Consider the following 57208-nt stretch of genomic DNA (forward strand, 5'->3'; position numbering starts at 1 on the left):
CTGAACAATACAGAAAAATCCCGAAAAATAACGGCAAAGCTAGGGGCGTAGCCCCCCGTCCTTCGGACTCCCCCCAGGATATTTGGGTGAAGAAGAAAACCCGGAAGGGGCCGCGCGAGCGGCCCTTATCGTTTGCGGCGCAGGCGTTTTCGGCGGGCGTCATCCACGATTTTCTTGGATCGCGCCATGCCGGGTTTGCGGCGCAGGCCCTTGCCCCGGCCACGGGGGCCTTGCGGCAGGGCCTTGCCTTCCAGCTCCAGCAGCTCCAGCAGCAGACCGCCGGTCAGGGGGACGGCCTCGGTCAGACGGACCGTGACGCGCTGGCCAATGCCGATTTCCAGCCCGGTATCCGCACCGATCAGCATTTGCGCATCCGGGTCGTGGTGGAAATATTCATTGCCGATCTCGCGGATGGGCAAGAGGCCGTCAGCGCCGGTTTCGTCCAACTTGATAAAGGCACCGAACTTCTGGATGCCGCTGATCCGGCCCGTCATCTCGGTGCCGACACGATCAGACAGATAGGCCGCCAGATAACGGTCGGTGGTGTCGCGTTCGGCTGCCATGCTGCGGCGCTCGGTTTCGCTGATATGGGTGGCGGTGTCGGACAGGGTTTCGATGTCATCCACCGACAGCCCGTCTGTCTTCCCGTTACGCCCCGCGCCCCATTTATGCCCGGAAATCAGCGCACGATGCACGATCAGGTCGGAATAGCGCCGGATCGGGCTGGTGAAATGTGCATAAGACCGCAGCGCCAACCCGAAATGGCCGAAGTTTTCCGGGTGATAATACGCCTGCGTCATGCTGCGCAGGGTGGACATATTGATCAGCTCATCAAACTCGGACCCCTGAGCCTGCGCCAGCAGGCGGTTCAGGTGGTGGGTATGAAGCACTTGCCCCTTGGCCAGGGTAAAGCCTGACGCCTCGGCCACTTCGCGCAGCGCATCCAGCTTTTCCGGGCTGGGTTCCTCGTGGACACGAAACAGCAGCGGGCGGCGCAACCGGGTCAGTTCCTCGGCAGCGGCCACATTGGCCAGCACCATCATCTCCTCGATCAGCCGGTGAGCGTCGAAGCGGTCGCGGAAACGGACGGATTTCACCCGTCCGTCGCGGGTCAGTTCGATCCGGCGTTCGGGCAGGTCCAGATCCAGCGGCTGCCGCCGCCGTCGCGCCGCTGTCAGCAGGTCATAGGCCGCAAACAAGGGCCGGATCACACTGTCCAGCAGCGGTTCGGTCGCCGCATCGGGCTGACCGTCCTGTGCCTGCTGCGCCTGTTCATAGGACAGGCTGGCAAGGCTGTTCATCATGCCGCGATGAAAGCTGTGGCCGATCTTTTCACCCTGCGCATCCAGCCGCATCCGCACCGCAATCACCGGGCGGTCCACAGCTTCATGCAACGAACAGAGGTCGCCCGACAGCGCGTCGGGCAGCATCGGCACCACACGGTCGGGGAAATAGGTCGAGTTGCCACGCAGCCGTGCCTCTCGGTCCAGCGCAGTGCCGGGGCGGACGTAATGCGCCACATCGGCAATCGCCACCCATACCACCATGCCACCGGGGTTTTGCGGGTCGTCGTCAGGCATGGCCGCCACGGCGTCATCGTGATCGCGTGCGTCCGCCGGGTCGATGGTGACAAGCGGCAGATGGCGCAGATCCTCGCGCCCCTGCATGGTGGCAGGCTGTGCGGATTCGGCCTCGGCCACCACCGCATCGGGGAAATCATCGGGGATGCCGTGCTGATGAATGGCAATCAGGCTCACCGATTTCGGGGCCGAGGGATCACCCAACACCTGCACGATCCGGGCATAGGGCAGGCCCATGCGGCCCTTGAGGCTGGCCTGTTCGGCCTCGACCAGTTCGCCATCCCTGGCACCATGGGTCGCGTCGGCACGCACCAGCCATTCGCGGTCGCTGCCCTTGTCGATCGGGGCGATGCGCCCGCCTTCGGTCGCCTTGCGGAAAATGCCCACGACCTTGATGCCGTTGCGCTCGATCTTGCGGATCAGGCGGGCGACATAGGCGTGATCCTCGCCCCGGACTTCGGACAGGCGCGCCAGAAAGCGGTCGCCGGGGCCAAGCGCCGGGTCGGATTGGCGCGGGGCATAAAGGATGCGCGGTTCCGGCCCGTCGCCCTGCCATTCCAGCGGCTTGGCGAACAGGTCGCCCGCCGCGTCTGGCTGTGTGATCTGCACCACCGAAACCGGCGGCAACCCATGCGCATCGTGGTAAACCTTGCGCTTGCGGCCCAGATGGCCTTCGGCCTCCAGCTCTTTCAGCAGGCGTTTCAACTCGATCCGCTCGGCGCCCTTGATGTTGAACGCCTTGGCAATGTCGCGTTTGGACCGGGCGTCGGGATGATCCGCCACCCAGTCGAGAATCTGTTTCTTGGATGGCAACTGTCCCATGGCGATACCCTAACCCATGCCGCAGGCAAACGCATCAGGCTTATTTGCCCGCCATCAAAGCGACCGCTGCATGTCCCGGTGCGGGATGCCCGCGTCGTCATAGACCGGGCCGAAGGGGACAAAACCCAACCGTTCATAAAAGGGAATTGCGTGGCATTGTGCGCCAAGCCGGGCCGTCGTGATACCGACATGCCCGCGCAGCAATTCCAGCGAAGCCATAATCAGCGCCGCGCCGCAGCCGGTGCCACGCGCCTCGGGCAGCACGCAGACACGGCCGATCTTGCCGGTGTCGCCCTTGACCAGCACCCGCGCCGTGCCGATGGGGACGCCCTCCATCAGTGCCAGCAGATGTTCGGCCTGATCGTCCAGACCGTCCCATTCCAGTTCCTCGGGGACATGCTGTTCCTCGATGAAAACGCGACGGCGGATCGTGCGGCAGGTGTCAATATCCGTGGTCGGCGTGACCTCAATCATGGAAATACCTCTGCAAAATCTTGCCATAGATCGCCTGAAGCTGGCGCACCTGAGCGGCGGGGACACGCTCATCAACCTGATGCATGAACTGGCCGACCAGCCCGAACTCGACCACCGGGCAATGATCCTTGACGAAACGCGCGTCCGAAGTGCCGCCCGAGGTGGACAGCTCCGGCACCCGTCCGGTTTCCTGTGCGACCACATCACGGATCAGATCGACAAACGGGCCGGGCGCGGTCAGGAAAGCCTCGCCCGACACATCCGCGCCCAGGCTGATCGCCACGCCGGTTTCCACTGTCACCGCCGCGGCGCGGGCCTGCATATCAGCGGTCAGGCTGGCCCCGCTGTGCAGGTCGTTGAACCGGATGTTGACCACCGCACGCGCCCGTTCCGGCACCACATTGCTGGCCGGATTGCCAACATCAAAACTCGTCACCTGCACGCCGGAAGGCTGGAAATGTTCGGTTCCCTGATCCAGCGGGGTTGCGGTCAGGCCGTCCAACAGCCGGATCAGCGCATGAACCGGGTTTTTCACCTTATGCGGATAGGCGGCATGACCCTGCACCCCCTTGGCGTCAAAGGTAAAGGTCACGCTGCCCCGACGGCCAATCTTCATCATCTCGCCCATGACTTCGGGGTTCGACGGCTCGCCCACCAGACAGACGGTCATCTGTTCACCATTGGCGGCCATCCAGTCCAGAAGCGCGCGGGTGCCATCGCGGCCCGGCCCTTCCTCGTCGCCGGTGATGGTCAGGATCACCGCACCATCGGGCGGCGTGGCCTGCACAAAATCGACCGCAGCCGCAACAAAGGCCGCCACGCCGGATTTCATATCCGTGGCCCCACGGCCCCAGATCATGCCGTTTTCCTCATGGCCCGAGAATGGCGGATGCGTCCAGCTTGCCGGATCGCCCGGTGGCACCACATCGGTATGACCGTTAAAGCCAAAGGTCCGGGCCGCACCTTTCGCGCCCCAGCGGGCGAACAGATTCGGCGTGCCGTTGCGGTCTACGCGGTGACATTCGAACCCTGCGCCCTGCAACATTTGCTGCAACAGCACCAAAGCCCCGCCTTCTTCCGGCGTGACCGAGGGGCAGCGGATCAGGCGGGCGGTCAGGTCGGCAGCGTCGGTCATCAAGTGATTCCTGTGATTTTACATGAGTTAACGCTGGATCGGTTCCAGTTCCAAGCGGTTTTGCACAATTTCGTATAGTTATATTCATGCGTCACGCGACGCTTGAACGCATTATAGTTGCGCGACGGCCGCGAAGGCCCTATCCATGCTGCAACGCCGCATCTGATCCAAGGCCAGCCATGACCCAGACACTTTCCGACGCTCAATCCGTCCTGCCAGAAATCGAATCGCTGCTGGAGGCCGCCACCACCTTCACCCGCGATGCCGTCAGCCGCGACGGCAAGCCTGATGCCGAATTGCTGGAAATGCACCAGCACGCCGCACATGCGCTGTCATGGCTGACGACCTATGTTCAGGCGCTGAGGCAGTTGACGGCATGGGCCGAACGCCTGACCAGCGCGGGCAGCTTTACCGAAACCGAACGGCTGATCCTGCAAATTGGTATGGGTGAATATCTGGCGCAAATCGCCGGCGGCATCCCGATGAGTCAGACCGAGTTTGCCCGCCTCTCGGACCTTGGGCAAAGCTGGCAGCCCTCTGACCTTGCGCGGCACCTGATGGCCGGGAACAATCCGGCGGCGCGGATGAAGCTGGCGCAGATCATGGCCGACACGCAGGGCAGCGCGACCTTTGGTGCCACCGGGCTGGACGAGGATCTGGAGATGATCCGCGACCAGTTCCGCCGCTGGGCCGACGACCGCGTGGTGCCCAATGCCCATGAATGGCACCTGAAGGATGAGCTGATCCCGATGGAGATTATCAGCGAACTGGCGGAAATGGGCGTATTCGGCCTGACCATCCCCGAGGATTTCGGCGGGCTTGGCATGTCCAAGGCAGCAATGGTCGTGGTCAGCGAGGAACTCTCGCGCGGCTATATCGGCGTCGGCTCGCTTGGGACACGCAGCGAGATCGCCGCTGAACTGATTCTGGCGGGTGGCACCGACGACCAAAAGGCGCAATGGCTGCCGCGGCTGGCCAGCGGGGAAATCCTGCCCACCGCCGTTTTCACCGAGCCGAACACCGGCAGCGACCTTGGCAGCCTGCGCACCCGTGCGGTGCAGACCACTGATGGCTGGGAAATCACCGGCAACAAGACATGGATCACCCATGCCGCCCGCACCCATGTGATGACCCTGCTGGCGCGAACCGACCCGAACACGACCGACTGGCGCGGGTTGTCGATGTTTCTGGCCGAGAAAACCCCCGGCACCGAAACCGACCCCTTCCCCACCCCCGGCATGACCGGCGGCGAGATCGAGGTGCTGGGTTATCGCGGCATGAAGGAATACGAGCTTGGCTTTGACGGGTTCAAGGTCAAGGCTGAAAACCTGCTGGGCGGGCAGACGGGTCAGGGCTTCAAACAATTGATGCAGACCTTTGAATCGGCACGTATTCAGACCGCCGCCCGCGCCATTGGCGTGGCGCAGAACGCGGTGGAAATCGGGCTGCAATACGCGCTGGACCGCAAACAGTTCGGAAAGGCGCTGATCCATTTCCCGCGTGTCGCGGATAAACTGGCGCTGTCGGCGGTGGAAATCATGATCGCCCGGCAACTGACCTATTTCGCCGCATGGGAAAAGGACCACGACCGCCGCTGCGATCTGGAGGCAGGGATGGCCAAGCTGCTGGGCGCACGGGTGGCGTGGGCTGCGGCGGATAACGCGCTGCAAATCCACGGCGGCAACGGCTTTGCGCTGGAATATCAGATCAGCCGTGTGCTGTGCGATTCGCGTATCCTGAACATCTTTGAGGGCGCGGCCGAGATTCAGGCTCAGGTCATCGCCCGGCGGCTGATCGGGTAACGCCTGCGCCGCGCCTGTTCGGGCATAAGGAAAGTTGCGCCATTCGGCAGGATGCTCGTCCAGCAGAGCGTCCTGCGCAGGCCATATGTGATATGTCGAACCTGCAAGCGACTTTGCCGTGGAACCTGTTCAACTCGGCGGATATGGGGCCGCACCACGGCCAGCGGCGCCACGGCCACCACGCTTGCCGCGCTGGAAATGGAAGCTCTGGTCCCAAGCATGCAGACTGGCTAGAAGAAGCCGACAGAAAGGACCAGCCATGACCCCCGAAGCCATCACCGCCCTGTTCACCCGCGACGGCCAGTTCCGCTGCGCCCGCTGGGGACGGCCGGTTGCGCCGGTGATCTTTGGACTGGCCGATGAAACGCTGGATATTTTCCGCAGTGTGCTGCGGGCGGGGTTCGCCCATGCCCGCCACCCGATGACCGATACCGACCCCGAAATGGGGGCCAATCTGTTCCTGTTCTTCTGCCGCGACTGGTCGGAACTGGATCCGGTGCCTGATCTGGACCGGCTGACCGGCCAGCCCGACCTTGCCGCGCGGTTGCGGGCGGAAAACGCCGGGCAGTTTCGCATGTTCCGTTTTGATCCCGATGGCGGCATCCGCGCCTGCCTGTATTTCCTGCGCATCCCCGATAATACCGACCTGCACCCCGCCGCGCTGGCCGAGGTGATTTTCACCCGTGCCGCGCTGAGCTTTGCGCAGGATCAGGCCGTCACGCCCGAGCTGGCGGCGCTGATCCGCGCCGCCTATGACCCGGCGCTGCCGGTCTGCGCCACGGATGCCAGCCACGCCCTGCGCCTTGCCGCGCGGATGGCGTAAGGAACCGCCCCTGCCCACGCTGCGTTCCCTTCACCCATCGCAAAGGAGCGCGTTATGAAAATCCTGATCGTCCTGACCTCGCACGACCAGCTTGGCAATACCGGCCAGAAAACCGGCTTTTGGCTGGAGGAGTTCGCCGCCCCCTATTACGTTTTCAAAGATGCCGGGGCCGAAATCACGCTGGCTTCGCCCAAGGGCGGGCAACCGCCGCTGGACCCGAAATCCGACGCCCCCGATGCGCAGACCGATGAAACCCGCCGCTTTCTGGCCGACCCAGAGGCGCAGCAGGCGCTGGCAAACACGCTGCGGCTGGCAGAGGTGGATAGCTCGGGCTTTGACGCGGTGTTTTATCCCGGCGGACATGGGCCATTGTGGGATCTGGTGAATGACGCCAACAGCCAGCACCTGATCGCCGCTTTTGCCGACAGCGGCCGCCCGGTCGGTGCGGTCTGCCATGCACCTGCGGTTCTGCGCGATGTCACGACCGGCGCCGTGCCGCTGGTCAAAGGCCGCCGCGTGACCGGCTTTACCAACAGCGAGGAAGCCGCCGTCGGCCTGACCGAAGTGGTCCCGTTCCTGCTGCAAGACGCGCTGACGGATCAGGGTGCGGATTTCAGCCAAGGCCCGGATTTTGCGCCCTATGTGGTCGTGGACGGCAAGCTGGTCACGGGCCAGAACCCGGCCAGTTCCGCCCCTGCGGCCAAGGCCCTTCTGGACCTGCTGTAACGCCTGCGCAGGCGCGGGCTTTCCCCGGCCCGCGCCGCGCCTTATGCTGGTGCCATGACACATCGCATCCAGATCCGCGTCTATTACGAAGACACCGACCTTGCCGGGATCGTCTATTACGCCAATTATCTGCGCTTTATCGAACGCGCCCGCACCGAATGGGTGCGCGGGCTTGGCATAGATCAGTCGCGGCTGAAGGCTGAAACCGGCGTGGTTTTCGCCGTCCGCCGGGTCGAGGCCGATTATCTGTCCCCCGCCCGTTTCGACGACCTGCTGACCGTGACCACCGCGCCCGAGGTGGTCCGCCCCGCCAGTATCACGGTGCTGCAATCGGTCCTGCGCGGTGAACAGGAACTGTTCCGGGCGCGGGTCACGCTGGCGGCTTTGGGGCCAAACATGCGTCCGGTGCGGCTGCCAAAGGCGCTGACGCAAGGTTGATACCATCGTGTGCAACTGCCGCGTGAACATTCCGCGCGGGGCTGGTATGGGATGCGAAACGCGATTTTGACGGACGGACGGAATGGATCAGGTTATGGGACAGGCGCAAGCAGTGGATTTCTCGCTGGTATCGCTTTTCATGCGCGCCTCGCCGGTGGTGCAGATCGTCATGGTGCTGCTGATTCTGGCTTCGGTGTGGGCCTGGGCGGTGATTATCCAGAAATGGCTGACCTTTACCGCCGCCCGCCGCGATGCCTCACGCTTTGACCGTGCCTTCTGGTCGGGGCAACCGCTGGATGACCTTTACGACCGGATCGGGGACAAGCCCTCGGGCGCGGCGGAACGCATCTTTGCCGCCGGGATGCAGGAATGGCGGCGCAGTCAAGACGGCATGGACGGGCTGATCCCCGGCGCGGGCCAGCGCATCGACCGGGTGATGAATGTTGCCATCGCCCGCGAAGAAAACCGCCTGACCCGTGGCCTTGGTATCCTTGCCAGCGTCGGCGCGACCGCACCTTTCATCGGGCTGTTCGGCACCGTCTGGGGCATCAAGAACGCCTTTGAAGGCATCGCCATGACCCAGAACACCAGCCTTGCCGTTGTCGCGCCCGGCATTGCCGAGGCCCTTCTGGCCACCGCTTTGGGCCTTCTGGCCGCGATTCCGGCGGTGATCTTTTACAACAAACTGTCCGGCGATGCTGACCGGATCGTGACCCGCTATGACGGTTTCGCGGATGAGTTCGCCACCATCCTGTCGCGGCAACTGGCCGAGGATTAAGGGATGAGCGCCCGCGCCTCGAACCGCTCGCGCCGGCACCGCCGCGCCCGCCGCAAACCAATGGCCGAGATCAACGTCACGCCCTTTGTCGATGTGATGCTGGTGCTGCTGATCGTGTTCATGGTCGCCGCACCGATGCTGACCGTGGGGGTGCCGCTGGATCTGCCGCGCACCGCCGCGCAGCCGGTGCCGAATGAACCCGAGGAACCGCTGACCATCAGCATCCCCGCCTCTGGCCCGATCATGCTGATGGAATCCGAGGTCACGGATACCGAGCTGCTGGACCGGCTGCGCCCGTTGGCCGACGCCCGCAACGGCGCGCGGATTTTCCTGCGGGCCGACGGTGCGGTGTCCTATGCCCGCGTGATGCAGGTCATGGGGGCGCTGAACGGCGCGGGTTACGCCAATCTGGTTCTGGTCACGGATACCGGCGGCCCTGCTATGGGTGGGCCAGCCACGGGTGGGCAGGACTGACCCATGGCCAGACGGGCGAATGACGATCTGATGGCCGATGAGATCGAGGCCGAACAGGCACTGGACCGGGCGGGCCGGATCGGGCGCTGGGTCTCGGGTGTTGCCCATGGCGGGCTGATCCTTTGGGTGATCGTTGGGGCATCCCTGTTCCGGGGGACGACCCCGCCTGCGGTGCAGGTTTCACCCGTCGCTACCATTTCCGAGGGTGAATATCAGGCCATGGCCGCCGCGATGCGCGGGGCTGGCCCGGTCGCGCCGCAGGTCACGGATGCGCCGCCCGCGCCGCGCCCGGATCAGGCCCCCGATCAGGCCGATGCTGCGCCGGTCACGCCCGAAACCAGTATCCCGCCACAGCCTGCGGCGCCGTCCCCGGCACCGCAGCCCGAACCGGCAGCGGAACCCGCGCCTGACCTGTCGGCGCTGGAGCCTTTGCCGACGCTCCCCGCCGAGGCCGTTCAACCGCCTGCCGAACTGCCCGCGCCACCTGCCGAGCCTGCACCGATCCTGACGCCCGACGCCGCATTGCCTGAACCTGCCGAGGTGCCGCAGTCCCCGGCCCTTCCCGACATGCAGCAGGCACCGGAAGCACCGCGTTCCGAACTTGCGCTGGATAGCTCGGTGCGACCGTTTACCCGCCCGGACGGGCTGGCCGAAGCCGCGCTGGCCCGTCAGGAAGCCGCCCGGCAGGCGGCGCTTGAGGCTGAACTGGCCGCTGAGGCGCAGCGTCAGGCCGAGGCCGAAGCTGCCCGCCGTGCAGAACAGGCCCGCACCGAACAGGCCCGCGCAGAGGCCGAGGCACAAGCCCGCGCTGAAGCACAGCGGCAAGAGGAAGAAGCCCGGCGTCAGGCCGAAGCCCAACGCCGCGCCGAGGAACGTCGCGCCGCCGAGGCCGCCCGTCTCGAAGAACAGCGTCTGGAAGAACAGCGTCAGGAAGCCGCCCGACAAGAAGCACAGCGCCAGCAGGAACTGGCCGAGGCTGCCCGCCGCGATGCGGAACGTCGGGCCGAGGACCAGCGCCGCGCCGAAGAACAGCGTCAGTCAGAGGAACAGGCCCGCGCCGATGCGCAGGCTGCCGAAATGGCACGACAACTGGCCGAGGTCATGGCCGATGACCGGGGCGCAGATCCGGTTCAGGCGATCCCGTCTGACCCCGGCCCGTTTGATCCCGGCCCCGCGCCTCTGGACGATCAGACCGCGCTGCCCGACCTGCCCGATGATGGCGATGACGGCTGGAGCCGCGACCGCAGCGGCGGTATCCCGAATGACGCCCTGACCGGCGCGCTTTACGATGCGCTTGGCGAACGCGCGCAGGGCGTGCCGGATGACGCGCTGACGCAGGCGCTGACCGAGGCCATCCCCCCCGCCCCTGCGCCCGAACCCGCGCCGGAACCAACCCCCGCGGCCCCGTCCGAGCCGCTGACCGATACCGAACAGCGTCGTTTCCGCGAATCGGTGGATGAATGTTGGAACGTCGCGGCACTGTCGCGCGAAGGGGCGGTCGGTTCGATCTCGGTCCGGGTGCGGTTCACCCCGCAGGGGATGCCGATTGCCGACAGCATCCGGCTGATGGGTCACGACGGCGGCAGCGACGAGGCCGCAGAACAGGCATTCGAGGTCGCCCGCCGGGCCATTCTGGGCTGCGCCTATGGCGGTTATCCCCTGCCTGCTGAAAAATACGACCGCTGGCGGGAAATGATTCTGGACTTTGCCCCCGCAAACGGCACAAGCATCCGCTGACCCGATCAGGAGAACCCGATGCCCGCGCCCCTGCGCCTTGCCGCCATGCTGACCTGCCTTGCCCTAGGGCCGGGGGCAGCTTTGGCGCAGGCCGGGGACGAGGCCCCCGGCAGCCCCGAGGCCCCCGGCAGCCCCGAGACCATCGCCGGGGACAACAACAGCCCGGCGAATGGCACGCTGCGCATCCAGATCACCGATGGCGTCACCCGCCCGACCATTCTGGCAATTGAGCCGTTCGAGGTGGTCGAACCCTTTGAAACCGGAAACGACGCGGGCGAGTTGGCCGCACAGGTGGTCGGGGTGATTGCCGAGAACCTGACCGGCACCGGCTTGTTCACCCGCACCACCGAAAACTTGCCTGAACCTGCCGGTTTTGATGTGCCGGTGGTTTATGACGACTGGTATGCCAGCCGGGCCGAGGCGCTGGTGACAGGCGCGGTCAGTGCCGACGCTGATCGTGTCAGCATCCGCTTTCGCCTGTTCGACGTTCTGGCGGGTCAGCCGATGGGTGACGGGATGCAATTCGACACCGCCCGCACCGACTGGCGCCGCGCGGCGCATAAGGCCGCCGACCAGATCTATATGCGCCTGACCGGGGAAACCGGGCTGTTCGACAGCCGCATCGCCTTTGTGTCCGAGACTGGCCCACGAGAACGGCGCGAAAAGCGCATCGGCATCATGGATGTGGACGGCCAGAATGTGAAATGGATGACCGACGGCACCGCACTGGTGCTGGCCCCGTCTTTTTCGCCCGACGGCCGCAGGCTGGTCTATATCAGCTTTGGCTCAGGTCAGCCGCGGCTGATGATGATGGATGTGGCCAGCGTGCAGGCGCGGCCCGTCGGCAGCACACAGGGCATGGCCTTTGCGCCGCGCTGGTCGCCCGATGGCCGCTGGATCGTCTATTCCCGCGAGACGGCGGGCAACAGCGACATCTGGCTGCTGGACCCGGCCACCGGCGATGAGCGCGCCCTGACAAACGATCCGGCGATTGATACCGCACCGGATTTCTCGCCCGATGGCACGCAGATCGTGTTCGAATCCGACCGCTCGGGCAGCCAGCAGCTTTACGTCATGCCCGCAGACGGCGGCGAGGCCCGGCGCATCACCTTTGGCGAAGGCAGCTATGCCAGCCCGGCATGGTCCCCAAAGGGCGACCTGATCGCCTTTACCAAGATCGAGGGGGACCGCTACCACATTGGCACCATGCGACCCAATGGCAACGGTGAGCGGCTTTTAACACAGTCCTTCCTTGACGAAGGCCCGTCTTGGGCGCCCAATGGCCGGGTGGTGATCTTTACGCGCGAAACGCTGGGGGCGGATGGGCGCTCACGCCTTCATTCGGTCGACGTGACGGGGCGCAACATGCGCGCCCTGACCATGCAGGGTGAGGCGTCGGACCCGTCATGGGGACCTTTGCTGCCGTAGGGCATCACCGGAACGGGTCAGATAAAGCGCAACGGATACAAAAGATGACAAAGCAGACAGCCCCCCGCCGTGCGCCTTTCTGGCTGACCATCCCGGCGCTGCTGGCGCTGGCGGCCTGCGCCGCCGAACCCGTGGCGCAAACGCCGGTGGGTGATCCCTATGCGACCCGCCCCGATGGCAGCGCGGTTTATCAGGGCGCGATCCGCAATGCGCCCGGCGTTGCGGTTCTACCCGGCACACCGACGCCCGCAACTTTCGCATCCGAGGCCGGCGATACCGTGCGGTTCATGGCACAGGATGCCACCTTGTCGCCCGAGGCACGCGCGACCCTGACACGTCAGGCGGCATGGCTGGCCCGCAACACCGGCTTCACCGCCCGGATCGAGGGCCATGCCGACGACAAAGGCACCCGCGAATATAACCTGTCGCTTGGTGCCCGCCGTGCCAGCGCAGTTCAGGAATATCTGGTGGCGCAGGGTGTCGCCGAGGGCCGGATCAGCACCGTCTCTTATGGCCGCGAACGCCCGGTCGAGGTCTGCACCACCGAAGCCTGCTTCGCCCAAAACCGCCGCGCCGTAACCACCGTCGCCCCCGCCGGAACAAGCTGATGCGCCTGCCCGTTGCCGCCACTTGCCTGATGATGTTTGCCCTGCCGCTGGCCGCGCAGGAACCGGCCACCACCCCCGAGGGTATCGCGCCCGAGATCACTTCGCCGCTGATCACGGATACCGGCCCCATCACGAATCCGGCCGCTGATCCGGCCACGCTGGCGCAGCTTCAGGCTCAACTTGGCCAGATCTCGGGCGACCTGAACCGCTTGCGGGCCGAGATCATGGGCAGCGGACCTTCGGGTTTTCAGGCGGCAGGCGGCGATACCGCATTGGACCGGCTGAATGCGATGCAGCAGGCCGTCACCCGCCTGACCGGAGAGGTCGAGGAGGCTCGCAACAACACCCGGCAACGGCTGGATGAGGCCGCCATCAAGATGCAGGATTTCGAGTTTCGCCTGTGCGAAGTCTCGCCCGATTGCAACCTTGGCGATTATACATTGGCCGGTGATGGGGTGATCGGCAATGGCACGGCCATCCCTGCCCCGGCTCTTGCCGCCAGCGCCGAAGAAATCGCCCTGCTGGACCGCGGACGCGCGGCGCTGGATGCTGGCAATCACGAACAAGCTGCGCAGATTTTTCAGGAACTTGGCCGCCATCATGCGGGCGGACCTCTGACCGGGCTGGCGCTCTATCTGCTGGGAGAGGCGCTGAACCGGCAGGGCCAGCGCGATGCCGCCGCCGAGGCGTGGCTGTCCAGCTTTGCCGCCGCACCGAATGGGCCGGATGCTGCCCGCGCCTTGCTGGGGGTGGCCGGTGTGCTGGAGCAGCGCGGCGATTCTGACGCCGCCTGCCTGACGCTTCTGGACCTGACCGCACGCCTGCCCGCCAGCAGCGAGGCGACCGAGGCCCGCACGCGGCTGGACACGCTGAACTGCTTGCAACCCCCTGCCAGCGACACCCCGCCCGTGGTGGACGACCCCGAGGGCGAGGCTGACCTTTATCTGCCCGATGCCCCCTGATCCCGCCAAGGCGATTCGCGACACGCTGGACCGGATCGCCCCTCATGGCACGCTTGGCGTCGCGGTTTCAGGCGGCGGTGATTCGCTGGCGCTGCTGCATATCACCGCAGATTGGGCCGGGCCGCAGCGCCGGATCGAAGCCGCAACCGTCGATCATAACCTACGTCCCGAATCGCAGGCCGAGGCGATGATGGTGGGCGAACAGGCCCGCGCCTTGGGCATTCCCCATGAAATCCTGAACTGGACGCCAGAAACCCACGGCAATCTGCAAGCCAACGCCCGGCAGGCGCGGTTGGATCTGCTGTCCCAATGGGCGGCGCGACGCGGGCTGTCGGCGGTGCTGCTAGCCCATACGCAGGACGATCAGGCCGAAACCCTGCTGATGCGGCTGGCACGGGGTTCCGGGCTGGACGGGCTGTCCGGCATGGCAGAGGCCCGCACCGCGCAGGGCATCCTCTGGCTTCGGCCGGCGCTGGAGGTCAGCCGCGAAAGCCTGCGCGACTGGCTGCGCAGGCGCGGGCTGACATGGGCCGAAGACCCCTCGAACCAGAATCCCGAATATGAACGGGTGCGCATCCGGCAGACCATGGCGGCACTGGCGCTGGACCCGGCCATGCTGGCCCGCAGCGCGACAAACCTGCGCCGCGCCCGCGCCAGCCTTGACCAGATTGCCGCCGATTGGCTGACGCGGGCGCGGGTTCACGCCTCGGCCAGCCTGACCCTGCCACCCATGCAGGACGCCCCGCCAGAAATCATCCGCCGCTGTCTGCTGACCGCGCTGCGCTGGCTGACCGGCGCGGATTACCCCCCGCGCGAGACCGCCACCGCCGCTGCATTGGCGCAAATCGCCGCTGGCCATCGTGCCACGCTGGACGGGGCGCTGCTGGCACCCGGCACGAACGGCCTGCGGATGTTGCGCGAACCCGCCGCCGCCGCCCGCGCCGTCGCCGTCACCGGCGGCATCTGGGACAACCGCTGGCGCGTAGACGATCTGCCACCGGGGCAGGAATGGCGGGCGCTCGGCCATGCCCCCCTGCCCGACCTGCCGTGGCGCGAGGCGGGCCTGACCCGTGACGAGGCCGCCAGCCTGCCCGCCATCTGGTCCGGCCCCGATCTGGTCGCCGCACCGCTGCTGTCAGGCGATAAATCCACCGCAAAACCGCTGCGAACGGGCAAAGACCTGCTTTCCATGCTCGGAACGCATTGAACCCCGCGCCCAAATCCCTATTTTCAGAAAAACTCTTTTCTTCCCGCAGAGGAGCCTGTTTTGGGCAACACCCGCAATATCGTCTTTTGGGTCGTCCTGTTTCTGATGATTCTGGCGCTGTTTAACCTGTTCGGCAACGGCGGCGGGGCGATGAACGCCCGCACCGTCAGCTATTCCGAGTTTATTCAGCGTGTCGACAACGATCAGGTCGCCAAGGCCACGATTGACGGCGAGACCGTCTCGTTTCAGGGCAGCGACGGCACCGTTTACACCACTGTCCGCCCCTTGGGCGAAGAAATCGCGGACAAGCTGATCGCCAAGGGCGTCAATGTCGATGTCAAACGCCAGCAGCAATCCGGCCTCATGTCACTGCTGACCGCATTCCTGCCCTTTATCCTGCTGATCGGGGTCTGGATTTTCTTTATGAACCGGATGCAGGGCGGCGGCAAAGGCGGCGCGATGGGCTTTGGCAAGTCCCGCGCCAAGATGCTGACCGAAAAGCATGGGCGCGTGACCTTTGACGACGTGGCGGGCATCGACGAGGCCAAGGAAGAGCTGGAAGAAATCGTCGAGTTCCTGCGCAATCCGCAAAAGTTCAGCCGCCTTGGCGGGAAAATCCCCAAAGGCGCGCTGCTGGTCGGCCCTCCCGGCACGGGTAAAACCCTGCTGGCCCGTGCCATCGCGGGCGAGGCGGGCGTGCCGTTCTTTACCATTTCAGGGTCCGATTTCGTGGAAATGTTCGTCGGTGTCGGCGCATCCCGCGTCCGCGATATGTTCGAGCAGGCCAAGAAATCCGCCCCCTGCATCGTCTTCATCGACGAGATCGACGCCGTAGGCCGCGCCCGTGGCGTCGGCATCGGCGGCGGCAATGATGAGCGCGAACAGACGCTGAACCAGTTGCTTGTGGAAATGGACGGTTTCGATGCGAACGAAGGCGTCATTATCATCGCCGCCACCAACCGCAAAGACGTGCTGGACCCTGCCCTGTTGCGTCCGGGCCGCTTCGACCGCCAGATCTATGTCGGCAATCCCGACATCAAGGGCCGCGAGCGGATTTTGCAGGTTCACGCCAAGAAGGTGCCGGTCGGGCCTGATGTGGATTTGCGCATCATTGCCCGCGGCACGCCGGGTTTCTCGGGTGCGGATCTGATGAACCTTGTGAACGAGGCCGCCCTGATGGCCGCCCGCATCGGCCGCCGCTTTGTGGCCATGGAAGATTTTGAAAACGCCAAGGACAAGGTGATGCTGGGCGTCGAGCGCCGCAGCATGGTTCTGACGCCCGAGCAAAAGGAAAAAACCGCCTATCACGAGGCCGGTCATGCCATCGTCGGCCTGTCGCTGCCGAAATGCGATCCGGTCTATAAGGCGACGATCATCCCGCGCGGCGGGGCGCTCGGCATGGTGGTCAGCCTGCCGGAAATGGACCGGCTGAACTATCACAAGGACGAGGCCAAACAGAAAATCGCCATGACCATGGCCGGGAAAGCCGCCGAAATCATCAAATACGGTGAGGAAGGCGTGTCGAACGGCCCGGCAGGCGACATCATGCAGGCCAGCCAGTTGGCCCGCGCCATGGTCATGCGCTGGGGCATGTCCGACAAGATCGGCGCGGTGGATTACGCCGAGGCGCATGAGGGCTACTCCGGCAATACCGGCGGCTTCTCGGTCTCGACCGCGACCAAAGAGCTGATCGAAGCCGAGGTGCGCGAGCTGATCGAAAACGGCTATCAGGAAGCCCGCCGCATCCTGCTGGAAAAAGAGGTCGAGTTCGAGCGTCTGGCCAAGGGCCTGCTGGAATACGAAACCCTGACCGGCGACGAAATCGGCAAGGTTGTCCGGGGCGAGGCGCTTGGCGGGGATGACGACACCCCGTCCAGCTCGATCCCGCAGGTCGGCGTGCCAAAGGTGCCGCCCGCAACCACCCCGGCCCCGCAGATGTAAGAAAAAGCCCCGCAAATGCGGGGCTTTTTTGTCAGACCAGTTCCGGCGTAATTGCCAGATTGCCGCGGGTCGCGTTGGAATAGGGGCAAACCTGATGCGCCCCTTCGATCAGCGATTGCGCCTGTTCGCGGTCCATACCGGGCAGGGCCACCTTGATTCCGACCGCCAGCCCGAAACCGCCATCATCGCGCGGGCCAATCCCGACCTGAACCTGCACCGAGCTATCGGCAGGCAGTTTCACCTTTTGCGCCGTTGCATAATGACGCAACGCGCTGTTGAAACAGGCAGCATAGCCAAGCGCGAACATCTTTTCGGGGTTCAGCCCTTCGCCCCCCGGCCCGCCAAGCTCTTTCGGCACGCTCAGATCGGCGGCGAAACTGCCGTCATCGACCGCCACATGCCCGTTGCGCCCGTCCCCGGTCGCGGTTCCGCTGGTCTGGTAAAGGATCTTCGTCGGCATCATCGCCTCCTTGATTATGTCTGGACCAATGCACAGCGCCAAGGAATGTTCCCAACCCCCTCGCCCGCTATACAAAAGCCCCGGCGAACCGGGGCTTTCAGGGGCTTGTGACACTGTTCCTTGGCATCAGATCACCAGTAACAGCGCGGCAGCCAATGCCAGACCAAGGCCGAAACCCAGACTGACGACAATGCTCGCGGCGCTCATGTTTTTCTCCGTTATACGTTTTACTTGATCGCAGCACTCAACGGGCAGCTTGTTCCCCCAGTTCCATGATCGGCAAAACCTTGCCGATGCGGCGTTGCATCGCGGCAACAGCTTCGGGCTTGCCTTGCCGGACAGGCCGGGGCATTCAGCCGGTGAACAAGGAAGGAGCCAGCCATGACCGCCACCCTCATCGACGGCAAGGCCTTCGCCGCCCGCCTGCGCGAGCGAATCGCGCAACAGGTCGCCACGCTGAAGGCTCAGGGTATCACCCCCGGTCTGGCCGTCGTGCTGGTCGGTGAAGATCCTGCCAGTCAGGTCTATGTCCGCTCCAAGGGCAAGATGACGGTCGAAGTCGGGATGAACTCTTATGAACATCGCCTGCCTGCCGAAACCTCGCAAGCCGAATTGCTGGCTCTGATCCAGCAATTGAACAACGACGCAACCGTGAACGGGATTCTGGTGCAACTGCCCCTGCCCGCACATCTGGACGAAGACGCGGTTATTAACGCAATCGCGGTGGAAAAGGACGTGGACGGCTTTACCGTGATGAATGCCGGACGGCTGGCGACCGAGCAAAAGGCGATGGTTCCCTGCACCCCGCTGGGATGCCTGATGATGCTGCGCGACCAGCTTGGCGACCTGTCGGGCAAGGACGCGGTGGTGATCGGACGCAGCAATATCGTCGGCAAACCCATGGCCGCGCTGCTGCTGCGCGACAGCGCCACGGTGACGGTGGCCCACAGCCGGACCCGCGACCTGCCCGACCTTTGCCGCCGCGCCGATATTGTCGTTGCCGCCGTTGGCCGCCCGCAATTCGTCAAGGGCGACTGGATCAAGCCCGACGCGACGGTGATTGATGTGGGCATCAACCGCACCGATGACGGGCTGGTGGGGGATGTGGATTTCGCCTCTGCCACCCCGATCGCCGGTGCAATCACCCCGGTTCCGGGGGGCGTTGGCCCGATGACCATTGCCTGTCTGCTGGCCAATACGCTGACCGCAACCATGCGCGCCAACGACCTGCCCGATCCCGAAGGGCTGACGCCGTAAGCGGGGGCGCTTCGCCCCCCGCACCCCCAGAGGATATTTATAGACAAAAGATATGCTGATCCTTTGTCTGTGAGTATCGTTGGGTGGATGCGTTCCAGAGGAGCAGTGGGCCTTTCCCCGGATCGCTCTGCGGAAAGGCCAGACAGAACGTGCCAAAAGGCCGCGCCCCTTAAACCGCCATCATCGTGCCTTGCAGCAATGCCACCTGCTTGCGCTGACCATTGGTTTCCGCCCAGACATCCGCCGCAACCACGGTGATGCGGCGCCCGGCACGAACCACCCGGCCTTCGGCCACCAACCTATCGCCAAGCGCCGGGGCCATCAGGTTGATCTTCATCTCCACCGTCACGACCTCGTTTTCCGGCGGCAGCATGGTCAGTGCGGCATAACCCGCCGCCGAATCACCGATGCTGAAGGCCAGTCCGGCGTGGCCTGCACCTTGTTGTTGCAGCACCGTCGGCAGGATCGGTGCGGTAATGGTCACACGGCCCTCAGTCACCTCCCCCAATTCGGCACCAAGCGTTTGCATCATGGTCTGGCGCGCGAAGCTGTCGCGGATACGGTTTTGCATCTGGTTCCCCTCCCTATTCTGGGTCAGGGAACCTTTCTGACGACAGCCCGTCAAGGCGGAACAGGCAGATCAGCCGTCAAACATCTCTGCCTGCGGGGGTTGCGGTGCGGCCAGCCCCAGATGCCGCCACGCGCCCGCCGTCAGCATCCGCCCGCGTGGGGTGCGGGCAATCAGCCCCTGTTGCAGCAGATAGGGTTCGATCACCTCCTCGATCGCATCACGGCTTTCAGACAGCGCCGCCGAAAGGGTTTCCACCCCAACCGGCCCACCACCGTAATGTTCAGCAATCAGGCCAAGGTAGCGACGGTCGGCGCTGTCCAGTCCCAGATGATCCACCCCCAGCCGGGTCAGTGCCGAATCAGCGATTTTTCGGGTCAGGCGGCCATCGCCCTCGACCAATGCGAAATCCACCACACGGCGCAGCAGACGACCGGCAATCCGCGGCGTGCCACGCGCACGGCGAGCAATTTCCTGTGTGCCTTCGGGTTCCGCAGACACCCCCATCAGCCGCGCCCCACGGGCAACGATCTGATCCAGCTCCGGCACGGTATAAAACTGCAACCGGGTCGGGATGCCGAAACGGTCACGCAGCGGCGTGGTCAACAGGCCAAGCCGGGTGGTGGCGCCGACCAGCGTAAAGGGCTGAAGCTCGATCCGCACGGTGCGGGCAGCGGGGCCTTCACCGATGACCAGATCCAGCTCGTAATCCTCCATCGCGGGGTAGAGAACCTCCTCGACCGCAGGGTTCATACGGTGGATCTCGTCGATGAACAGAACGTCCCGCGCCTCAAGATTGGTCAGAATCGCAGCCAGATCACCGGCGCGGGCCAATACCGGACCAGAGGTCATTTTGAAATTGACCCCCAATTCCCGCGCCATGATCTGCGCCAGCGTGGTTTTGCCAAGACCGGGCGGGCCGTGGAACAGCGTATGATCCATCGCCTGCCCACGCATCCGGGCGCTTTCGATGAAAACCCGCAGATTCGCCCGCGCCTCGGCCTGACCGACGAATTCGTCCAGCTTTTGCGGGCGCAGGGCGCGGTCCTGCCCGTCTTCAGGCAAGGGATCAGGGCGCAGGGCGGGGTCAGGCTGGCTCATCGGACCATCGCGCGCAGCCGGGCGATACGGTCTTCGGTCGCGGGGTGGGTGCGGAACAGGCTGTCCATGCGCAGCCCATGCAGCGGGTTGATGATGAACATGCTGGCCGATGCAGGGTTCTGCTCGGCCGGTTCATTCAGCACCCGCCCTGCCGCGTTCGAGATCTTGGCCAGCGCAGAAGCCAGAGCCAGCGGCTGCCCCGAGATTTCCGCGCCCGTCGCATCGGCCTCATATTCCCGCGCACGGGAAATCGCCATCTGTACCAGTCCCGCTGACAGCGGCGCCAGCACCATCACCAAAATCGAGGCCAGCAACCCGCCCCGGTTCCGCCCGCCCGAAAACATCATCATATTCGCCAGCATCGAGATCGCCCCGGCCAGCGTCGCCGTGACCGTCATGGTCAGCGTGTCGCGGTGGCGGATATGGGCCAGCTCATGCGCGATGACCCCGGCAAGTTCGTCGCGATTCAACAGGCGCATCAGCCCCTGTGTCACCGCAACCGCGGCGTTTTCCGGGTTGCGCCCGGTTGCAAAGGCATTGGGCTGTTCGGTTTGCAGAACATAGACCGCAGGCATTGGCAGGTTGGCCCGCTGCGCCAGCGCGGCCACCATATCGACCAGTTCCGGGGCCTGTTCGCGCGTCACGGGGATTGCATCCTGCTGGCGCAACATCGCCTTGTCGCTGTTCCACCACGCCCAGATATTCGTGCCGCCCGCAAAGATCAGCGCAAAGATCATGCCGCCGGTGCCGCCGATCAGCCCGCCAATGGCCATCAACAGTGCGGTCATCACCGCCATCAGGATAAAAGTCTTGATATTACCGGGCATCACTCACTCCTTCGGGGCCAGCAGCCGCAGGGCTGCCCGGATCAACGCGCCTGTAGTGGCTTCAGGTTCCGTGGTCTGCGCCTGAGCGACGGCCTGCGCCGCCTCGGACGCGCCATAGCCAAGGTTGGTCAGCGCCGACAGCGCGTCGGACGAGACCGCCGCAGCAGCCACCGGGCGCGGGGCGGTCGGGGTCACATCCTCGACCAGCGGGGTGGTTTCAACCGACAGATTGCCCCCCAACGCCATGACCGAAGGGGCTTTATCCTTGAGTTCCATCACCACGCGCTGCGCCAGCTTTGGCCCGACGCCAGGGGCTTTACGCACCGCCGACCAGTCACCAAGCGCAATCGCCCGGCCAACCCCATCGGCACCAAGCACCCCGAGAATCGCCAGCGATGCCTTGGCCCCGATGCCCTGAACGCCGGTCAGAAGCCGGTGCCATTCCTTTTCCAAAAGGGTTTCAAAACCAAACAATTGCAGCAAATCTTCGCGCACAAGAAGTTCGGTATATAGCGCCGCGGCCTGCCCCACTGGCGGCAGGTTCGCCGCCGTGCGCTCGTTGATATGAACAAGATAACCCACACCGCGCACGTCGATCAGAACGTGATCGGCGGCACGGTGAAGGATCACCCCGGCGATACGCCCGATCATGCAACCACCTTTACACGAATGGCACGGGATTGCAGGTGATGCGCATGGCAAATCGCAATGGCCAGCGCATCCGCCGCATCCGCCCCGGCCAGCACCACGCCCGGCAGTTGAAACCGCACCATATGTTCCACCTGTCCCTTTCCGGCGTGCCCCACCCCCACGACGGCCTTTTTCACCGCATTGGGGGCATATTCCCCGATCTCCAGCCCGGCCTCGGCCGGGGCGAGCAGCGCAATCCCCCGTGCCTGCCCAAGTTTCAGCGTGCCGGTAGCATCCTTGTTCACAAAGGTCTGCTCAACCGCCGCAACGGTCGGCGCATGTTCAGCAATCACCGCCCGCAGCCCCTGATACAAGCGTAGCAGACGCATCCCAAGATCACCCACATCCGAATGGATGATCCCATTCGCCACATGCCGCAGCCGCGGCCCATCAACCGCGATCACGCCCCAGCCCATGTTGCGAAGGCCCGGATCAATTCCAAGAACGCGCATACTGCCCCCTTTTCACCCCCGATAGCACGAAACAAGAACACGCGCCAGACAAAAACCATTAAAACTTTAACGATTCCCGTAAGATCAAGCGAAATCCCCAGTCATTTGCTTGACACCTGCTGCCCAAGCCTCAACAAACACAAGAATCTTTTAGCCAGCCGGAATCGCGTATGTCGCCAGCCCTCATCGCCCTTCTGCCCTTTCTTGGCGCCTTGCTGCCGGGACTTCTGATCCGTTCGGGGCGCAATGTCGCCGCCATCGCCTGCGGCACGGCCACGCTGATTGCCCTGCTGGGGCTGGTGCTGCACATCCCGCAGATCCTCGCCGGAGAGGTCATCACCGCCCAGCTTTCATGGCTGCCGCAGATCGGGCTGAGCGCGAATTTCCGCATCGACGGGCTGAGCCTGCTGTTCGGGATTCTGATTCTGGGCATCGGGCTGCTGATTATTACCTATGCCCGGTTTTATCTGTCGAAATCCGACCCGGCGGGGCAGTTTTTCACCTATCTGATGCTGTTTCAGGGCGCGATGGTCGGCATCGTCCTGTCCGACAACATCCTGCTTTTGCTGATCTTCTGGGAGCTGACCTCGCTGTCGTCCTTCCTGCTGATTGGTTACTGGAAGCACCTGCCCGATGGCCGTCAGGGTGCGCGGATGGCGCTGACCGTGACCGGCGCAGGCGGGCTGGCGATGATCGGCGGGATGCTGATTCTGGGCCAGATCGCCGGCAGCTATGAAATCAGCGAGATCCTGAACCACCGCGAGGCGATTCAGGCCAGCCCCTATTACGTTCCGGCGCTGGTGCTGATCCTGATTGGCGCCTTTACCAAATCGGCGCAGTTTCCGTTCCACTTCTGGCTGCCTCATGCGATGGCCGCGCCGACGCCGGTTTCGGCCTATCTGCACAGCGCCACCATGGTCAAAGCGGGGATTTTCCTGATGGCGCGGCTGTGGCCGGTGCTGGCGGGGACACCGGAATGGTTCTGGATCGTGGCCTGCACCGGGCTTGTCACCATGCTGATCGGCGCGGTTATCGCGGGGTTCAAGGACGACCTGAAGGGGCTGATGGCCTTTTCCACGGTCAGCCACCTTGGCCTGATTACCATGCTGCTGGGGTTCGGGACCGAGGCCGCCGCGCTGGCGGCGATGTTCCACATCATCAACCACGCCACCTTCAAGGCAGCGCTGTTTATGACCGTTGGCATTATCGACCATGAGGCCGGGACGCGCTCGATCGCGCGGCTTGGCGGCTTGCGCAGGCTGATGCCGATTACCTTTGCCATCGGCACGGTCGCGGCGCTGTCCATGGCCGGTTTCCCGCCGCTGAACGGCTTTATTTCCAAGGAAATGATGCTGGAGGAGACCACTCATGCCGCCTATTGGCATCAGGGGTTCATGGTGGTGGCAACCATCGCGGCGCTGTTCTCGGTCGGCTATTCGCTGCGGTTCATTTTCCACACCTTTACCGGGCCGGTCCGCGAGGATTACCCGCATAAACCGCATGATCCCGGCATCGGACTGTGGGGCGGCCCGGCGCTGCTGGTCTGTCTTGTGGTGCTGATCGGGCTGTTCCCGCAAACGCTGGCGGGCTGGCTGGTGGACAGCAGCGCCGCCGCCGTGACCGGAGGGCAGCCGCATGCACATCTGGCGCTGTGGCATGGTGTGAACACGGCGCTGATCATGTCGCTGGTCGCGATTGCGGGCGGGGTGCTGGTGCTGTTCGGCTGGCCGCTGCTGAACCGGCTCTGGACGGCATTGCATATCCCTTATTACAAGGCGATTTTCGACGCTTTCATCAATCTGAATGTCCGCGCGGCACGCTTCATCACCCAGCGACTGAACAACGGCAGCATGTCGCGGGCGCTGGCGGCCTTTACCCTGACCTGCCTTGCCGCCGGGGCATGGGCATGGTCCACCGGCAACATCGGCACCCCCACGCGAGAGATGCTGCCGATCACCCCGGTTGCCGCCGTGGCATGGCTGCTGGCAATGGTCGCCATCTGGACCATGGTCATCGTTCACCGCCACCGCCTGCTGGCGCTGGTCATGGTGGGGATCGTGGGGCTGATGGTTTCGGCCAGCTTCCTTTATCTGTCCGCACCCGACCTTGCGCTGACGCAGATCAGCGTCGAGGTCGTGACCGTCATGCTGCTGTTGCTGGCACTGAACTTTCTGCCCAAGCATACCCTGCTGGAAAGCCACAGCCACAAGCGCGGCATCGACGCGCTGATCGCCACGCTGGCCGGGGTGGGCTTTGGCGCGCTGGCCTATGCGATTATGATGCGCGATTTCGCCTTCCCGTCGATTTCCGGCTATATGCTTGAAAACAGTCATGATCTTGGCGGCGGCGACAATGTGGTGAACGTGATCCTCGTGGATTTCCGCGGCTATGATACGATGGGCGAGATCACCGTGCTTGGCATTGCCGCGCTGACCATCTTTGCCCTTGCGCAAACGCTGCTGGAAGGGCGCTCGGCCAAAATCCTGGCGAACTGGAAGCATGACGGCAAACGCGCGGGCGACCGGCATCCGCTGATGATGGTGGTGGCGACCCGCGTGCTGCTGCCGATTTCGCTGGTGGTCGGGCTGTTCATCTTCCTGCGCGGTCACAACCAGCCGGGCGGTGGTTTTATCGCCGGTCTGGTCGTGTCTATCGCATTGCTGATGCAGTATATGGCGTCCGGTTTCGCCTGGGCGCAGGAGCGCCAGCGGTTCCAGTATCACGCGCTGATCGGCTTTGGCGTCATTGCCGCGGTGGTGACGGGGGCGGGTGCGTGGTTCAACGACCGGCCGTTCCTGACCTCGGCCTTTGGCTACGTCAAACTGCCGGGGCTGGAGCCGTTCGAACTGGCAACTGCGCTGGGTTTTGACCTTGGCGTGTTTCTCTGTGTGGTCGGCGCGGTGATGCTGGCGCTGAACTCGCTGTCGCGGATCGCGCGGCGGGCGGGCGAGACCGTAAACCTTGAACCAATGGACGTGGACCCAAGCCGACTGGCCACCCGTATGCCGCCGGAGGACCGTTAACAATGGAATTGCTGTTGGCCAGCACAATTGGCGCATTGATTGCGTCCGGCACCTATCTGATCCTGCGCCGCCGGGCCTTTGCGGTCGTGCTGGGCATGACCATGTGGACCTATGCAATCAACGTATTCCTGTTCGCTTCGGGACGTCTGGTGGTGGACCGGCCGCCACTGCTTTACGCACATGACGGGCCCTATACCGACCCGCTGCCGCAGGCGCTGGTGCTGACGGCCATCGTCATCAGCTTTGCCATGACGGCTGTGGTGGTCATTATCGCCCTTGGTGCCTTTATCGAAGGCGGCGATGACCGTATCAACATGCCCCGCCGCGACCGCGAGCCGCTGCATAATGACGAGTTGGACCAGCAGGAGGACCGCGCATGAACCACTGGATCATTGCCCCGGTCATCCTGCCCGCCGTCGTCGGGCCGCTGATTATCCTGTGGATGCGGCATGACCTGCTGTTGCAGCGGGTGTTCTCGATCCTTGGGACGGCGGCGCTGGTTGGCGTGGCCATCTGGCTGAACGTAATCGCCTCGGACGGGCAGGTGCATGTGTATCGGCTTGGCAACTGGGCCGCGCCCTTTGGCATCGTGCTGATGCTGGACCGTCTGGCGGCGGTGATGGTGCTGCTGACCGCCCTGCTGGCGCTTGTGGTGCAGCTTTATGCCTTTGGCTCTGGCTGGGACCGCAAGGGCTGGCATTTCCATGCGCTCTGGCAATTTCAGTTGATGGGCGTCTGTGGGGCTTTCCTGACCGGCGACGCCTTCAACCTGTTCGTGTTCTTCGAGATCCTGCTGATCGCCAGCTATGGGCTGATGCTGCATGGCGGGGGCGAGATGCGGCTGCGGGCGGGGACGCAATATGTCGTCTATAACCTTGCCGGTTCGGCGCTGTTTCTGGCGGCACTTGGCACGCTTTATGCCGTCACCGGCACGCTGAACATGGCCGATCTGGCCAATCGCGTGGCACAACTGCCGCCCGAGGACACCAGCCTGATCCGCGTCGGCGCAATCCTTCTGATGCTGGTCTTTGCGGTCAAGGCGGCGCTGATCCCGCTGCACTTCTGGCTGCCCTCGACCTATGCCAATGCGCCGGGGCCGGTGGCGGCGCTGTTCGCCATTATGACCAAGGTCGGCGTTTACGCGATTATCCGCTTTTTCACGCTGGTATTCCCGCCGCATACGGTGATCGAGACGCTGGCGGCAGAGCTGCTGCTGCCCGCCGCGCTGTTCACGCTGGCGCTTGGACAGATCGGGGTGCTTGGTTCGCGCAATCTGGCACGGCTGGCGGCTTTCGCGGCCATTGGCTCCATTGGCACGCTGATGATCTCGGTTGCACAATTCACCCCGCAAGGCTTGTCGGCGGCGGTCTATTACATGATCCATTCCACGCTGGCCGCCGGGGCACTGTTCCTGATCGTCGATCTGGTCGGCGCACGGCGCGGGCTGTGGCTGCAAGCCGGGTCGCTGATGCCGAACCACGGGCTGATCTCGGCGCTGTTCTTCGCCGCCGCCATCGCCATCGCGGGCCTGCCGCCACTGTCGGGCTTTATCGGCAAGCTGCTGGTTCTGGATGCCACCCGTGCATCTGACTGGTGGGTCTGGATTTGGGCGGTGATCCTTGTCACCTCGCTGATCGCCATTGTGGGCTTTGCGCGGGCTGGATCAACGGTGTTCTGGCTGCCCTACGCCATGCGCGGCGTGCATAAGCCGGGCGACGAAGCCACAGCCGGGGACCGCAAAACCATCCTCACCAAGATCGAACCGGACGAGGCGATCCAGAACCTTGCCGACGCCCCTGCCCCATGGCTGGCGCTGGCTGCGCCGATGGCGCTGATCGCCGTACTGGTCGCGCTGACCGTCTTTGCCGGGCCGGTAATGCGGCTGGCAGAGGACACCGCAGCGCAGCTTGGCGATCAGGCCAGCTATATCCGCGCCGTGCTGATCGAACAGGAGGGCGCACGATGATCCGCCGTCTTTTCCCGCATCCCTTCGTATCGGCCCTACTGGTCGTCGTCTGGATGATGCTGGTTAACCGTTTCGCATGGGGCTCGCTGGTCTTTGCGATCATCATTGCCATCATCATTCCGGCAATAACTGCCCCCTATTGGCCTCATCGTGCCAATATCCGGGGTATCCCCCGGATCATCGCCTATGTCTTCGTGGTCATTTGGGACATTATCGTGGCGAATGTTCAAGTCGCCATGATCGTGCTGTTCAAACCGGCACGGCAGCTTCAGCCAGCATGGATCACCCTGCCGCTGCGTGTCAAATCGCCCGAGGCGATTACCGTTCTGGCCGGGACCATCACCCTGACGCCCGGCACGGTCAGCGCCGATCTGTCCGAGGATGGGCATTTCCTGCTGATCCACGCGCTGCACGCGCCGGACCCCGAGGGCATCATCAGCGACATCCAGACCCGTTATGAGGACCGCCTGCTGGAGATTTTCGAATGATCCACTATGCTCTGATCTTTGCCTTTGGCTGTTTTGGCATGGCGCTGCTGTTCAACCTGTATCGTGTGGTTTTTGCGCCGGGTGTGGGCGACCGCATCCTTGCACTGGACACCATGGCCATCAACATGATCGCGCTGGTTTCGCTGTTCGGCATCCTGCAAGGCACGACCGTTTATTTCGAGGTCTCGATGCTGTTTGCCATGGTCGGCTTTGTCTCGACCGTGGCCTATGCCAAGTTCATCCTGCGCGGCGACATTATCGAGTGAGGACAGCGCCATGATCTCCCTGCCCCTGACTGCCGCTGCCGTCCCTGCCGCGACGTTTATCCCTGCCGAAAGCTGGCCCCTGTTCGGCACGCTGGCCGATCTGGTCATTGCCTTTCTGCTGGTTTGCTCGGGCTTTTTTGGGCTTGTCGGGTCGTTCGGGCTGGTCAAGCTGCCTGACCCGATGACCCGTGTTCACGCCCCGACAAAGGCCGCAACGCTGGGCGTCGGCAGCGTTCTGATTGCTTCGATGCTGTATTTCTGGATCTTCCGGGGCGTGTTTTCGTGGCACGAGCTAATGATCTCGATCTTCCTGTTCGCCACGGCACCGATCACCGGGCATTTCATTTCCAAGGTTCAGATGCACCTGACCTGGCACCGCGATGAAATCCCGCAGCCCAAGCCGGGGCTGGATTGGGCAACCTTTGGCGACAGCGCCCATGCCTCGCTGATGGATGACACGCCGGAACTGGCCAGCGACCGAAACGCACGGTAAGGCCGTGAAAGCACACGCGGCCCTGCATCTGATGGGGGCGACAAAGGCTGCCCCTCTGGGGCTGGCTGGTATCACCCCCATTGGTTTGTATAACCGCGCCACCTGCCCCAAAGCTGCCTGAAACGGTCACGCGAAGGCAACGCAGGGTCAGCCCCCTGCCCCACGCTTGCCCCTTGCACCCCGCCAGCAAAGCGCATAGCCAAGCCGGGCTGCTGCGGGCGTGGCGGAATGGTAGACGCATGGGACTTAAAATCCCTGGGGCGCAAGCCCGTGCGGGTTCGAGTCCCGCGGCCCGCACCAGCCTTGACAGCCGGTGGCCCGCATCACCACGCCCCAATCGTTGAACGGAGACCACTCATGGCCCGCAGACCAAGCGTTACCGAGGATCGCCCGACCAGCCGCCGCGTGGGGGCGCTTGGGGCGATCTGGCCTTTCATCCGGCCCTATCGCCTGCTGATGCTCGGGGCGCTGGTGGCGCTGATGGCGACCGCAGCCATCAGTCTGATCCTGCCGATTGCCGTGCGCCGGGTGGTGGACGGCTTTAATCAGGGGGCCGCGCTGCTGGATGAATATTTCGTCGCCGCGCTGCTGGTCGTGGCTCTGCTCGCGCTGGGAACGGGGCTGCGCTATTATCTTGTCACCCGGCTGGGTGAGCGGGTCGTGGCAGATATTCGCAAGGCCGTGTTCGACCGGGTGATCGGCCTGTCCCCCGCCTTTTACGAGCGCGTGATGACCGGCGAAATTATCAGCCGCATCACCACCGACACAACGCTGATCCAGTCGGTTGTCGGCTCCTCCGTATCCATCGCGCTGCGCAATTTTATGATCCTGATTGGCGGCATGGTGATGTTGTTCTGGACCTCGCCCAAGCTGACCGGGCTGGTGTTCCTGCTGGTGCCGGTGGTGCTGATCCCGATTATCACGCTTGGCCGTCGGTTGCGCAAAATGTCCCGCACCAATCAGGACCTGATTGCGGACAGTTCCGGCGCAGCATCGGAAAGCCTGCTGGCCGCGCAGACGGTGCAGGCGTTTACACAGGAAACCGCCACCCGCGCGCGCTTTGGTGATCTGACCGAGCGCAGCTTTGACGCAGCCCTGTCCCGCGTCACCACCCGCGCGGCCATGACCGTGATTGTGATTTTTATGATTTTTGCCGGCATTACCGGCATTTTGTGGATCGGTGCGCGGGACGTGCATGATGGCACCATGTCCGTGGGCGAGCTGGTGCAATTCGTGATCTATGCGATCATGGTTGCGGGCGGCGTCGGTGCGCTGTCCGAAATCTGGGGCGAAATCCAGCGTGCCGCCGGTGCGGCCGAGCGGATGGCCGAACTGTTGTCGGCCCGTGACACATTGAACGATCCCGCCAACCCGCGCCCGCTGCCGCAGCCGGTGCGTGGCGCAATCGGCTTTGACGACGTGACCTTTCACTATCCATCGCGCCCCGATGTTTCGACCCTGAAAAATGTCAATCTGCATATCACACCGGGCGAGACCGTGGCGCTGGTCGGCCCCTCGGGCGCAGGGAAAACCACTGTCATTCAGTTGATCCAGCGGTTTTGGGATCCCGAGACGGGCCGCGTCAGCATCGACGACATCGACCTGCGCGACATGAACCGCAGTGACTTCCGCCGCTCGATTGCGCTGGTGCCGCAGGATGCGGTGATCTTTGCCGATTCCGCACGCGAGAACATCCGCTTTGGCCGCCCTGAGGCCACAGATGCCGAGGTCGAATCCGCTGCCCGCGCCGCCAATGCACATGACTTCCTGACTGCCCTGCCCGAAGGCTATGACACTTTTGTGGGGGAACGCGGCGTGATGCTCTCGGGCGGCCAGAAACAGCGCATCGCCATCGCCCGCGCCATTCTGCGCGACGCCCCGATCCTGCTGCTGGACGAAGCGACCAGCGCGCTGGACGCCGAATCCGAACGGCTGGTGCAAGGTGCCGTGGACCGTCTGGCCGAGGGCCGCACCACAATCATCATTGCACACCGTCTGGCCACAGTGAAAAAGGCCAACCGGATCGTGGTTTTCGACCATGGCCAGATCGTTGCGCAAGGCACGCATGACGAGCTGGTTGCGCAGGGCGGTCTTTATGCCCGGCTGGCGCGGCTGCAATTTACCGATGGCCACGCAGAAAACGGGAACTAATCCCAAACGAAAGCGTTTCCACCCCGACAGTTAACCTAAAGGAGCCAAAGATGGCATTCTGGGATTTCATCAAGGGCGCCGGTAAGAAAGTCCTGCCGGGCGAAGCCGCCGCTGCCACCCCTGCCGCTGACCCGACCGAAGCCGCCAAGGCCGAGGAAAAGCGCAAGGTCGATGCGCTGGTGGCCGAGCTGAAAGAACTTGGCCTGAACAATGGCGACGTTCATGTGACCCTGCGCGGCGATGTTGTCATCGTGACCGCCAAGGACATCGAGCAGGAAACGCTGGAAAAGCTGATCCTTGCAGTTGGCAACATCGAAGGCATCGCCCGCGTCGAGCTGAAAGACGAACGCGCCGCCGCTCCTGCCGGGGCCGATGCGCCGAACTTCTATACCGTGCAGAAGGGCGACACCCTGTCGGCCATTGCACAGAAAACCCTTGGCAGCGCAGGCCGCTATAACGAAATCTTCGAGGCTAACCGCCCGATGCTGTCCAGCCCCGACAAGATCTATCCGGGCCAGACCCTGCGCATCCCGGCCAAGTAATCTAACGCTGCGTGACTTTGTGATGGGGCGGGGCCTTTGGCCTTGCCCCTTTGCCGTTTCCGGGTCCATTCTAAAGCCCACGCCGACGGAGGACGGCATCCAAGGGAGGATAGATATGGGACGTTTTGCCAGCGTTGAAATGCGCGATGAGATCGAGGCCGAAAAGCCCTATGAAGCGCGTGATACCGCCAAGACGATCTATGGTTTTCTAACCCGCGCCCGCGACCGCTTTGCAAATCGTCCTGCCGTCAGCTTTCAACTGTTCGCAGATCCGAAAGCGCCATCCAAAACACTGACCTGGAACGATTTTCACCAGCGCGTGACCGAGACCGCCAACCTGTTGCACAGCCTTGGCGTCGGGCCACAGGATACCGTTGCCTATCTGCTGCCCAACTGTCTGGAAACGCCGGTGGTGCTGCTGGCGGGGGCGACGACGGGGATCGTGAACCCGATCAACCCGCTGCTGGAACCGGAACATATCGCGGGCATCCTGCGCAACACCAATGCCAAAGTGCTGGTGACGCTGAAAGCCTTCCCTAAAACCGATGTGGCACAAAAGGCCGCGCAGGCCGTCGATCTGGCTCCGAATGTCGAAACCGTGATCGAAGTGGACCTGCACCGCTATCTGACCGGGATCAAGCGCCTGCTGGTGCCGTTCATCCGCCCCAAGGTCGAACGCAAACGCAAGGTGCGGGTGCTGGATTTCGAGGCCGCCACCTCGGGGCAGAACCACCAGCAGCTTGATTTTGACGACCCGCAGACCGACCGCGTGGCCGCCTATTTCCACACCGGCGGCACCACCGGGATGCCCAAGGTCGCGCAGCATAAATATTCCGGCATGATCTATAACGGCTGGCTTGGCGGGCGGCTGTTGTTCACTGAAAAAGACGTGCTGATGTGCCCGCTGCCGCTGTTCCATGTCTTCGCGGCCTATCCGGTCCTGATGTCCTGTATTGATTCCGGCGCACATATGGTGATGCCGACTCCGGCGGGCTATCGCGGCGATGGGGTGTTCGATAATTTCTGGAAACTGATCGAACGCTGGCAGGCCAGCTTCCTGATCACCGTGCCGACCGCCATTTCAGCATTGATGCAGCGCCCGGTGAATGCGGATGTATCCTCGCTGCGCACTGCTATTTCGGGTTCTGCCCCGCTGCCGATCGAGTTGTATAACCGCTTCAAAGCTGCCACCGGGGTGGAAATCGCCGAAGGTTACGGGCTGACCGAGGCCACCTGTCTGGTGTCGAGCAACCCCGTCGACGGGCTGAAAAAGGTCGGCTCGGTCGGTATTCCCCTGCCCTATACCCATGTGAAAATCCTGCGCGAATCCGCAGGCGGGTTTGAGGAATGTGCCGTCGATGAAGTGGGCGAAATCTGCGTCGCCAACCCCGGTGTCTTCGAGGGGTCAACCTATACCGAAAGCGACAAGAACCATGACCTGTTCGCTGAGGATCGCTTCCTGCGCACCGGCGACCTTGGCCGCATCGACCCCGGCGGCTATCTGTGGATCACCGGACGCGCCAAGGATCTGATTATTCGCGGCGGCCATAACATTGACCCCGCCGAGATCGAGGAAGGGATGCTGTCCCACCCCGCCGTCGCCTTTGCCGGCGCCATCGGCCAGCCTGACAGTTTCGCGGGCGAGCTGCCCTGCGTCTATCTGGAGCTTGTGCAAGGGGCGAATGTCACGGTCGAAGAACTGATGGCTCATGCCGCCGAACATATCCACGAACGCGCCGCACAGCCCAAACATCTGGAAATCCTGCCGGAATTGCCGAAAACAGCGGTTGGTAAGATCTTCAAGCCCGACCTGCGGCGGCTGGCGATCAAGCGGGTTTACGATGCCGCGCTGGACGGCACCGGTGCCCATGTGGCCGAAGTGTTCGAAGATAAGAAACGCGGGCTTGTCGCCCGTCTGGCCCGCGATCCGGGATGTGATGAAGCCGCCGTCAAGGCCAAGCTGGGCCAGTTCACCCGACCGTGGGAATGGGGTTGAGCAGTTCTATCATACCACACCAATGCAACGGCGGCCCCCTTCTTCGGGCCGCCGTTTCGCTTTACCCCAGAACCCGACGCGCCTCGGCAATCATCGCTTTCAGGCTGTCCATAGTCTGATGGCCAAACACGCCCTCATCCCCGGCGATAAAAGTCGGGGTGCCGATCAGGCCCATATGGTCGCCCAACTCTCGTGCCTTGTCGATCTGGCTGAACACCGCATCCGACTGCATATCCCGCTGCACACGGTCCATATCCAGCCCGACCTCTCGCGCCACACGCATGGCGCTGACCTCATTGGCTTGCCCGCGCTGCGCCATCAGGCCGGAATGGAATTGCCAGTATTTCCCCTGCCGCAGCGCCGACAGCGACACCTGCGTCGCATACATCGAGCCTTCACCGAACACCGGCCATTCCCAGAACACCACCCGCAGGTTCTTATCATCAGCGATCAACCGCTGCACCGTCGGCAGCATCCGGCGGCAATACTGACAGTTGTAATCGAAAAACTCGGTCAGGGTCACGTCGCCGTTCGGATTGCCAAGCACCGGGGACGCCGGATCACGTTCAATCGCACGGCGCAATTCATCCGGCATCGGGTTCTTGCGATCCTGCGCCAGCGCAGCACCGGACGCGGAAACCACAAAAGCAGCGGAACCAATGGCCAGAGTCTCACGACGGGTCAGCATGGGATTTTCCTTTCAATGGGCTTGCCCTCCCCTAGCCGCGACCTGCACATAAGGCAAATATTCAGGCCATGACGCCCGGTCACGAAAGCGTCAGGCCAAGACCAAAGAGGATCATATGCGGCTGGTTGCGATCGAACATCATGCCTATGCGCTGGTTGCGGTGCTTGGCACGCTGGCGGCAGTTCTGGTCATCGACTGGCTGACCCGCCGCCCCGGCTGGCCGCGTCTGGCGGCCCTGTGGCACGGGGTCGTGCCGCCCTTTGTGAACATCACCGGCACGCTGTTCGCGCTGACGCTGGCCTTTATCGCCAACGATACATGGGCCGCCCGTGACCGCGCCATGGACGCTACCTATCGCGAGGCCGAGGCGCTGCGCAGCCTGCTGATCCTGTCCGAAACCCTGCCCCAAGGCGCCGCTCTGGCCGTGCTGATCCGCGATTATGGCACGGCCGCTGCGGATGAATGGCCCGCGCTGCGCCGCGCCGAAGCTGATCCAGCCACAACGCAAGCCGCAGACCGCCTGCTGGCCGCCGCCGCATCCCCGGATTTTCAGGCATCCACCGGCGATGCAGTGGGGCAGGCCATTCTGAACCGTGTCAGCGCCCTGCGCAGCGACCGCGACATGCGCATCGCCCTGACCCAAACGCATCTGAACCCGCTGAAATGGCTGGCAATGGCTCTGCTGGGGTTTCTGACCCTGCTGAGCATCGCCGCCGTCCATCTGGAAAACCGCTATGCCCTGCGCCTTGGCGTGGCCCTGTTCGCGCTGGCCGCTGCGCCCGCTGCGGCGATTGTGCTGATGCAGGGCAACCCGTTTCAGGAACCCGCAGCGGTCACGGCTGATCCGATCCGGGCGGCGGTAAAATAAAGGGCGGGGATTTCCCCGCCCTTTGGCTCAGCGTGTAAACTTCTTGTATTTCACCCGCTTGGGTTCGACGGCATCCGGGCCAAGACGGCGGATCTTGTCAGCCTCATAATCCTCGAAGTTACCCTCGAACCATTCGACATGCGCATCGCCCTCGAACGCCAGAATATGCGTGCAAAGCCGGTCGAGGAAGAAACGGTCGTGGCTGATGATGACCGCGCAGCCGGCAAAATCCTCCAGCGCAGCTTCAAGCGCCTGAAGGGTTTCCACGTCCAGATCGTTGGTCGGTTCGTCCAGTAGCAGGACGTTTCCGCCGGATTTCAGTAGCTTGGCCATGTGGACACGGTTGCGTTCACCGCCCGACAGTTGACCAACCTTTTTCTGCTGATCGCCGCCCTTGAAGTTGAAGGCGGAACAATAGGCACGGCTGTTCATCGTCGCATCGCCCAATTCGATCTGCTCGGCCCCGCCGCTGATTTCCTCCCAGACGGTCTTGTTCGGGTCCAGCGCATCGCGCGACTGATCGACATAGGACAGATGCACGGTCTCGCCAAAGCTGATCTCGCCCGCATCCGGGGTTTCATTGCCGGTCAGCATACGGAACAGGGTCGATTTCCCCGCGCCGTTCGGCCCGATCACCCCGACAATGCCGCCCGGCGGCAGGCTGAAATCCAGATCTTCGATCAGCAGCTTGTCGCCCATGGCTTTTTTCAGGCCGCTGACTTCGATGACCTTATTCCCAAGCCGCTCACCATTGGGAATAATGATCTGCGCACGCGACAGCTTTTCACGCTCGGACTGGCCCGCCAGTTCGTTATAGGCGTTGATCCGGGCCTTTTGTTTCGCCTGACGCGCCTTCGCCCCGGCGCGAATCCATTCCAGTTCGCGCTCCAGCGTCTTTTGCTTGGCCTTATCCTCGCGGGCCTCTTGCTCCAGCCGTTTGGCTTTTTGTTCCAGCCATGCGGAATAGTTGCCCTCATAGGGAATCCCCCGCCCACGATCCAGTTCCAGAATCCAGCCGGTGATGTCGTCAAGGAAATAGCGGTCGTGAGTCACGACCAGAATCGTGCCGGGATACTCGATCAGGTGCTTTTGCAGCCAGGCGATCGTTTCCGCGTCAAGGTGGTTGGTCGGTTCGTCCAGCAGCAGCATGTCGGGCGCCTCAAGCAGCAGCTTGCACAGCGCCACGCGGCGGCGCTCCCCGCCCGACAGGGTTTCCACATCGGCATCGTCAGGCGGGCAGCGCAGGGCCTCCATCGCCACGTCGATCTGGCTGTCCAGATCCCACAGGTTCTCGGCGTCGATCTCGTCCTGCAAACGGGCCATTTCCTCGGCCGTTTCGTCGGAATAGTTCATCGCCAGTTCGTTGTAACGGTCCAGCTTGGCCTGCTTGGCCTTGACGCCCTCCATCACATTGCCGCGCACGTTCAGTTGCGGGTCAAGCTGCGGCTCCTGCGGCAGATAGCCGACGGTTGCGCCCTTGGCGGCCCATGCCTCGCCGGTGAAATCCTTGTCCCAGCCGGCCATGACCCGCAGCAGCGTGGATTTACCCGCACCGTTGACACCAACGACGCCGATTTTCACACCGGGCAGAAAGTTCAGGCGGATGTTTTCAAACACCTTCTTGCCGCCGGGATAGGTCTTGGACACACCGTCCATGTGATAGACAAACTGATACGAGGCCATCATCCGCTCCTGTTCGCTGGTTGAGGGCTGTTTAGGCGATCCGCGCCGCAAGGTGAAGCGGATTGACGCCAGCCGCCCGCTCTGCAACGACAACTGGCAAGAAAAGGAGCGTCACATGTGGAAATTGCTGCCCTGTTTGCTGATAGCAGCCCCGGCGCTGGCGGATGGGCCGGTGATGATCCGCACCCTGCCCGAGACCGAGACCGAGACCGAGATTGCCGGGCTGGCAGGGCCGGACAACCTGCGTCGCTTTGCCATTGCCAATGTCGCCGCCAGCAACTGCCCGAACGATGCCCAACCAGGGGATGCCGCGCTGATCGCCAGCACCGGGCAGCAGATCGCAACGCATATGGGGCTTTCGACCGGGCAATTCGCCGAGGATTATCTGGAACCCGCCTTGCAGGATTTCCTTGCCTCCCCCGACGGTTGCGCCCGGCACAGGGTTGGGGTGCAGGCACTGGCCCAAGACCTGAAATCGCGGGGCGGCGCGGTTTTGTCGGAATAGGGGCAACCTCTGCCGTAACGACGAGCCGGACGGGCACATTTTGCCTATGCTCAAACCCCGCCGGACGCCCTTGCCCATGGTGGCGGCTGTCGGAAATCATCACCTCCGGGGCAATGCTGCCATGCCGATAAGAGCAATGGCGGCCGTGTCCATTGCCACCAGGCTGACACGCCCTGCGGCCTTAACCAAGCTGCGCCACGAAATCCTTGGGGAAAGCGCGGGTCAGGTAGTCATATTGCGCCGCGAAACGGGTGCGCAGGGCGGTGCGAACCTCGGGCGGCGGGACCATTTCGCCTTCGGGCGCGGCAAAGACCTTGTTGCGCAGCCCCGCATAGACGAAGGGGCCGATGCCCAGATGGGTTTCCACCTGTTGCATCAGCGCATCCGGGTCACGCGCAATCCGGCCATAGGGCAGGATCAGCAGACGGTCCCCGAAATGCCGCTGCCAGCGCGGGATATAGGTCGCGTAATCGCCGCGCTCGGCCAGCACCGGGTTTTCGGCCTCACGCAGCCAGTCCGCAACTGAAACGGGCCGGCGCTTTTCCCGCATCAGGTTCATGCGCAATTGTGAAATCGCCCGGTCGGCAGGGTCGCGGATCAGGTAAATCGCCTTGGCGCGGGGCAGAAAGCTGGCAACATGGGCCACGCCTTCATCCGGCAGGGTCGAGTATTCCGGCGTGAAATCCGCGGGCAGCGCATGGGCAGGCGCAGGCGCGAAGATCTGCTTATACCAGTGGTTTGTGAACATCCGCTTGCTGGTGCTGACGGCATCCAGCCAGGCGTCCACCTCGGGCGGGATCGGGGATTGCCGCCGGATATGACGCTGGCGCAGCTCAGTCGGCTGGGTCCGGTAATGCCATTCGATCCAGTAGCGATGGCCGGGGATGAACTGATAATTGAAGAAATGCGTTTCCTTGAACGGCGGAATCCAGACCTGCGGATGCTGCCCAAGCATCTGCGCCAGCCAACTGGTCCCCGCCTTCTGCGCCCCGATGCACAGCACCGCAGGCTTGCGCGGCGCACCGTCGCTGTCCCAGTCGTAATGGATGGGTTGCGGTTTCACAGCCGCCCCCAAAGGTCGTATTCGCTGGCCTCGTCCACCGTCACCGTCACGATGTCGCCGGGGGTCAGGCCCTCGAACCCTTCGTCGATGAACAGGTTGCCGTCGATTTCCGGCGCGTCGGCCATGGTGCGGCAGGTCGCGCCGTCCTCATCCACGCTGTCCACGATCACCTGCTGCGTGGTGCCAACCCTGGCCGCCAGTTTCGCCGCCGAGATCGCCTGCGCCTTTTCCATGAAGCGGTTCCAGCGGTCCTGTTTGACCGCATCCGGCACATGGTCGGGCAGGTCATTGGCCCGCGCGCCGGCTACGTTTTCATATTGGAAGCAGCCGACACGATCCAGTTGCGCCTGATCCAGCCAGTCCAGCAGATATTGGAACTCGGCCTCGGTCTCGCCGGGATAGCCAACGATGAAGGTCGAGCGCAGGGTGATATCGGGGCAGGCCGCACGCCATGCCGCGATCTCGTCCAGCGTTTTCGCCGAGGCCGCGGGCCGGGCCATGCGTTTCAGCACATCGGGATGGGCGTGCTGAAACGGGATGTCCAGATAGGGCAGCACCAGCCCGTCAGCCATCAGGGGGATCAGCTCGCGCACATGCGGATAGGGATAGACGTAATGCAGCCGCACCCAAGCCCCGAGGCTGCCGAGATCCCGCGCCAGATCGGTGATATGGGCGCGATGTCCACGATCCGTCGCATGTTTCAGGTCCACGCCATAAGCCGAGGTATCCTGCGAGATCACCAGCAATTCGCGCACCCCGGCGGCGACCAGCCTTTCGGCCTCGCGCATGACCGCATGGGCCGGGCGGCTGACCAGACGACCGCGCATATCGGGGATGATGCAGAACTTGCAATGGTGATTACAGCCCTCGGAAATCTTCAGATAGCTGTAATGGCGGGGCGTCAGATGCACGCTTTGCGCGGGCAACAGGTCGATGAACGGGTCGGGGCTGGGCGGCACGGCAACGTGAACCGCGTCCAACACCTGTTCATATTGATGCGGGCCGGTGACGGCCAGAACCTTTGGATGTGCGCCAGTGATATATTCCGGCTCTGCCCCCAGACAGCCGGTGACAATCACCCGCCCGTTTTCCGCCAGCGCCTCGCCAATCGCATCCAGCGATTCGGCCTTGGCGCTGTCCAGAAAGCCGCAGGTATTCACGATCACCGCATCCGCACCGCTGTAATCCGGGCTGATCGCGTAACCCTCGGCCCGCAGGCGCGTCAGGATGCGCTCGCTGTCCACCAAAGCCTTGGGACAGCCAAGGCTGACCATGCCGATGGTCGGCTGGCCCTCGCGCCGGTCGGTCGGCAGGATGGCACGCGGGGCTAGATCGGGGCGAAGATCGGGCGGATTCTGGGTCATGCCCGCGCTATACCCGCAGGCGCGGACTTAGGAAAGCCTTGCAATCGCATCCATCGCCAGCGCCCCATCGGGCCTGCGCGCCCACAGGCGGACGCTGCCATCATCCTGCCATGCGCCATGGGTGCTGAAAATCATGTCATCACTGATCGTCGCCAAAGCCCGAAAACTGTATTCCGCGACCCGTGCCGCGCAATTGTCGCGCAACGTGTCCAGCAGCAGTGTCGCAGTCAGCGGGCCATGGACGACAAGCCCCTGATAACCTTCGACTTGTGTGGCATAGGGCTGGTCGTAATGGATGCGATGCCCGTTGAAGGTCAGCGCGGAATAGCGGAACAGCAACACCGGATCAGGCGTGATCTGACGGCTGAAATCATCGCCTTCCGGCGCGGGTTGCAACACCGGCTGCGGCGCATCGGGGCGCGGGTCTTCGCGATAAACGATGTCATGTTCCTCGGCCAGCACCTGCCGGTCGCCCACGAACAGATCATGGTTCACCGTCACGAAAACCAGATCACCGCTACGCCCCGCCTTATGCGCGATTTTCCCGATGGTCGAGCGTTTCCGCGCCGCATCGCCAATCCGCAGATCACCCGTGAAGCGGAACCGGCTGCCCGCCCACATCCGGCGCGGCAGCGGCACCGGCGGCAGAAAGCCCCCCCTTGGCCGGATGCCCGTCCCGCCCGGACTCGGACAGCTTATGCACCGGCAGGAAATGCAGCCAGTGCCACAGCGGCGGCAGCACATCCCCTGCCCCATAGCTGTCACCACGGTCCAGCGTCGCCGCCATCGCATTGGCGGGAAAGGGCGCGATCACCTCGAGCCGCTCCTCGGACCGGCCAAGCCATTGGTTCAGGTGATCCATGTCCACCGCGCTCATTCACGCAGCCGCCAGCCCGAAGCAAAGATCCAGCGGATAATCAGCCCGCAGACCACAATCATCAGCCCGACAGCGAACAGCGACAGCCCCACCGGCACATCGGCCATATCAAAAAACGACCACCGGAACCCGGAAATCAGGTAAAGCACCGGGTTCAGCTTGGCCACAGCCTCCCAAAACGGGGGCAACATGCTGGCCGAATAGAACGCCCCGCCCAGGAAAACCAAGGGCGTAATGACCATCATCGGCACGATCTGAAGCTGCTCAAAGTTCCGCGCCCACAGACCAATGATGAACCCCAGAAGCGAGAAGGCCAGCGCCGTCAGGAACAGGAACGCCACCATCCAGAACGGATGCGCGATATGGACGCCGACAAAGAAAAAGCTGGTCAGCAGGATCAGAGCGGCAATAAAAATCGCCTTGCTGACAGCCGCCCCGACAAAGCCGATGGTCATTTCCAGCCAACCGATCGGGGCAACCAGCATTTCATAGATCGTTCCCGAGAATTGCGGGAAATAAATGCCGAAACTGCTGTTCGAGACCGATTGCTGCAACACCGTCAGCATCATCAGCCCCGGCACGATAAAGGCACCATAAGGCACCCCATCGACCGATTGAATCCGCCCGCCGATGGCCGCCCCGAATACCACGAAATACAGAACCGTGGACAGCACGGGCGAGGCGATACTCTGCCAGATCGTGCGGAAAAACCGCGCCATTTCATGCTTGTAGATCGCTGCGATTGCGGGCCAGTTCATGCCTCATCCTCCACCAGATCAAGGAAGATGTCTTCCAGACTGCTTTCCTTGGTGGCCACGTCGCGCACCGGGATCCCCTCCAGCGCCAACTCACCCATCAGCCGGGCGATGCCGGTGCGTTCGGCATGGGCATCATAGTCATAGGTGATGCTGCGCCCGTCCGCAGAAAGCGTCAACGCATCGCGCCGCGCCAGATGGTCAGGCAGCGCGTCCAGCGCACGGTCAAGCTGGATTTCCAACTGTTTCCGCCCGAATTCGCCCATTAGCTCGGCCGTGGGGCGCACCAGCAAAAGCTGACCCTTGCGGATCACGCCGATGCGGTCGGCCATTTCCTCGGCCTCTTCCAGATAATGCGTGGTCAGGATGATGGTGACACCCTCGGCCCGAAGCTGGCGCACGACCTCCCACATCTCGCGGCGCAGGGCGATGTCCACACCGGCCGTCGGCTCGTCCAGAAACAGCACTTTGGGCTGGTGCGACAACGCCTTGGCAATCAGCACCCGCCGCTTCATCCCGCCGGACAGGGCGCGGGTCGGCTGATCCTTTTTCTCCCACAGGGCCAACGCCCGCAGGATGCGCTCCAGCCACACGTCATCCCGGCCCTGCCCATAAAGGCCGCGCGTAAAGACGACGTTGTTCCAGACCGTTTCAAACGGCTCCAGCGCGATTTCCTGCGGCACCAGCCCGATCAGCTTGCGCGCCGCCCGCCAGTCCTTGCGGATGTCGTGACCACCCACCCGCACCGTGCCTTCGGTCGGACGGACAAGGCCGCAAATAATCGAAATCAGCGTGGTTTTCCCCGCCCCATTCGGCCCCAGAAGGGCGATGATCTCGCCCTCCTCGATGCTCAGCGAGACATCCTTCAGCGCGTGCGTGCCGCCGTCATATCGTTTCGAGAGGTTCTCGACCTCGATGATCGCCGCCATCCCGGTCTCCTTTTCGCTTTCGCGGGTCAGATAGGTGGCGCAGAGGGCCTTGTCCAGTCACCACGCAAAGCGCATGTTAAGCCGGTCATTGCAGGAAAACCCATGTTCCCGATCCGCGACCACAACCCGTCAGACCGCACGCCCTATGTCACCAACGGGCTGATTTTTCTGAATATCCTGATCTTTCTGCTGACCGCGCCATGGGCAGGCGGGGCCGAAAACCTGTTCTATGAAGGCGCGCTTTACTCCGGTGCCGTGACCAGCGGGCATCTGTATTACGGGCTGCTGACGCACATGTTCCTGCACGCCGGGATCATGCATCTTGGCGGCAACATGCTGTTTTTGTGGATTTTTGGCGACAATCTGGAAGACCAGATGGGCCATGTCGGCTTTCTGGCCTTTTATCTGGCCTGCGGGCTTGGCGCGGCGGGGGCGCAGATTTACGCAGACCCCAACAGCACCATCCCGATGGTCGGCGCATCCGGCGCAATTGCCGGGGTCATGGGCGGCTACCTGCTGCTGTTCCCGCTTGCAAAAGTCGACATCGTGGCAATTATCGTCATTATTATCAAACGCTTTACCCTGTCGGCGTGGATTGTCCTGATAGCATGGTTCGGGCTGCAACTGTTCTCGGGCTATGCCAGCGAAGCAGGTGGTGGCGGCGTTGCCTATTGGGCCCATGCGGGCGGCTTTGTTGTGGGGGTCGTGCTGACCCTGCCGCTGTTTCTGCGCCTTGGCGGGACACAGTTCTGGACCCGGACCCACGGCCACCCGCCCTATGCGCCGGTGGATTACCACCTGTCGCGGGTGCCACAGGTGCGGCGTTAGCAAAATCTTAGGGGGTGATGTGCAAGGATCAGGGCGAATCATCACCCCGAGGTTGTCTTGCCCCTGCTATCCGCCCTTTGCCTGCTGATCCTGACTGCCTTGCGGCGGGTTCAGGCGGCCTTGGCTCATATGGCGCTTGCGGCCAAAGCCAGGGCTGCGGGTGACGCTGAAGCCTGCGGCCTCAAGGCTGCGGCGAACATGGCCCGCTGCGGTATAGGTGGCAAATGTGCCGCCCGGCGCGGTGTGACCGGCAACCTGCATCATCAGACCATTGGACCACAGTTCCGGGTTCCTGGCCGGGGAAAACCCGTCCAGAAACCACGCATCCGCGGCCCCGGCCCACCCCGCCAGCGTGTCCCGCGCATCCCCGATCAACACCTCGGCCTGCACCTGCCCGACCTGCATCCGGCGGGACGGCCAGCCCATACGCAACTGTTCGGCCAGCGGCGCAAGCTCAGGAAAAGCCGCATGAGCGCGGGCCATATCATCCAGCGCCATGGGAAAAGCTTCGAAACTGGTGAAACGGACCGGGGTTTCCGCGACGGCGGCCAGCGCCAGCAGGTTCAGCCCGGTGCCGAACCCCAGTTCCGCCACATGGAAGCCGGGGCGCAGCCGTGCAGGCAGATCATTACCTGCCATAAACACATGCCGCGTTTCGGCCAGTCCCCCGGCAAGGCTGAAATAGGGATCGTCGAACCGGGTCGAGACGGGAATCCCGCCCTCGCGCCAGTCAAGCTGTGGCTGGTTGTCCTGCTGCATCTGCGCTATGCCCTTCTGATCACATGGATATGGCAGCGGCGGGGGCGTCATGGCAAGGGTTCAGGTGGTCGGCGGCGGCATCTTTGGGCTGGCCTGCGCATGGGAACTGACCCGGCGCGGGGTGCCAGTGGTGCTGCACGAAGCGGCAGCAATTGGCGTAGGCTCCAGCGGCGGCACGGTCGGGGCGCTGGCCCCTCATGCACCGGAACAATGGACCGAAACCAAGCAAATCCAGTTGGATGCGCTGATCGCGGCGGAAAACTGGTGGGCACAGGTGGCGCAGGCCGGCGGCACCGACCCCGGCTATGCCCGGACCGGACGGCTGCAACCCCTGCCAGATCAGGCGGCCGTGGACCGGGCCAAGGCGCGGATCAAGGGTGCAGAAACCCTCTGGCCGGATGGATTCGGGATGCAATTGCTGGACCAGCCCGGCCCTCTGCCTTGTACCAGCCCGACCGGCTTGTGGCTGTTCGACAACCTGACGGCGCGGCTGTCCCCACGCCGGGCGGGCGCGGCTCTGCTGGCGGCGCTGCGGGCCAAGAGCGCAGAAATCCGGCTTGGCTCGGCCCCCGATCCCGACGCGCTGCACGGCCCCGCAATCTGGGCCACCGGCGTCGCAGGGCTGGACCGGCTGTCGCAGGATACCGGCAAAACCGCCGGGAATGGCGTCAAAGGTCAGTCTGCAACCCTGCGCCTGCCGGGCGTGGACCTGCGCAATGCGCCACAGATCTATGCCGACGGGCTGCATATCGTGTCTCATGCGGATGGCGGTATCGGGGTGGGTTCGACTTCGGAACGCGATTTTACCAACCTCTCGACCGATCAGGCGCTGGAGGACGTGATCGCCCGCGCCCGCATCCTGTGTCCACGGCTACAACACGCGCAGATCGAAACCCGCTGGGCCGGGGTCCGCCCCCGTGCGCGGTCGCGGGCGCCGATGGTCGGGCCATGGCCCGGACGGGCGGGACATTATATCGCCAATGGCGGCTTCAAGATCGGTTTTGCCATGGCCCCGGCCTGCGCCGCCATGCTGGCCGATCTGCTGCTGGACGGTCACGACCGCATCCCGGACGGCTTCCGCCCACCCGCCTGATCCCGCCCACCTGATCCCGGCTGCCCGGAACCCGCTGCGGAACAGGTTTGCGAAACCGTCACATCACCCCTATATAGCCGGGTCTGACCCGCGAAAGGCCCCGACATGACCGAGCTTCGGACACCTTACTATCTGATCGACCTTGCCCGGCTGCAACAGAACATGCAGCGGATTCAGCGCCTGCGTGAATTATCCGGGGCCAAGGCGCTGTTGGCACTGAAATGCTTTGCCACCTGGTCGGCCTTTGATTTCATGCGCAATTACATGGATGGCACCACATCCTCCTCGCTGTTCGAGCTGCATCTGGGGCGCGAAAAGTTCGGCAAGGAAACCCATGCCTATTCCGTCGCATGGGCAGACCATGAGATCGACGAAGCGGTCGGTTACGCCGACAAGATCATCTTCAACAGCCTTGGCCAGCTTGACCGTTTCGCGGATCGGGCGCAGGGGGTTGCGCGCGGCCTGCGGCTGAACCCGCGCTTTTCGACCAGCGGCTTCGACCTTGCCGATCCGGCGCGTCAGTTCAGCCGGCTTGGCGAATGGGACATGGCGCGGCTGGAACAGGCGCTGGACCGCATCAACGGGGTGATGATCCACTATAATTGCGAAAACCGCAATTTTGCGCTGTTCGATCAGCAACTTGACCGGATCGAGGCCGAGTTTGGCCCGTTCCTGAAAAAGCTGGATTGGGTCAGCCTTGGCGGCGGCATCCATTTCACCCCCGAGGATTACCCGCTGGAGGCGCTGGCCGCCCGGTTGAAAGCCTTTTCGGAAAAACTGGGGGTTCAGGTCTATCTGGAACCCGGCGAGGCCGCGATCACCAATTCGACCACGCTGGAGGTCTCGGTTCTGGACGTGATGCAGAACGAAAAGAATATCGCCGTCGTCGATAGCAGCATCGAGGCGCATATGCTTGATCTGCTGATCTACCGCGAACAGGCCAAGCTGCCGCAAACCGGCGACCGCATCTGGCAGATTGCCGGGAAATCCTGCCTCGCGGGCGACATTTTTGGCGAGGCCAAGCTGAACCATGACCTGAAAATTGGCGACCGGCTGTCGATCAACGACGCGGCGGGCTATACGATGGTCAAGAAGAACTGGTTCAATGGCGTTGCCATGCCCTCTATTGCCATCCGCGATCTGGATGGAACCGTGCGACTGGTCCGTAGCTTTGGCTATGACGACTATCGCGACAGCCTTTCGTGACCCAACCACAGGAGTTTGATGACGTGACCAAACCGAATATCCTGATCCTCGGCGCCGGCGGCGTTGCCCAGGTAACCGCGCATAAGGTGGCGCAATGGGCCGCCGAGTTCGGCGCGCTGCATATCGCCAGCCGCACCAAATCCAAGGCCGAGGCAATCATCGCCAGCGTCGCGGACAAGGGCCATAAGGCATGGTTTACCGCTCATGCGGTCGATGGGATGGATACGGATGCGGTTGCGGAGCTGATTCATCGCACCGACGCGAAAATCCTGATTAACGTCGGCAGCGCTTTTATCAACATGACGGTGCTGCAAGCCTGTATCGACACGGGTTGCGCCTATCTGGACACGGCGATTCACGAAGACCCGGCCAAGATCTGCGAAACGCCGCCGTGGTATGGCAATTACGAATGGAAAAAACGTGATGCGGTCGAAAAGGCCGGGATCACCGCAATTCTGGGGGTCGGCTTTGATCCGGGCGTGGTGAATGCCTATGCCCGTCTGGCCGAGGATGAATATTTCGACACTATCGAAAGCATTGATATTGTTGACATCAACGCCGGTTCGCATGGCCGTTGGTTCGCCACCAATTTCGACCCCGAAATCAACTTTCGTGAGTTCACCGGCACGGTTTACGCCTGGCAGGGCGGCAAATGGACCGAGAACAAGATGTTCGAGGTCGGCCGCGAATGGGATCTGCCAGTGGTGGGCAAACAGACCGCCTATATGTCCGGCCATGATGAGGTTCACAGCCTCTCCGCCCGCTATCCTCATGCCGATGTGCGGTTCTGGATGGGCTTTGGCGCACATTACATCAATGTCTTTACCGTGCTGAAAAACCTTGGCCTTCTGTCCGAACAGCCAGTCAAAACCGCTGAGGGCCAAGAGGTCGTGCCGCTGAAGGTGGTCAAGGCCGTGCTGCCCGATCCGGCCAGCCTTGCACCGGATTATACCGGCAAGACATGCATCGGTGATCTGGTCAAAGGCACCCGCGACGGCAAGCCGGGCGAAGTGTTCATCTATAACGTCGCGGACCACAAGGACGCCTATAACGAGGTTGGCAGTCAGGGCATCAGCTATACCGCCGGGGTGCCGCCGGTCACCGCCGCCATCCTGATCGCGCGGGGCGTCTGGGACGTAAAGCGCATGGTTAACGTCGAAGAACTGCCCGCCCGCCCCTTCCTTGAATTGCTGGGCGATATGGGCCTGCCGACCCGCGTTATCGACGCACAGGGCGACCGTCCCATCTGATCGCCCCATCTGATCCGACTGATCTTTGCAAACCAGAGCCGCGCCGGGGGAACATCCCGGCGCGGCTGGCGTTTGGATGCAACAACATGCCACCGGGATTCCTCAGATGCGCCAGCCCAACCCCTATACGCTTTTCCCGGTCGGCAAATCCGAGGCCACGCCCAAACCCATCCCCGGCTGGGCGGTGGTCGGCATTTTTCTGATCCTGCTGTTCTTTTTTGTATCCGAAGCGCGGGACTTCCTGATGCCGGTATCGCTGGCGGTGCTGATGTTTTTCATCTTTGTGCCGGTGCGGCGGATGCTGGAAAAGATTGGGCTGGTCCCGGCGGCTGCGGCAGCCATTATCCTGATGGGCATTATTGCCGGGCTGGCGGCGCTTGGCTGGGCGATTTCCGGCCCGGCAGGCGACCTGATTGCCCGCGCACCGCAGCTTTCCACCGACATTGCGGCCAAACTGGCCGAGTTGCGCAATAACTTCAGCGGGCTGGAACAAGCCGCCGCAACCATTGACGAGATGTCCTCAGGCACGGGCGGCACTGGGGATGCACCAAGCACTTTGCAAACCCTGCTGAACTTTGGCCCCGGTGTAACAGGTCAGATCGTCTTTACCCTGTTTTTGCTGTTTTTCATGCTGGCTTCGGGCGATTTACTTTACCTGAAAATCGTGCAGAGCTTTGACGGGTTAACCAACAAAAAGCGTGCCTATATCGCCCTGCGCGAGATCGAGGCCAGCCTTGGTTCCTATATGGGCACCATCACCATCATCAACGCCTGCCTTGGCATTGCCGTCGGCACGACAATGTGGATATGGGGGATGCCCAGCCCGCTGCTGTTCGGACTGGGCGCATTCCTGTTCAATTTCATTCCCTATCTCGGCTCGATCGGGGGGATTGCGGTATCGTTTCTGGTGGCGCTGGTCAGCTTTGACGACCTGTGGACGCCAACCATGATCGCACTGACCTATCTGGCCTGCACTGCCATCGAAGGACAGTTGATCACCCCTTATTTCGTCTCACGCCGCTTATCGCTGAATACGGTGGTGGTGTTCCTGACCGTGGCGCTGTGGGCATGGCTGTGGTCGATTTTGGGCATGGTGGTGGCGGTGCCGATGCTGGTGGTGATCCGGGTCATGGCCGACCACATTCCGGGGCTGGAAAAGTTCGGTAACTTCCTTGCCGGAGAAGACCCGCCCGAACTTGAGGACGAAAACGAGGAGCAGGCCCGCGACATCGTGGAACCGGCCGAGCATATTCTGGACGCCAAAGAAGCTGAACAGGTTGCGCTGGCCGCCGATGGCACCGCCAACCCCGATGCCGGGACCAGATCGGGCGGCACGATCCGCTGAAACCCGGAAATCCGCAGGGTTTCCCTCAGGTGTCCTGTTAAGTTTTTGCAAACCAGTTATGCAACATTTGCTTGACCTCCGCCGCCTTCATCGGCATTTTGGATAGACCTATCCAGACGACAGGCAGAACAGGAGGCTCGAATGAACATCGACCTCTCTCGCCGCAGCTTTCTGAGGCTGGCGGGCGCGGGGGTTGCGGCAACATCGCTGACGGCGATGGGCTTTGGAACGGCAGAGGCAGCGGTTGCGGCGCATGTGCGCGACTTCCGTCTGACCGCCACAACGGAAGCGCGCAACACCTGTCCCTATTGCTCAGTTGCATGTGGGGTTATTCTGTATTCCAAGGGCGACCTGAATGCGGGCGAAACCGCCGATCTGGTCCATGTGGAAGGCGATGCCGACCACCCGACCAACCGCGGCACGCTCTGCCCGAAAGGTGCAGCACTTTACGATTTCGTGAAATCGCCCGGCCGCCTGACCGCTCCGCGCCTGCGCAAGCCCGGCGCGTCAGAGTTTGTGGAAATCTCGTGGGATGAGGCGCTGGACAAGATCGCCCGCGCCCTCAAGGACGACCGCGACGCCAATATGATCCAGACGAATGACGCCGGTGTAACGGTGAATCGCTGGACCACGACCGGCTTCCTCGCGGCTTCGGCCACCACCAATGAAACCGCATGGCTGACCTATAAAACGGTCCGGTCCATGGGGATTGTCGGCTTCGATAATCAGGCGCGCGTCTGACACGGCCCCACGGTGTCCAGTTTGGGCCCGACTTTTGGCCGTGGAGCGATGACGAACTCCTGGACCGACATCAAGAATACCGACCTCGTGGTCGTCATGGGCGGCAACGCTGCTGAAGCGCATCCCTGCGGCTTCAAATGGGTGACGCGCGCCAAGGCAGACCGCGGCGCCAAGCTGATCGTGGTCGATCCGCGCTTCAACCGTACGGCTGCCGTGTCGGATTATTATGCCCCGATTCGTCCGGGCAGCGACATCGTGTTCCTGATGGGCGCGATCCGCTGGATGATCGAGAATGACAAGGTTCAGTGGGATTACGTCAACGCCTTCACCAACGCCTCGTATCTGGTCAAGGATGAGTTCGGCTGGTCCGACGGCCTGTTCACCGGCTATGACGAGGAAAAGCGCGACTACGACAAATCCTCCTGGGATTATCAGATCGGTGAGGACGGTTACGCACTGCGGGATGAAACCCTGCAACATCCGCGTTGTGTCTGGAACCTGCTGAAAGCCCATGTCGAGCCTTACACGCCCGAGTTTGTCGAGCGTATGTGTGGCACGCCCAAGGACAAGTTCCTGCACATCTGCGAGATGATCGGGGAATGTTCGGCGCGCGACAAGACCATGACCTCGATGTATGCGCTTGGCTGGACCCAGCATTCCAAGGGCGCACAGAACATCCGCGGCATGGCGATGTTGCAGCTGATCCTTGGCAATATCGGTGTGCGTGGCGGCGGGATGAACGCGCTGCGGGGCCATTCGAACATTCAGGGCCTGACCGATATTGGCCTGATGTCGAACCTGATCCCCGGCTATCTGGCGATCCCGACGGAGCGTGAGGCCGATTTCGAGACCTATATGTCCACGCGGCAGTTCACGCCGTTGCAGCCGGGTCAGACCAGCTATTGGCAGAACTATCGCAAGTTCATGGTCAGCTTCCTGAAGATGATGTGGGGCGATGCCGCCACCGCTGAAAACGATTGGGCCTATGACTATCTGCCCAAGCTGGACGTGCCGACCTATGACATCCTGCGCATGTTCGAGCTGATGCGCGAAGGGAAGATCAACAACTATTTCTGTCAGGGCTTTAACCCCCTGATGGCCTTCCCCAACCGCGAAAAGCTGACCGAGGCGCTGTCGCAACTGAAACTGCTGGTCGTCATGGATCCGCTGGAAACCGATACCGCGCATTTCTGGCAGAACCACGGCGAATATAACCCGGTCGATACGGCTGCGATCCAGACCGAGGTTATCGAACTGCCGACCACCTGTTTTGCCGAGGATGAAGGCGCACTGGTGAACTCGGGCCGTTGGCTGCAATGGCACTGGCCGGGGGCAACCCCGCCGGGTCAGGCGAAAAACGACGTCTGGATCATGTCGCAGATCTTCCTGCGGGTGAAAAAGCTCTATCAGGAAGAAGGCGGGGTGTTCCCTGACCCGATCCTGAACCTGCGCTGGGATTACGCCCACACGGGTGAGCCGACCCCAGAGGAACTGGCCAAGGAAATGAACGGCCGTGTGCTGGCCGATCTGACCGATCCGGCAACGGGTCAGGTCACGCTGCGGGCCGGTCAGCAGGTGTCCAGCTTTGGACAGTTGCGCGACGATGGCACCACGGCGGCAGCCTGCTGGATCTATGGCGGCTCCTGGACCGAGGACGGCAACATGATGGCGCGTCGGGACAATAACGACCCCGACAATACCGGTGCCTATCTGAACTGGACCTTTGCATGGCCAGCGAACCGGCGGATCATCTATAACCGCGCCTCTGCCGACATTGACGGCAAACCGTGGGATCCGACCCGCAAGCTGCTGGAATGGAACGGCGAACGCTGGACGGGCTATGACGTGCCGGATATTTCTCCGACCGCCAACCCGCGCGAAGTCGGCCCGTTCATTATGAACCCGGAGGGCGTCTCACGCCTGTTCAGCCGGGGCATGATGCGCGATGGTCCCTTCCCCACGCATATGGAACCGTTCGAAAGCCCGGTCGCCAACCCGTTCAACGAACGGATGCGCGGCAACCCGGTGGCCCGTGTGTTCCAGTATGACGCGGATCAGTTCGGCAACAGCGATGAGTTTCCCTTTGTGGCAACCTCGTATCGCCTGACCGAGCATTTCCACTATTGGACCAAGCACAACAAGGTCAACGCTGCCTTGCAGCCCGAGTTCTTCGTGGAAATCAGCCCCGCGCTGGCCGAAGAAAAGGGCATCAAGAACGGCGGCTGGGTCCGGGTATGGTCCAAGCGCAGCCAGATGCGGGCCAAGGCCTATGTCACCAAGCGCATCCAGCCGTTGCAGGTGGATGGCAAGGTGGTCCATGTGGTCGGCATCCCGCTGCACTGGGGCTTTATGGGCCAGACGAAAAAGGGGTGGGGTGCGAACCAACTGACCCCCTTCGTCGGTGACGCCAACGTGGAAACGCCCGAGTTCAAAGCGTTCCTTGTCAACATTGAACCCAGTGACGGAGGGCCGATCGCATGACCGATACGTTTCAGCATCCGAACAAGGCCATGTCGAACCCGCCGGTTCAGCCACAAAGTGCCAGCTTTGGCGCGGGTGATGTCATCCGCGCCTCGGCAACGCCCAATCTGCCCCAGCCGGAACGGCAACTGCCCAAGGTCGCCAAGCTGATCGACATCAGCAAGTGCATTGGCTGCAAGGCGTGCCAATCCGCCTGTGTGGAATGGAACGAACTGGACCCGGAAATCGGCACGTTCGAGGGGACCTATACCAACCCCATGGACCTGACGCCCGATATGTTCACCCTGATGCGGTTCGAGGAATGGGTGAACCCGGCCACCAACGACTTTGAATGGCTGATCCGCAAGGATGGCTGTATGCATTGCGAGGATCCGGGCTGTCTGAAATCCTGCCCGGCCCCCGGCGCAATCGTGCAGTATTCCAACGGTATCGTGGATTTCATCCATGAAAACTGCATCGGCTGCGGCTATTGCATCACCGGCTGCCCGTTCAACATCCCGCGCGTGTCGCAAAAGGACCACAAGTCCTATAAATGCACGCTCTGTTCCGACCGGGTGGCGGTTGGGCAAGGTCCGGCCTGCGCCAAAGCCTGCCCGACCGAGGCGATCATCTTTGGCAACAAGGATGACATGAAAGCCCATGCCGAGGCTCGGCTGGAGGATCTGAAATCGCGCGGCTATGAGAACCCCACGGTCTATGATCCGCAGGGTGTTGGTGGCACGCATGTGATGTATGTGCTGCCGCATGGCGAGACGCCTTCGATCTATGCCGGGCTGCCGGATGATCCGAAAATCTCGGAAAAGGTCGATCTGTGGAAAGGTGGGGCCAAGACCGTCGGTGTCGCCGCCATGGGGGCTGCCGCTGCCGGGGCCGCGCTGCTGGCCTTCTTTGGTCGCCCGAACAAGGTCGAACCAGAGGATGAAATCCATGCGCAGCAACTGGTCGATAACCCGTCGGAGGAAGTGTGATGGCCCGCAAATATTCGGAAGCCGGCGATCACCTGACCAGCCGCCGCCCGGTCGAGGTCAGCCGTTATCGCTGGTTCACCCGGCTGAACCACTGGATTATCGCCACCACGACGATCCTGCTGCTGCTGTCCGGGCTGGCGTTCTTTCACCCGTGGCTTTACGGGCTGACCGCGCTGTTCGGCGGCGGCCAGACCGCGCGCTGGCTGCATCCGCTGCTGGGGCTGGTGCTGTTTGTCGGCTATACGCTGATCTTCATTCAGCTGGTGCCGCGCAACATCCCGCGCCGCGATGACGTGGTATGGGTCAAGCATATCCGCGACGTGATGGACCAGAACGAAGAAAAGCTGCCCACTCTTGGCAAATACAATGCCGGGCAGAAATTCGTGTTTTGGGCCATGGCGGCGCTGATCGTGGTGTTGCTGGTCACCGGGATCATGGTCTGGCAGGAATATTTCCCGCATATCGTGGACATCAACACCCGCCGTTGGGCCATGCTGATCCATGCTGCGGCTGCCGTGGCGATGGTCATGGTGTTCATCATCCACGTTTACGCAGCGGTCTGGACGCGCGGCACCATCCGCGCCATGACCCGCGGTTCTGTCACCGGCGGCTGGGCCTGGCGGCACCATCGCAAATGGCTGCGCGAAGTGGCTGGACGCGACCGCGCTGGTCCGGCAGAATAACGCCAGACCTTTCAGACAAGAAAGGGCCGGTCGCTTTCGGGCGGCCGGCCTTGCCTTTGCCGATCAGCGGAACACAACATGACCGAAACCGACCTTCAGCCCGACCCTTCGCTTATTGGCGACAAGCCCGATGCGCCCTTTGCCCTGCCACTGGACCCCGCACAAATGTTCCGCCGCCGAGCCGAGCGGTTCAGTTTTCTGGCGACGGGCCATGACCTTGGGGATTATCTGCGGCTGCTGGCCGGGCTGGCGCAGGTGCAAGCCGAGCTTGCCGAAACCCTGCCCCCGGTGGCGCCCCTCCCCGCAGATCGCGTCGCCAAGGCCCGCGCCGGGAACATGCCCCCGATCGACCGCAAGTCCCTGCGCCACGACCCCGCGCTTGCAGAGACGCTGGCCGCTTTTTGCGCCGCCGCCGAGCGGCTGGACATGCCCGAGCCTGCCCGACTGGCGCTGCGGGCCGTGGCAGCGGCGGATGAGAGCGACCGGCAATGGCTGCTGGAAAACCTGCTGACCGACACCATCCCCGAGGACAGCGCCGCGCCGCATCTGTTCGCCGCCTGCGCGGTGGAACTGCACTTGTCCCGACTGGCCGCCACGCTGGATCACGAACGGCTGGTTCCGGTCCATATCGGCACCTGCCCCGCCTGCGGCGGCAAGCCCGTCACCTCGACCGTCCTTGGCGGCGACACGACCGAAAACCTGCGGTTTTGCAGTTGCGCAAGCTGCGCGACCCGCTGGCATGAGGTGCGGATCAAATGCCTGTGCTGCGGCTCGACCAAGGGGATCAGCTATCGCGCCGCCTCGCCCGCCGATGCGGATGCCGATAACGCCATCATCAAGGCTGAATGTTGCGCCGAGTGTAAATCATGGGTGAAAATCCTGTATAACACGCAGAATGTCGGACTGGACCCTGTTGCCGATGATGTCGGCAGCCTTGGCCTTGACCTGCTGATGCGCGACACGGTTTATGCGCGCGGCGGCTTCCACCCGTTCCTGACGGGCTACTGATGGATTTACGCGACCTGCCCTCGGTCGATCAGATGCTTGGCTCGGACACGGGCCGGGCGCTGGTGGCGCAGCATGGCCGGGCGCTGGTGACAGCAGCCTGCCGGGAACAGCTTGACGCGATGCGGACGGCGATTCGCGCAGGTCAGGCGCCGGGCGAAGCACTGGCCGGGGTTTCGGCCCGACTGGCGGCACAGGCGCAGACTGGCTTGCGCCCAATGCTGAACCTGACCGGAACGGTTTTGCACACCAACCTTGGTCGCGCCCTGTTGGCGGATGAGGCCGTGCAGGCCGCAGCGACCGCGATGGCCGCGCCGCTGGCGCTGGAATATGACCTGACCACCGGCGGGCGCGGCCAGCGCGACGATCACCTGCGCGGGCTTTTGTGCGAATTGACCGGCGCGGAATCCGCCACCGTTGTGAACAATAACGCCGCCGCCGTGCTGATCGCGCTGAACACGCTAGGCACGGGCGGCGAAGGCATCGTCTCACGCGGGGAACTGATCGAGATTGGCGGCGCTTTCCGTATGCCCGACATTATGACCCACGCCGGGCTGCGGCTGGTCGAGGTCGGCACCACCAACCGCACCCATGCCCGCGACTATCGCGCCGCATTGACCCCAGAAACGGCACTGATCCTGAAGGTTCATACCTCGAATTACCGGATCGAGGGCTTCACCGCCGAAGTTCCCGCACCAGAGCTGGCGCAGATTGCCCATGACGCCGGGGTGCCGCTGGTCAATGATCTTGGCTCTGGCTCGTTGGTCGATCTGTCGGCCTATGGGCTGCGCCGCGAACCCACCGTGGCCGAGGCATTGGCCGAAGGCGCTGATCTTGTGACATTTTCCGGCGACAAGCTGCTGGGTGGCCCGCAGGCAGGCTTTATCCTTGGCCGCCGCGATCTGATCGAGGCCATCGACCGCAACCCGCTGAAACGCGTCCTGCGGCTGGACAAGATCCGCATTGCCGCACTGGAGGCCACGCTGCGCCTGTATCGTGACCCCGACCGGCTGGCCGAGCGCCTGCCAACGCTGCGGATGCTGTCCCGCCCCCTGCCCGAAATTGCGGCGCAGGCCGCCCGGCTGGCCCCGCAGCTTGCCGCGCTGCTGCCCGATTTCAGCGTCACACCCTGCGATTGCGCCAGTCAGATCGGCTCGGGCGCGCTGCCGGTGGATACGATCCCAAGCGCGGGGCTGCGGATTACCGGCTCGGGCGGCGATGCGCCAGAGCGGCTGGCAGCCCGGCTGCGCGCCCTGCCCACGCCCATCATCGGCCACATCCGCGACGGGGCGCTGATCCTTGACCTGCGCTGCCTGCCATCCGACGCCCTGCTGCTGGACGCGCTGGCATGATTATCGGAACGGCGGGCCACATTGACCATGGCAAAACTGCACTGGTCAAGGCGCTGACCGGCACCGATGCCGACCGGCTGGCCGAGGAAAAGGCGCGGGGCATCACCATCGACCTCGGCTTCGCCTATGCCGACCTTGGCGCGGGCGTGGCCGGTTTCGTCGATGTTCCGGGGCATGAACGGCTGATCCACACCATGCTGGCCGGTGCAGGCGGCATTGATCTGGCGCTGCTGGTGGTTGCGGCTGACGACGGGATCATGCCGCAAACGCGCGAACACCTGGCAATTCTGGACCTGCTGGGGCTGACCCATGGCATTATTGCACTGACCAAGGCCGATCTTGCCGGACCCGAGCGCCGCGCCGAAGTCATTGCCCAAATCCGTGCGGCCACCGCCGGAACCGGGCTGGCCGATGCGCCAGTGATCGCGGTTTCCAGCCTGACCGGAGAAGGGGTTGACGACCTGCGCGCCGCCCTGATCGCGGCGGGGACCGAGGCACGCCCGGACGGGCGGTTCCGCCTTGCCGTGGACCGCAGCTTTACCTTGGCAGGCGCGGGCACAGTGGTGACGGGCACGGTGATTTCCGGCACGGTCGCTGTCGGGGATATGGTCACGATCTCGCCCTCGGGGCTGACGGCGCGGGTGCGCGGCATCCATGCGCAGAACCGCCCGGCGGATCGGGGCGCGACGGGCCAGCGGTGTGCGCTGAACCTTGCCGGGGACAGCATCGCCAAGGACGCCATCCACCGTGGCGACATGGTGCTGGACCCCGTGCTGCACGCCCCAACCGACCGGATCGACGCGCATCTGACCGTGCTGCCGGGCGAACCAAAGCCCTTGACGACATGGTTCCCCGCCCGGTTGCACAGCCATGCCGCCGAGGTTGGCGCCCGCATCGTGCCGCTGGCCGATGACCTGCGCCCCGGCGACAGCGGCCCGGTGCAACTGGTGCTGGACCGGCCGATCGCGGCGACGGTCGGGGATCGCTTTATCCTGCGCGATGTCTCGGCCAGCCGGACCATTGGCGGCGGCCGTTTTCTGGACCTGCGCGCCCCCGCCCGCAAGCGCCGGACACCGGAACGGCTGACCAGCTTGCAAGCCGCCGCCCTGCCCGCCCCGCAGGCACTGGCCGGGCTGTTGGCGCTGGCCCCGGTCGATCTGCCCGGCTTTGCCCGCGACCGTGCGCTGACCGAAGCCGCGCTGGATCAGGCCCGCGCGGGCAGTGAAACCATCGGCCATCTGGCGATTTCGGAACCGATGTTGCGCGGCTTGCGGGCCGGGATCACCGCCGCATTAACCGATTTCCACACCGAGAACCCCGACCTGCCCGGCATGGGCCGCGAGCGGCTACGGCTGGCACTGACCCCGCGCCTGCCGAAAGATGCTTTTCTGACCTTGCTGCGGACGGAATCAGATGCAGGCCGCATCATGCTGGACGGCGCTTTCCTGCGCCTGCCGGGGCATGAGGTCCGCCTGACCCCCGAGGATGAGGCCCTTTTCGCGCAGATCGCCCCCGCGCTGCATGGGGAAACCCGGTTCCGCCCGCCCCGC

General features: G+C 63.3%; 53 protein-coding genes and 1 tRNA gene (1 of these 54 cut by a window edge). 36 read left to right on the forward strand and 18 right to left on the reverse strand.

Going from position 1 to position 57208, the window contains the following annotated elements:
- Nucleotides 1-125: 125 nt before the first annotated feature.
- The 3 genes from rnr to dapE are packed head-to-tail and all read right to left on the reverse strand — an operon-like array spanning nt 126 to nt 4011.
- The gene (gene rnr / locus Q4G24_RS12320) at nt 126-2402 is read right to left on the reverse strand and encodes a ribonuclease R (RefSeq protein ID WP_303366838.1); all 2277 of its coding nucleotides are present in this window, start codon (nt 2400-2402) and stop codon (nt 126-128) included.
- Nucleotides 2403-2456: 54 nt separating this feature from the next.
- Complete coding sequence (locus Q4G24_RS12325) at nt 2457-2876, reverse strand: GNAT family N-acetyltransferase (protein ID WP_303366839.1); 420 nt, start codon at nt 2874-2876, stop codon at nt 2457-2459.
- Nucleotides 2869-4011, reverse strand: a complete 1143-nt coding sequence (dapE, locus tag Q4G24_RS12330; RefSeq protein WP_303366840.1) for a succinyl-diaminopimelate desuccinylase — start codon at nt 4009-4011, stop codon at nt 2869-2871. Before dapE ends, Q4G24_RS12325 begins: the two co-directional genes overlap by 8 nt.
- A 179-nt stretch (nt 4012-4190) precedes the next feature.
- On the opposite strand from dapE, the gene Q4G24_RS12335 reads away from it, so the two are divergent.
- The 12 genes from Q4G24_RS12335 (at nt 4191) to ftsH (ending at nt 16935) form a co-directional block, all read left to right on the forward strand.
- A complete protein-coding gene (locus Q4G24_RS12335) occupies nt 4191-5813 on the forward strand; it encodes an acyl-CoA dehydrogenase family protein (protein WP_303366841.1) in 1623 nt (540 codons plus the stop codon).
- A gap of 259 nt (nt 5814-6072) precedes the next feature.
- Nucleotides 6073-6636, forward strand: coding sequence for a hypothetical protein (locus Q4G24_RS12340; RefSeq protein ID WP_303366842.1), 564 nt, complete (start codon nt 6073-6075; stop codon nt 6634-6636).
- Between the two features lie 54 nt (nt 6637-6690).
- Nucleotides 6691-7362, forward strand: a complete 672-nt coding sequence (locus tag Q4G24_RS12345; RefSeq protein WP_303366843.1) for a type 1 glutamine amidotransferase domain-containing protein — start codon at nt 6691-6693, stop codon at nt 7360-7362.
- Between the two features lie 54 nt (nt 7363-7416).
- A complete protein-coding gene (ybgC, locus tag Q4G24_RS12350) occupies nt 7417-7800 on the forward strand; it encodes a tol-pal system-associated acyl-CoA thioesterase (RefSeq protein ID WP_303366844.1) in 384 nt (127 codons plus the stop codon).
- 82 nt (nt 7801-7882) lie between these two features.
- Nucleotides 7883-8578: a protein TolQ gene (gene tolQ, locus Q4G24_RS12355; RefSeq protein WP_303366845.1), complete on the forward strand. Its 696-nt coding sequence runs from the start codon at nt 7883-7885 to the stop codon at nt 8576-8578.
- Nucleotides 8579-8581: 3 nt separating this feature from the next.
- Nucleotides 8582-9052 (forward strand): ExbD/TolR family protein, encoded by a 471-nt coding sequence (locus Q4G24_RS12360; RefSeq protein ID WP_303366846.1) that lies wholly within the window; start codon nt 8582-8584, stop codon nt 9050-9052.
- A gap of 3 nt (nt 9053-9055) precedes the next feature.
- Complete coding sequence (locus Q4G24_RS12365) at nt 9056-10789, forward strand: hypothetical protein (protein ID WP_303366847.1); 1734 nt, start codon at nt 9056-9058, stop codon at nt 10787-10789.
- A gap of 18 nt (nt 10790-10807) precedes the next feature.
- Entirely contained in the window at nt 10808-12217 is a 1410-nt protein-coding gene (gene tolB, locus Q4G24_RS12370; protein ID WP_303366848.1) for a Tol-Pal system beta propeller repeat protein TolB, read from the forward strand.
- Between the two features lie 44 nt (nt 12218-12261).
- Nucleotides 12262-12825 carry a peptidoglycan-associated lipoprotein Pal gene (pal, locus tag Q4G24_RS12375; protein WP_303366849.1) on the forward strand — a complete coding sequence of 188 codons (564 nt, stop codon included), beginning with the start codon at nt 12262-12264 and terminating at the stop codon, nt 12823-12825.
- A complete protein-coding gene (locus tag Q4G24_RS12380; protein WP_303366850.1) occupies nt 12825-13787 on the forward strand; it encodes a tetratricopeptide repeat protein in 963 nt (320 codons plus the stop codon). The genes pal and Q4G24_RS12380 overlap by 1 nt, the downstream gene beginning before the upstream one ends.
- On the forward strand, nt 13777-14994 hold the full coding sequence (gene tilS / locus Q4G24_RS12385) for a tRNA lysidine(34) synthetase TilS (RefSeq protein WP_303366851.1): 1218 nt from the start codon (nt 13777-13779) through the stop codon (nt 14992-14994). Before Q4G24_RS12380 ends, tilS begins: the two co-directional genes overlap by 11 nt.
- A 60-nt stretch (nt 14995-15054) precedes the next feature.
- Entirely contained in the window at nt 15055-16935 is a 1881-nt protein-coding gene (gene ftsH, locus Q4G24_RS12390) for an ATP-dependent zinc metalloprotease FtsH (RefSeq protein WP_303366852.1), read from the forward strand.
- 31 nt (nt 16936-16966) lie between these two features.
- On the opposite strand, the gene Q4G24_RS12395 is transcribed toward ftsH, so the two are convergent.
- Nucleotides 16967-17395, reverse strand: coding sequence for an organic hydroperoxide resistance protein (locus Q4G24_RS12395; RefSeq protein WP_303366853.1), 429 nt, complete (start codon nt 17393-17395; stop codon nt 16967-16969).
- 381 nt (nt 17396-17776) lie between these two features.
- On the opposite strand from Q4G24_RS12395, the gene folD reads away from it, so the two are divergent.
- A complete protein-coding gene (gene folD, locus Q4G24_RS12400; protein ID WP_303366854.1) occupies nt 17777-18652 on the forward strand; it encodes a bifunctional methylenetetrahydrofolate dehydrogenase/methenyltetrahydrofolate cyclohydrolase FolD in 876 nt (291 codons plus the stop codon).
- A gap of 169 nt (nt 18653-18821) precedes the next feature.
- Here folD and Q4G24_RS12405 read toward each other — a convergent pair whose 3' ends face one another.
- From Q4G24_RS12405 to ruvC, 5 genes are all read right to left on the reverse strand, one after another.
- The gene (locus Q4G24_RS12405; RefSeq protein WP_303366855.1) at nt 18822-19223 is read right to left on the reverse strand and encodes a PaaI family thioesterase; all 402 of its coding nucleotides are present in this window, start codon (nt 19221-19223) and stop codon (nt 18822-18824) included.
- Nucleotides 19224-19292: 69 nt separating this feature from the next.
- Entirely contained in the window at nt 19293-20321 is a 1029-nt protein-coding gene (ruvB, locus tag Q4G24_RS12410; RefSeq protein ID WP_303366856.1) for a Holliday junction branch migration DNA helicase RuvB, read from the reverse strand.
- On the reverse strand, nt 20318-21148 hold the full coding sequence (htpX, locus tag Q4G24_RS12415) for a zinc metalloprotease HtpX (protein ID WP_303366857.1): 831 nt from the start codon (nt 21146-21148) through the stop codon (nt 20318-20320). The genes ruvB and htpX overlap by 4 nt, the downstream gene beginning before the upstream one ends.
- 3 nt (nt 21149-21151) lie before the next feature.
- On the reverse strand, nt 21152-21799 hold the full coding sequence (gene ruvA / locus Q4G24_RS12420; protein ID WP_303366858.1) for a Holliday junction branch migration protein RuvA: 648 nt from the start codon (nt 21797-21799) through the stop codon (nt 21152-21154).
- The gene (gene ruvC / locus Q4G24_RS12425; RefSeq protein WP_303366859.1) at nt 21796-22290 is read right to left on the reverse strand and encodes a crossover junction endodeoxyribonuclease RuvC; all 495 of its coding nucleotides are present in this window, start codon (nt 22288-22290) and stop codon (nt 21796-21798) included. Before ruvC ends, ruvA begins: the two co-directional genes overlap by 4 nt.
- A 170-nt stretch (nt 22291-22460) precedes the next feature.
- Between ruvC and Q4G24_RS12430 the strand changes: the two genes are divergently transcribed.
- The 10 genes from Q4G24_RS12430 (at nt 22461) to Q4G24_RS12475 (ending at nt 33215) form a co-directional block, all read left to right on the forward strand.
- Nucleotides 22461-25313: a monovalent cation/H+ antiporter subunit A gene (locus Q4G24_RS12430; protein ID WP_303366860.1), complete on the forward strand. Its 2853-nt coding sequence runs from the start codon at nt 22461-22463 to the stop codon at nt 25311-25313.
- A gap of 2 nt (nt 25314-25315) precedes the next feature.
- A complete protein-coding gene (locus Q4G24_RS12435) occupies nt 25316-25693 on the forward strand; it encodes a Na+/H+ antiporter subunit C (RefSeq protein ID WP_303366861.1) in 378 nt (125 codons plus the stop codon).
- Complete coding sequence (locus tag Q4G24_RS12440) at nt 25690-27279, forward strand: monovalent cation/H+ antiporter subunit D (protein ID WP_303366862.1); 1590 nt, start codon at nt 25690-25692, stop codon at nt 27277-27279. The genes Q4G24_RS12435 and Q4G24_RS12440 overlap by 4 nt, the downstream gene beginning before the upstream one ends.
- Nucleotides 27276-27767 carry a Na+/H+ antiporter subunit E gene (locus Q4G24_RS12445; RefSeq protein WP_303366863.1) on the forward strand — a complete coding sequence of 164 codons (492 nt, stop codon included), beginning with the start codon at nt 27276-27278 and terminating at the stop codon, nt 27765-27767. The genes Q4G24_RS12440 and Q4G24_RS12445 overlap by 4 nt, the downstream gene beginning before the upstream one ends.
- Nucleotides 27764-28033, forward strand: a complete 270-nt coding sequence (locus Q4G24_RS12450; protein ID WP_303366864.1) for a K+/H+ antiporter subunit F — start codon at nt 27764-27766, stop codon at nt 28031-28033. Before Q4G24_RS12445 ends, Q4G24_RS12450 begins: the two co-directional genes overlap by 4 nt.
- Nucleotides 28034-28043: 10 nt before the next feature.
- Nucleotides 28044-28526 (forward strand): Na+/H+ antiporter subunit G, encoded by a 483-nt coding sequence (locus Q4G24_RS12455; protein WP_368660941.1) that lies wholly within the window; start codon nt 28044-28046, stop codon nt 28524-28526.
- Nucleotides 28527-28740: 214 nt separating this feature from the next.
- Nucleotides 28741-28826, forward strand: a tRNA-Leu gene (locus Q4G24_RS12460).
- A 57-nt stretch (nt 28827-28883) separates the two neighbouring features.
- Entirely contained in the window at nt 28884-30677 is a 1794-nt protein-coding gene (locus Q4G24_RS12465; RefSeq protein WP_303366865.1) for an ABC transporter transmembrane domain-containing protein, read from the forward strand.
- Nucleotides 30678-30727: 50 nt separating this feature from the next.
- A complete protein-coding gene (lysM, locus tag Q4G24_RS12470) occupies nt 30728-31219 on the forward strand; it encodes a peptidoglycan-binding protein LysM (RefSeq protein WP_303366866.1) in 492 nt (163 codons plus the stop codon).
- Between the two features lie 115 nt (nt 31220-31334).
- Nucleotides 31335-33215, forward strand: coding sequence for an acyl-CoA synthetase (locus Q4G24_RS12475; protein ID WP_303366867.1), 1881 nt, complete (start codon nt 31335-31337; stop codon nt 33213-33215).
- Between the two features lie 61 nt (nt 33216-33276).
- Here Q4G24_RS12475 and Q4G24_RS12480 read toward each other — a convergent pair whose 3' ends face one another.
- Entirely contained in the window at nt 33277-33903 is a 627-nt protein-coding gene (locus Q4G24_RS12480; RefSeq protein WP_303366868.1) for a DsbA family protein, read from the reverse strand.
- Between the two features lie 115 nt (nt 33904-34018).
- Between Q4G24_RS12480 and Q4G24_RS12485 the strand changes: the two genes are divergently transcribed.
- Nucleotides 34019-34771 carry a DUF4239 domain-containing protein gene (locus tag Q4G24_RS12485; protein WP_303366869.1) on the forward strand — a complete coding sequence of 251 codons (753 nt, stop codon included), beginning with the start codon at nt 34019-34021 and terminating at the stop codon, nt 34769-34771.
- 27 nt (nt 34772-34798) lie between these two features.
- On the opposite strand, the gene ettA is transcribed toward Q4G24_RS12485, so the two are convergent.
- On the reverse strand, nt 34799-36454 hold the full coding sequence (ettA, locus tag Q4G24_RS12490; protein ID WP_303366870.1) for an energy-dependent translational throttle protein EttA: 1656 nt from the start codon (nt 36452-36454) through the stop codon (nt 34799-34801).
- A gap of 115 nt (nt 36455-36569) precedes the next feature.
- On the opposite strand from ettA, the gene Q4G24_RS12495 reads away from it, so the two are divergent.
- Entirely contained in the window at nt 36570-36959 is a 390-nt protein-coding gene (locus Q4G24_RS12495) for a hypothetical protein (protein WP_303366871.1), read from the forward strand.
- 181 nt (nt 36960-37140) lie between these two features.
- Here the strand turns inward: Q4G24_RS12495 and Q4G24_RS12500 are convergent, their stop codons facing one another.
- Genes Q4G24_RS12500 through Q4G24_RS12525 form a run of 6 tightly spaced genes read right to left on the reverse strand, consistent with a single transcriptional unit; the run spans nt 37141 to nt 41947 of the window.
- A complete protein-coding gene (locus tag Q4G24_RS12500) occupies nt 37141-38022 on the reverse strand; it encodes a sulfotransferase (protein ID WP_303366872.1) in 882 nt (293 codons plus the stop codon).
- The gene (gene rimO, locus Q4G24_RS12505) at nt 38019-39386 is read right to left on the reverse strand and encodes a 30S ribosomal protein S12 methylthiotransferase RimO (RefSeq protein WP_303366873.1); all 1368 of its coding nucleotides are present in this window, start codon (nt 39384-39386) and stop codon (nt 38019-38021) included. The genes Q4G24_RS12500 and rimO overlap by 4 nt, the downstream gene beginning before the upstream one ends.
- 27 nt (nt 39387-39413) lie before the next feature.
- Nucleotides 39414-40007, reverse strand: coding sequence for an acyl-CoA dehydrogenase (locus tag Q4G24_RS12510; RefSeq protein ID WP_303366874.1), 594 nt, complete (start codon nt 40005-40007; stop codon nt 39414-39416).
- Entirely contained in the window at nt 39973-40263 is a 291-nt protein-coding gene (locus Q4G24_RS12515; protein WP_303366875.1) for a hypothetical protein, read from the reverse strand. The genes Q4G24_RS12510 and Q4G24_RS12515 overlap by 35 nt, the downstream gene beginning before the upstream one ends.
- Complete coding sequence (locus tag Q4G24_RS12520; RefSeq protein WP_303366876.1) at nt 40260-41021, reverse strand: ABC transporter permease; 762 nt, start codon at nt 41019-41021, stop codon at nt 40260-40262. The genes Q4G24_RS12515 and Q4G24_RS12520 overlap by 4 nt, the downstream gene beginning before the upstream one ends.
- The gene (locus tag Q4G24_RS12525; RefSeq protein ID WP_303366877.1) at nt 41018-41947 is read right to left on the reverse strand and encodes an ABC transporter ATP-binding protein; all 930 of its coding nucleotides are present in this window, start codon (nt 41945-41947) and stop codon (nt 41018-41020) included. The genes Q4G24_RS12520 and Q4G24_RS12525 overlap by 4 nt, the downstream gene beginning before the upstream one ends.
- A 102-nt stretch (nt 41948-42049) precedes the next feature.
- On the opposite strand from Q4G24_RS12525, the gene Q4G24_RS12530 reads away from it, so the two are divergent.
- Nucleotides 42050-42775, forward strand: coding sequence for a rhomboid family intramembrane serine protease (locus Q4G24_RS12530; RefSeq protein ID WP_303366878.1), 726 nt, complete (start codon nt 42050-42052; stop codon nt 42773-42775).
- A gap of 66 nt (nt 42776-42841) precedes the next feature.
- On the opposite strand, the gene mnmD is transcribed toward Q4G24_RS12530, so the two are convergent.
- On the reverse strand, nt 42842-43534 hold the full coding sequence (gene mnmD / locus Q4G24_RS12535) for a tRNA (5-methylaminomethyl-2-thiouridine)(34)-methyltransferase MnmD (RefSeq protein ID WP_303366879.1): 693 nt from the start codon (nt 43532-43534) through the stop codon (nt 42842-42844).
- A 49-nt stretch (nt 43535-43583) separates the two neighbouring features.
- Here mnmD and Q4G24_RS12540 point away from each other — a divergent pair, with 49 nt between their 5' ends.
- The 10 genes from Q4G24_RS12540 to selB all read left to right on the forward strand — a co-directional run.
- Nucleotides 43584-44627 carry an FAD-binding oxidoreductase gene (locus Q4G24_RS12540; protein WP_303366880.1) on the forward strand — a complete coding sequence of 348 codons (1044 nt, stop codon included), beginning with the start codon at nt 43584-43586 and terminating at the stop codon, nt 44625-44627.
- 105 nt (nt 44628-44732) lie between these two features.
- Entirely contained in the window at nt 44733-45833 is a 1101-nt protein-coding gene (locus Q4G24_RS12545; RefSeq protein WP_303366881.1) for a carboxynorspermidine decarboxylase, read from the forward strand.
- A 23-nt stretch (nt 45834-45856) separates the two neighbouring features.
- Complete coding sequence (locus Q4G24_RS12550) at nt 45857-47083, forward strand: saccharopine dehydrogenase family protein (protein ID WP_303366882.1); 1227 nt, start codon at nt 45857-45859, stop codon at nt 47081-47083.
- Nucleotides 47084-47189: 106 nt separating this feature from the next.
- Nucleotides 47190-48428, forward strand: a complete 1239-nt coding sequence (locus Q4G24_RS12555) for an AI-2E family transporter (RefSeq protein ID WP_303366883.1) — start codon at nt 47190-47192, stop codon at nt 48426-48428.
- 141 nt (nt 48429-48569) lie between these two features.
- Entirely contained in the window at nt 48570-51650 is a 3081-nt protein-coding gene (gene fdnG, locus Q4G24_RS12560; protein WP_303366884.1) for a formate dehydrogenase-N subunit alpha, read from the forward strand.
- A complete protein-coding gene (gene fdxH / locus Q4G24_RS12565) occupies nt 51647-52618 on the forward strand; it encodes a formate dehydrogenase subunit beta (RefSeq protein ID WP_303366885.1) in 972 nt (323 codons plus the stop codon). Before fdnG ends, fdxH begins: the two co-directional genes overlap by 4 nt.
- Nucleotides 52618-53301 (forward strand): formate dehydrogenase subunit gamma, encoded by a 684-nt coding sequence (locus tag Q4G24_RS12570; protein ID WP_368660942.1) that lies wholly within the window; start codon nt 52618-52620, stop codon nt 53299-53301. The genes fdxH and Q4G24_RS12570 overlap by 1 nt, the downstream gene beginning before the upstream one ends.
- 78 nt (nt 53302-53379) lie before the next feature.
- The gene (gene fdhE, locus Q4G24_RS12575; RefSeq protein WP_303366887.1) at nt 53380-54309 is read left to right on the forward strand and encodes a formate dehydrogenase accessory protein FdhE; all 930 of its coding nucleotides are present in this window, start codon (nt 53380-53382) and stop codon (nt 54307-54309) included.
- The gene (gene selA, locus Q4G24_RS12580) at nt 54309-55658 is read left to right on the forward strand and encodes an L-seryl-tRNA(Sec) selenium transferase (protein WP_303366888.1); all 1350 of its coding nucleotides are present in this window, start codon (nt 54309-54311) and stop codon (nt 55656-55658) included. The genes fdhE and selA overlap by 1 nt, the downstream gene beginning before the upstream one ends.
- On the forward strand, nt 55655-57208 hold the 5' portion of the coding sequence (gene selB, locus Q4G24_RS12585) for a selenocysteine-specific translation elongation factor (RefSeq protein WP_303366889.1). 327 nt of this gene lie beyond the right edge of the window; only the first 1554 of its 1881 coding nucleotides appear in the window; it begins with the start codon at nt 55655-55657; its stop codon lies off the right edge, out of view. The genes selA and selB overlap by 4 nt, the downstream gene beginning before the upstream one ends.

The organism is Paracoccus sp. (in: a-proteobacteria) (assembly GCF_030538695.1).
Classification (GTDB): domain Bacteria; phylum Pseudomonadota; class Alphaproteobacteria; order Rhodobacterales; family Rhodobacteraceae; genus Paracoccus.

Coding starts and splice junctions, on each gene's coding strand:
- rnr (WP_303366838.1), bottom strand. CDS start 2,402: ATGGGACAGTTGCCATCCAAGAAACAGATTCTCGACTGGGTGGCGGAT.
- Q4G24_RS12325 (WP_303366839.1), bottom strand. CDS start 2,876: ATGATTGAGGTCACGCCGACCACGGATATTGACACCTGCCGCACGATC.
- dapE (WP_303366840.1), bottom strand. CDS start 4,011: ATGACCGACGCTGCCGACCTGACCGCCCGCCTGATCCGCTGCCCCTCG.
- Q4G24_RS12335 (WP_303366841.1), top strand. CDS start 4,191: ATGACCCAGACACTTTCCGACGCTCAATCCGTCCTGCCAGAAATCGAA.
- Q4G24_RS12340 (WP_303366842.1), top strand. CDS start 6,073: ATGACCCCCGAAGCCATCACCGCCCTGTTCACCCGCGACGGCCAGTTC.
- Q4G24_RS12345 (WP_303366843.1), top strand. CDS start 6,691: ATGAAAATCCTGATCGTCCTGACCTCGCACGACCAGCTTGGCAATACC.
- ybgC (WP_303366844.1), top strand. CDS start 7,417: ATGACACATCGCATCCAGATCCGCGTCTATTACGAAGACACCGACCTT.
- tolQ (WP_303366845.1), top strand. CDS start 7,883: ATGGATCAGGTTATGGGACAGGCGCAAGCAGTGGATTTCTCGCTGGTA.
- Q4G24_RS12360 (WP_303366846.1), top strand. CDS start 8,582: ATGAGCGCCCGCGCCTCGAACCGCTCGCGCCGGCACCGCCGCGCCCGC.
- Q4G24_RS12365 (WP_303366847.1), top strand. CDS start 9,056: ATGGCCAGACGGGCGAATGACGATCTGATGGCCGATGAGATCGAGGCC.
- tolB (WP_303366848.1), top strand. CDS start 10,808: ATGCCCGCGCCCCTGCGCCTTGCCGCCATGCTGACCTGCCTTGCCCTA.
- pal (WP_303366849.1), top strand. CDS start 12,262: ATGACAAAGCAGACAGCCCCCCGCCGTGCGCCTTTCTGGCTGACCATC.
- Q4G24_RS12380 (WP_303366850.1), top strand. CDS start 12,825: ATGCGCCTGCCCGTTGCCGCCACTTGCCTGATGATGTTTGCCCTGCCG.
- tilS (WP_303366851.1), top strand. CDS start 13,777: ATGCCCCCTGATCCCGCCAAGGCGATTCGCGACACGCTGGACCGGATC.
- Q4G24_RS12395 (WP_303366853.1), bottom strand. CDS start 17,395: ATGCCGACGAAGATCCTTTACCAGACCAGCGGAACCGCGACCGGGGAC.
- folD (WP_303366854.1), top strand. CDS start 17,777: ATGACCGCCACCCTCATCGACGGCAAGGCCTTCGCCGCCCGCCTGCGC.
- Q4G24_RS12405 (WP_303366855.1), bottom strand. CDS start 19,223: ATGCAAAACCGTATCCGCGACAGCTTCGCGCGCCAGACCATGATGCAA.
- ruvB (WP_303366856.1), bottom strand. CDS start 20,321: ATGAGCCAGCCTGACCCCGCCCTGCGCCCTGATCCCTTGCCTGAAGAC.
- htpX (WP_303366857.1), bottom strand. CDS start 21,148: ATGCCCGGTAATATCAAGACTTTTATCCTGATGGCGGTGATGACCGCA.
- ruvA (WP_303366858.1), bottom strand. CDS start 21,799: ATGATCGGGCGTATCGCCGGGGTGATCCTTCACCGTGCCGCCGATCAC.
- ruvC (WP_303366859.1), bottom strand. CDS start 22,290: ATGCGCGTTCTTGGAATTGATCCGGGCCTTCGCAACATGGGCTGGGGC.
- Q4G24_RS12430 (WP_303366860.1), top strand. CDS start 22,461: ATGTCGCCAGCCCTCATCGCCCTTCTGCCCTTTCTTGGCGCCTTGCTG.
- Q4G24_RS12435 (WP_303366861.1), top strand. CDS start 25,316: ATGGAATTGCTGTTGGCCAGCACAATTGGCGCATTGATTGCGTCCGGC.
- Q4G24_RS12440 (WP_303366862.1), top strand. CDS start 25,690: ATGAACCACTGGATCATTGCCCCGGTCATCCTGCCCGCCGTCGTCGGG.
- Q4G24_RS12445 (WP_303366863.1), top strand. CDS start 27,276: ATGATCCGCCGTCTTTTCCCGCATCCCTTCGTATCGGCCCTACTGGTC.
- Q4G24_RS12450 (WP_303366864.1), top strand. CDS start 27,764: ATGATCCACTATGCTCTGATCTTTGCCTTTGGCTGTTTTGGCATGGCG.
- Q4G24_RS12455 (WP_368660941.1), top strand. CDS start 28,044: ATGATCTCCCTGCCCCTGACTGCCGCTGCCGTCCCTGCCGCGACGTTT.
- Q4G24_RS12465 (WP_303366865.1), top strand. CDS start 28,884: ATGGCCCGCAGACCAAGCGTTACCGAGGATCGCCCGACCAGCCGCCGC.
- lysM (WP_303366866.1), top strand. CDS start 30,728: ATGGCATTCTGGGATTTCATCAAGGGCGCCGGTAAGAAAGTCCTGCCG.
- Q4G24_RS12475 (WP_303366867.1), top strand. CDS start 31,335: ATGGGACGTTTTGCCAGCGTTGAAATGCGCGATGAGATCGAGGCCGAA.
- Q4G24_RS12480 (WP_303366868.1), bottom strand. CDS start 33,903: ATGCTGACCCGTCGTGAGACTCTGGCCATTGGTTCCGCTGCTTTTGTG.
- Q4G24_RS12485 (WP_303366869.1), top strand. CDS start 34,019: ATGCGGCTGGTTGCGATCGAACATCATGCCTATGCGCTGGTTGCGGTG.
- ettA (WP_303366870.1), bottom strand. CDS start 36,454: ATGGCCTCGTATCAGTTTGTCTATCACATGGACGGTGTGTCCAAGACC.
- Q4G24_RS12495 (WP_303366871.1), top strand. CDS start 36,570: ATGTGGAAATTGCTGCCCTGTTTGCTGATAGCAGCCCCGGCGCTGGCG.
- rimO (WP_303366873.1), bottom strand. CDS start 39,386: ATGACCCAGAATCCGCCCGATCTTCGCCCCGATCTAGCCCCGCGTGCC.
- Q4G24_RS12510 (WP_303366874.1), bottom strand. CDS start 40,007: ATGTGGGCGGGCAGCCGGTTCCGCTTCACGGGTGATCTGCGGATTGGC.
- Q4G24_RS12515 (WP_303366875.1), bottom strand. CDS start 40,263: ATGAGCGCGGTGGACATGGATCACCTGAACCAATGGCTTGGCCGGTCC.
- Q4G24_RS12520 (WP_303366876.1), bottom strand. CDS start 41,021: ATGAACTGGCCCGCAATCGCAGCGATCTACAAGCATGAAATGGCGCGG.
- Q4G24_RS12525 (WP_303366877.1), bottom strand. CDS start 41,947: ATGGCGGCGATCATCGAGGTCGAGAACCTCTCGAAACGATATGACGGC.
- Q4G24_RS12530 (WP_303366878.1), top strand. CDS start 42,050: ATGTTCCCGATCCGCGACCACAACCCGTCAGACCGCACGCCCTATGTC.
- mnmD (WP_303366879.1), bottom strand. CDS start 43,534: ATGCAGCAGGACAACCAGCCACAGCTTGACTGGCGCGAGGGCGGGATT.
- Q4G24_RS12540 (WP_303366880.1), top strand. CDS start 43,584: ATGGCAAGGGTTCAGGTGGTCGGCGGCGGCATCTTTGGGCTGGCCTGC.
- Q4G24_RS12545 (WP_303366881.1), top strand. CDS start 44,733: ATGACCGAGCTTCGGACACCTTACTATCTGATCGACCTTGCCCGGCTG.
- Q4G24_RS12555 (WP_303366883.1), top strand. CDS start 47,190: ATGCGCCAGCCCAACCCCTATACGCTTTTCCCGGTCGGCAAATCCGAG.
- fdxH (WP_303366885.1), top strand. CDS start 51,647: ATGACCGATACGTTTCAGCATCCGAACAAGGCCATGTCGAACCCGCCG.
- Q4G24_RS12570 (WP_368660942.1), top strand. CDS start 52,618: ATGGCCCGCAAATATTCGGAAGCCGGCGATCACCTGACCAGCCGCCGC.
- fdhE (WP_303366887.1), top strand. CDS start 53,380: ATGACCGAAACCGACCTTCAGCCCGACCCTTCGCTTATTGGCGACAAG.
- selA (WP_303366888.1), top strand. CDS start 54,309: ATGGATTTACGCGACCTGCCCTCGGTCGATCAGATGCTTGGCTCGGAC.